Source organism: Pantoea sp. USMM079 (genome assembly GCF_037153115.1).
GTDB lineage: Bacteria > Pseudomonadota > Gammaproteobacteria > Enterobacterales > Enterobacteriaceae > Pantoea > Pantoea communis.
Map to the genome: position 1 here is coordinate 1 of NZ_JBBCKX010000003.1, position 57,671 is coordinate 57,671.

Annotated in this window: 50 protein-coding genes and 1 rRNA gene; 17 read left to right on the forward strand and 34 right to left on the reverse strand. The window is 53.8% G+C overall.

Annotated elements, in window-relative coordinates; genetic code table 11:
* Positions 1-581 (reverse strand): 16S ribosomal RNA (locus tag WFP70_RS06635); the annotation flags it as partial.
* Positions 582-989: 408 nt separating this feature from the next.
* Entirely contained in the window at positions 990-1,550 is a 561-nt protein-coding gene (gene gmhB / locus WFP70_RS06640) for a D-glycero-beta-D-manno-heptose 1,7-bisphosphate 7-phosphatase (protein WP_337023045.1), read from the reverse strand.
* A gap of 188 nt (positions 1,551-1,738) precedes the next feature.
* Between gmhB and metN the strand changes: the two genes are divergently transcribed.
* The 6 genes from metN to proS all read left to right on the forward strand — a co-directional run bounded on the left by metN (position 1,739) and on the right by proS (position 7,296).
* Positions 1,739-2,770 carry a methionine ABC transporter ATP-binding protein MetN gene (gene metN, locus WFP70_RS06645; RefSeq protein WP_166934138.1) on the forward strand — a complete coding sequence of 344 codons (1,032 nt, stop codon included), beginning with the start codon at positions 1,739-1,741 and terminating at the stop codon, positions 2,768-2,770.
* Positions 2,763-3,416 (forward strand): methionine ABC transporter permease MetI, encoded by a 654-nt coding sequence (locus WFP70_RS06650; protein WP_034829428.1) that lies wholly within the window; start codon positions 2,763-2,765, stop codon positions 3,414-3,416. The genes metN and WFP70_RS06650 overlap by 8 nt, the downstream gene beginning before the upstream one ends.
* A gap of 37 nt (positions 3,417-3,453) precedes the next feature.
* Positions 3,454-4,269: a MetQ/NlpA family lipoprotein gene (locus tag WFP70_RS06655; RefSeq protein WP_034829430.1), complete on the forward strand. Its 816-nt coding sequence runs from the start codon at positions 3,454-3,456 to the stop codon at positions 4,267-4,269.
* Between the two features lie 115 nt (positions 4,270-4,384).
* Positions 4,385-4,786: an Rcs stress response system protein RcsF gene (gene rcsF, locus WFP70_RS06660; RefSeq protein ID WP_337023046.1), complete on the forward strand. Its 402-nt coding sequence runs from the start codon at positions 4,385-4,387 to the stop codon at positions 4,784-4,786.
* A complete protein-coding gene (gene tsaA, locus WFP70_RS06665; protein ID WP_337023047.1) occupies positions 4,783-5,487 on the forward strand; it encodes a tRNA (N6-threonylcarbamoyladenosine(37)-N6)-methyltransferase TrmO in 705 nt (234 codons plus the stop codon). Before rcsF ends, tsaA begins: the two co-directional genes overlap by 4 nt.
* A gap of 90 nt (positions 5,488-5,577) precedes the next feature.
* Positions 5,578-7,296: a proline--tRNA ligase gene (proS, locus tag WFP70_RS06670; RefSeq protein ID WP_337023048.1), complete on the forward strand. Its 1,719-nt coding sequence runs from the start codon at positions 5,578-5,580 to the stop codon at positions 7,294-7,296.
* A 30-nt stretch (positions 7,297-7,326) separates the two neighbouring features.
* Here proS and arfB read toward each other — a convergent pair whose 3' ends face one another.
* The gene (gene arfB / locus WFP70_RS06675; protein WP_337023049.1) at positions 7,327-7,737 is read right to left on the reverse strand and encodes an alternative ribosome rescue aminoacyl-tRNA hydrolase ArfB; all 411 of its coding nucleotides are present in this window, start codon (positions 7,735-7,737) and stop codon (positions 7,327-7,329) included.
* A 216-nt stretch (positions 7,738-7,953) separates the two neighbouring features.
* Here arfB and WFP70_RS06680 point away from each other — a divergent pair, with 216 nt between their 5' ends.
* Positions 7,954-8,154 (forward strand): YaeP family protein, encoded by a 201-nt coding sequence (locus WFP70_RS06680; RefSeq protein ID WP_013507964.1) that lies wholly within the window; start codon positions 7,954-7,956, stop codon positions 8,152-8,154.
* Positions 8,141-8,404, forward strand: coding sequence for a Rho-binding antiterminator (rof, locus tag WFP70_RS06685; protein ID WP_038648888.1), 264 nt, complete (start codon positions 8,141-8,143; stop codon positions 8,402-8,404). Before WFP70_RS06680 ends, rof begins: the two co-directional genes overlap by 14 nt.
* 40 nt (positions 8,405-8,444) lie before the next feature.
* Here rof and WFP70_RS06690 read toward each other — a convergent pair whose 3' ends face one another.
* The 21 genes from WFP70_RS06690 to rpsB all read right to left on the reverse strand — a co-directional run bounded on the left by WFP70_RS06690 (position 8,445) and on the right by rpsB (position 32,796).
* Positions 8,445-8,753, reverse strand: a complete 309-nt coding sequence (locus WFP70_RS06690) for a c-type cytochrome (RefSeq protein WP_034829444.1) — start codon at positions 8,751-8,753, stop codon at positions 8,445-8,447.
* Positions 8,754-8,767: 14 nt separating this feature from the next.
* Positions 8,768-10,069 (reverse strand): tRNA lysidine(34) synthetase TilS, encoded by a 1,302-nt coding sequence (gene tilS / locus WFP70_RS06695; protein WP_337023050.1) that lies wholly within the window; start codon positions 10,067-10,069, stop codon positions 8,768-8,770.
* Positions 10,070-10,122: 53 nt separating this feature from the next.
* Complete coding sequence (locus WFP70_RS06700; RefSeq protein WP_058962058.1) at positions 10,123-10,512, reverse strand: VOC family protein; 390 nt, start codon at positions 10,510-10,512, stop codon at positions 10,123-10,125.
* 72 nt (positions 10,513-10,584) lie between these two features.
* On the reverse strand, positions 10,585-12,735 hold the full coding sequence (locus WFP70_RS06705) for a lysine decarboxylase LdcC (protein ID WP_337023051.1): 2,151 nt from the start codon (positions 12,733-12,735) through the stop codon (positions 10,585-10,587).
* 343 nt (positions 12,736-13,078) lie between these two features.
* Positions 13,079-14,038, reverse strand: a complete 960-nt coding sequence (accA, locus tag WFP70_RS06710; protein WP_034829454.1) for an acetyl-CoA carboxylase carboxyl transferase subunit alpha — start codon at positions 14,036-14,038, stop codon at positions 13,079-13,081.
* 12 nt (positions 14,039-14,050) lie between these two features.
* Entirely contained in the window at positions 14,051-17,533 is a 3,483-nt protein-coding gene (dnaE, locus tag WFP70_RS06715) for a DNA polymerase III subunit alpha (RefSeq protein WP_058962060.1), read from the reverse strand.
* Between the two features lie 31 nt (positions 17,534-17,564).
* Entirely contained in the window at positions 17,565-18,191 is a 627-nt protein-coding gene (rnhB, locus tag WFP70_RS06720; protein ID WP_034829460.1) for a ribonuclease HII, read from the reverse strand.
* Positions 18,184-19,332 carry a lipid-A-disaccharide synthase gene (lpxB, locus tag WFP70_RS06725; RefSeq protein ID WP_058962062.1) on the reverse strand — a complete coding sequence of 383 codons (1,149 nt, stop codon included), beginning with the start codon at positions 19,330-19,332 and terminating at the stop codon, positions 18,184-18,186. The genes rnhB and lpxB overlap by 8 nt, the downstream gene beginning before the upstream one ends.
* Positions 19,333-19,335: 3 nt before the next feature.
* Positions 19,336-20,124, reverse strand: a complete 789-nt coding sequence (gene lpxA, locus WFP70_RS06730) for an acyl-ACP--UDP-N-acetylglucosamine O-acyltransferase (RefSeq protein WP_034829465.1) — start codon at positions 20,122-20,124, stop codon at positions 19,336-19,338.
* Positions 20,125-20,127: 3 nt separating this feature from the next.
* Complete coding sequence (gene fabZ / locus WFP70_RS06735) at positions 20,128-20,583, reverse strand: 3-hydroxyacyl-ACP dehydratase FabZ (RefSeq protein WP_013507953.1); 456 nt, start codon at positions 20,581-20,583, stop codon at positions 20,128-20,130.
* A 194-nt stretch (positions 20,584-20,777) separates the two neighbouring features.
* Positions 20,778-21,803 carry a UDP-3-O-(3-hydroxymyristoyl)glucosamine N-acyltransferase gene (lpxD, locus tag WFP70_RS06740; protein ID WP_045813806.1) on the reverse strand — a complete coding sequence of 342 codons (1,026 nt, stop codon included), beginning with the start codon at positions 21,801-21,803 and terminating at the stop codon, positions 20,778-20,780.
* 3 nt (positions 21,804-21,806) lie between these two features.
* Positions 21,807-22,307: an OmpH family outer membrane protein gene (locus tag WFP70_RS06745; RefSeq protein WP_034829472.1), complete on the reverse strand. Its 501-nt coding sequence runs from the start codon at positions 22,305-22,307 to the stop codon at positions 21,807-21,809.
* A gap of 95 nt (positions 22,308-22,402) precedes the next feature.
* Positions 22,403-24,814, reverse strand: coding sequence for an outer membrane protein assembly factor BamA (bamA, locus tag WFP70_RS06750; protein ID WP_337023052.1), 2,412 nt, complete (start codon positions 24,812-24,814; stop codon positions 22,403-22,405).
* 51 nt (positions 24,815-24,865) lie between these two features.
* Complete coding sequence (rseP, locus tag WFP70_RS06755) at positions 24,866-26,215, reverse strand: sigma E protease regulator RseP (RefSeq protein ID WP_038648921.1); 1,350 nt, start codon at positions 26,213-26,215, stop codon at positions 24,866-24,868.
* 12 nt (positions 26,216-26,227) lie between these two features.
* The gene (gene cdsA, locus WFP70_RS06760; protein ID WP_034829478.1) at positions 26,228-27,085 is read right to left on the reverse strand and encodes a phosphatidate cytidylyltransferase; all 858 of its coding nucleotides are present in this window, start codon (positions 27,083-27,085) and stop codon (positions 26,228-26,230) included.
* Between the two features lie 18 nt (positions 27,086-27,103).
* A complete protein-coding gene (gene ispU, locus WFP70_RS06765) occupies positions 27,104-27,856 on the reverse strand; it encodes a (2E,6E)-farnesyl-diphosphate-specific ditrans,polycis-undecaprenyl-diphosphate synthase (protein ID WP_034829480.1) in 753 nt (250 codons plus the stop codon).
* A 166-nt stretch (positions 27,857-28,022) separates the two neighbouring features.
* Positions 28,023-29,225, reverse strand: a complete 1,203-nt coding sequence (ispC, locus tag WFP70_RS06770) for a 1-deoxy-D-xylulose-5-phosphate reductoisomerase (protein ID WP_176505770.1) — start codon at positions 29,223-29,225, stop codon at positions 28,023-28,025.
* Positions 29,226-29,462: 237 nt separating this feature from the next.
* On the reverse strand, positions 29,463-30,020 hold the full coding sequence (frr, locus tag WFP70_RS06775; protein WP_034829486.1) for a ribosome recycling factor: 558 nt from the start codon (positions 30,018-30,020) through the stop codon (positions 29,463-29,465).
* A 143-nt stretch (positions 30,021-30,163) separates the two neighbouring features.
* Positions 30,164-30,889, reverse strand: a complete 726-nt coding sequence (gene pyrH, locus WFP70_RS06780; RefSeq protein WP_034829488.1) for a UMP kinase — start codon at positions 30,887-30,889, stop codon at positions 30,164-30,166.
* Positions 30,890-31,043: 154 nt separating this feature from the next.
* Entirely contained in the window at positions 31,044-31,895 is an 852-nt protein-coding gene (gene tsf / locus WFP70_RS06785) for a translation elongation factor Ts (RefSeq protein ID WP_034829489.1), read from the reverse strand.
* Between the two features lie 181 nt (positions 31,896-32,076).
* Positions 32,077-32,796, reverse strand: a complete 720-nt coding sequence (gene rpsB / locus WFP70_RS06790) for a 30S ribosomal protein S2 (protein WP_034829491.1) — start codon at positions 32,794-32,796, stop codon at positions 32,077-32,079.
* Between the two features lie 320 nt (positions 32,797-33,116).
* On the opposite strand from rpsB, the gene map reads away from it, so the two are divergent.
* The 5 genes from map to WFP70_RS06815 all read left to right on the forward strand — a co-directional run bounded on the left by map (position 33,117) and on the right by WFP70_RS06815 (position 39,070).
* Positions 33,117-33,911 carry a type I methionyl aminopeptidase gene (map, locus tag WFP70_RS06795; protein ID WP_034829494.1) on the forward strand — a complete coding sequence of 265 codons (795 nt, stop codon included), beginning with the start codon at positions 33,117-33,119 and terminating at the stop codon, positions 33,909-33,911.
* 67 nt (positions 33,912-33,978) lie between these two features.
* Positions 33,979-36,633: a bifunctional uridylyltransferase/uridylyl-removing protein GlnD gene (gene glnD / locus WFP70_RS06800; RefSeq protein WP_337023053.1), complete on the forward strand. Its 2,655-nt coding sequence runs from the start codon at positions 33,979-33,981 to the stop codon at positions 36,631-36,633.
* 76 nt (positions 36,634-36,709) lie between these two features.
* The gene (dapD, locus tag WFP70_RS06805) at positions 36,710-37,534 is read left to right on the forward strand and encodes a 2,3,4,5-tetrahydropyridine-2,6-dicarboxylate N-succinyltransferase (protein WP_038648942.1); all 825 of its coding nucleotides are present in this window, start codon (positions 36,710-36,712) and stop codon (positions 37,532-37,534) included.
* 294 nt (positions 37,535-37,828) lie between these two features.
* On the forward strand, positions 37,829-38,221 hold the full coding sequence (locus WFP70_RS06810; protein WP_034829501.1) for a DUF3461 family protein: 393 nt from the start codon (positions 37,829-37,831) through the stop codon (positions 38,219-38,221).
* 144 nt (positions 38,222-38,365) lie between these two features.
* Positions 38,366-39,070: a FadR/GntR family transcriptional regulator gene (locus tag WFP70_RS06815; RefSeq protein ID WP_034829503.1), complete on the forward strand. Its 705-nt coding sequence runs from the start codon at positions 38,366-38,368 to the stop codon at positions 39,068-39,070.
* Between the two features lie 8 nt (positions 39,071-39,078).
* On the opposite strand, the gene WFP70_RS06820 is transcribed toward WFP70_RS06815, so the two are convergent.
* The 4 genes from WFP70_RS06820 to dgt form a co-directional block, all read right to left on the reverse strand.
* Positions 39,079-40,347: an alginate lyase family protein gene (locus WFP70_RS06820; protein ID WP_337023054.1), complete on the reverse strand. Its 1,269-nt coding sequence runs from the start codon at positions 40,345-40,347 to the stop codon at positions 39,079-39,081.
* Positions 40,348-40,372: 25 nt separating this feature from the next.
* Positions 40,373-41,530: a CdaR family transcriptional regulator gene (locus WFP70_RS06825; RefSeq protein WP_034829508.1), complete on the reverse strand. Its 1,158-nt coding sequence runs from the start codon at positions 41,528-41,530 to the stop codon at positions 40,373-40,375.
* Positions 41,531-41,771: 241 nt separating this feature from the next.
* Positions 41,772-43,217, reverse strand: coding sequence for a serine endoprotease DegP (gene degP, locus WFP70_RS06830; RefSeq protein WP_034829511.1), 1,446 nt, complete (start codon positions 43,215-43,217; stop codon positions 41,772-41,774).
* Positions 43,218-43,353: 136 nt separating this feature from the next.
* Positions 43,354-44,847, reverse strand: coding sequence for a dGTPase (dgt, locus tag WFP70_RS06835; protein ID WP_337023055.1), 1,494 nt, complete (start codon positions 44,845-44,847; stop codon positions 43,354-43,356).
* A gap of 98 nt (positions 44,848-44,945) precedes the next feature.
* Between dgt and mtnN the strand changes: the two genes are divergently transcribed.
* From mtnN to WFP70_RS06850, 3 genes are all read left to right on the forward strand, one after another.
* Complete coding sequence (mtnN, locus tag WFP70_RS06840; protein WP_166934113.1) at positions 44,946-45,644, forward strand: 5'-methylthioadenosine/S-adenosylhomocysteine nucleosidase; 699 nt, start codon at positions 44,946-44,948, stop codon at positions 45,642-45,644.
* The gene (gene btuF / locus WFP70_RS06845; RefSeq protein ID WP_337023056.1) at positions 45,637-46,446 is read left to right on the forward strand and encodes a vitamin B12 ABC transporter substrate-binding protein BtuF; all 810 of its coding nucleotides are present in this window, start codon (positions 45,637-45,639) and stop codon (positions 46,444-46,446) included. Before mtnN ends, btuF begins: the two co-directional genes overlap by 8 nt.
* Before the next feature lie 107 nt (positions 46,447-46,553).
* Entirely contained in the window at positions 46,554-46,805 is a 252-nt protein-coding gene (locus tag WFP70_RS06850; RefSeq protein WP_034829521.1) for a hypothetical protein, read from the forward strand.
* Positions 46,806-46,841: 36 nt separating this feature from the next.
* Here WFP70_RS06850 and erpA read toward each other — a convergent pair whose 3' ends face one another.
* Positions 46,842-47,189: an iron-sulfur cluster insertion protein ErpA gene (erpA, locus tag WFP70_RS06855; RefSeq protein ID WP_034829523.1), complete on the reverse strand. Its 348-nt coding sequence runs from the start codon at positions 47,187-47,189 to the stop codon at positions 46,842-46,844.
* 222 nt (positions 47,190-47,411) lie between these two features.
* Here erpA and hemL point away from each other — a divergent pair, with 222 nt between their 5' ends.
* Positions 47,412-48,692 (forward strand): glutamate-1-semialdehyde 2,1-aminomutase, encoded by a 1,281-nt coding sequence (hemL, locus tag WFP70_RS06860; RefSeq protein ID WP_097118383.1) that lies wholly within the window; start codon positions 47,412-47,414, stop codon positions 48,690-48,692.
* Positions 48,693-48,886: 194 nt separating this feature from the next.
* On the opposite strand, the gene fhuB is transcribed toward hemL, so the two are convergent.
* The 5 genes from fhuB to mrcB all read right to left on the reverse strand — a co-directional run bounded on the left by fhuB (position 48,887) and on the right by mrcB (position 57,604).
* Positions 48,887-50,863, reverse strand: a complete 1,977-nt coding sequence (gene fhuB / locus WFP70_RS06865) for a Fe(3+)-hydroxamate ABC transporter permease FhuB (RefSeq protein WP_337023057.1) — start codon at positions 50,861-50,863, stop codon at positions 48,887-48,889.
* Positions 50,863-51,741 carry a Fe(3+)-hydroxamate ABC transporter substrate-binding protein FhuD gene (gene fhuD / locus WFP70_RS06870; protein WP_337023058.1) on the reverse strand — a complete coding sequence of 293 codons (879 nt, stop codon included), beginning with the start codon at positions 51,739-51,741 and terminating at the stop codon, positions 50,863-50,865. Before fhuD ends, fhuB begins: the two co-directional genes overlap by 1 nt.
* 9 nt (positions 51,742-51,750) lie before the next feature.
* The gene (gene fhuC, locus WFP70_RS06875; RefSeq protein WP_034829533.1) at positions 51,751-52,545 is read right to left on the reverse strand and encodes a Fe3+-hydroxamate ABC transporter ATP-binding protein FhuC; all 795 of its coding nucleotides are present in this window, start codon (positions 52,543-52,545) and stop codon (positions 51,751-51,753) included.
* 95 nt (positions 52,546-52,640) lie between these two features.
* Positions 52,641-54,848: a ferrichrome porin FhuA gene (fhuA, locus tag WFP70_RS06880; RefSeq protein ID WP_337023059.1), complete on the reverse strand. Its 2,208-nt coding sequence runs from the start codon at positions 54,846-54,848 to the stop codon at positions 52,641-52,643.
* Positions 54,849-55,060: 212 nt separating this feature from the next.
* Entirely contained in the window at positions 55,061-57,604 is a 2,544-nt protein-coding gene (gene mrcB / locus WFP70_RS06885) for a bifunctional glycosyl transferase/transpeptidase (protein WP_337023060.1), read from the reverse strand.
* Positions 57,605-57,671 lie beyond the last annotated feature (67 nt).

Consider the following 57,671-nt stretch of genomic DNA (forward strand, 5'->3'; position numbering starts at 1 on the left):
TGCGTGCGCTTTACGCCCAGTAATTCCGATTAACGCTTGCACCCTCCGTATTACCGCGGCTGCTGGCACGGAGTTAGCCGGTGCTTCTTCTGCGGGTAACGTCAATCGATGAAGCTATTAACTCCACCGCCTTCCTCCCCGCTGAAAGTACTTTACAACCCGAAGGCCTTCTTCATACACGCGGCATGGCTGCATCAGGCTTGCGCCCATTGTGCAATATTCCCCACTGCTGCCTCCCGTAGGAGTCTGGACCGTGTCTCAGTTCCAGTGTGGCTGGTCATCCTCTCAGACCAGCTAGGGATCGTCGCCTAGGTGAGCCATTACCCCACCTACTAGCTAATCCCATCTGGGCACATCCGATGGTGTGAGGCCCGAAGGTCCCCCACTTTGGTCCGAAGACGTTATGCGGTATTAGCTACCGTTTCCAGTAGTTATCCCCCTCCATCGGGCAGTTTCCCAGACATTACTCACCCGTCCGCCACTCGTCACCCGAGAGCAAGCTCTCTGTGCTACCGTTCGACTTGCATGTGTTAGGCCTGCCGCCAGCGTTCAATCTGAGCCATGATCAAACTCTTCAATTTAAAGTTTGATTTGCTGCAACAAGTGCAGCGATGCTCATCTGTAAAACGTCATAATGAATTTCATTATGTGTTCACTCGTGAGACTTGATATTTTTTACGTCCGGAGACGCTGATATCAATCCTGCGAGTGCCCACACAGATTGTCTGATAAATTGTTAAAGAGCGGTGCAATCAGCGCCTTAAGCTGCTGTTGCGAGGTGGCGTATATTACGCTTTCCTCCTTCAGAGTCAAACACTTTTTTCAGCGTTTTTCTCCGGCGGGATGAATTTCTTCACTCCCTGCTGAGCCGCCTGCGTTGCCGCTTTGCCGTCTCAGTGGTGGCGCATTATAGGCAGGTTCTGAGGAAGCGCAAGGGCAATTTTCAAGTTTTTATTCGTTCGCTTGAAAATTGCACAAAACCGCCTAAATCAGCCCTTTTTAATGCGTCCAGGCAGCTCTGACAGGCTGTTAAGCACCCAATCTGCTACATTTTCCCCTTCAGCGGTGACCGGCTTACCAGTACGCACCAACACTTTCGTGCCCACACCTGCTGCTGCTGCTGCCTGCATATCTTCTATTTTGTCACCTACCATATAAGAAGCAGTCATATCGATGTTCAGATGCTTCTGCGCAGAGAGCAGCATACCCGGCTGCGGCTTACGGCAATCACATACCTGGCGATACTCTTCTACTGTTGCATCTGGCAGATGAGGACAGAAATAGATGCCATCCAGATCGACATCACGATCCGCCAGCGACCAATCCATCCATTCGGTGAGCTGCATAAACTGGTCTTCGGTAAACATGCCGCGCGCAATACCGGACTGGTTGGTCACCAGTATCAGCGCGAAGCCCATCTTCTTTAGCACCTGTAACGCTTCAATGGTGCCATCGATGAATTCAAAATTATCGATTTCGTGAACATAACCATGATCGACATTCAGGGTGCCATCACGATCCAGGAAAATAGCGGGGACTTTGTTCGACACGTAGAAACTCCTGCTGCAAATAATGCCGCACAGTATCGCATGATTGCATATATAGAGAGAACGGCAGATTGAATGACTTCGATTGATTTAGCCGTCTGGATGCCTTAACATCCATCCAAATTTCACGCAGCGCAATCGCGTGAAACCCGATACACCACGGACAACGCAACACGATAACTATTAAACTAATGATTAAACTCGAAAACATTACCAAAGTGTTCCAGCAAGGTTCACGCACCATTCAGGCGCTTTCCAACGTCAGCCTGCACGTGCCTGCTGGACAGATTTATGGCGTCATCGGTTCTTCCGGTGCCGGTAAAAGTACGCTGATCCGCTGCGTTAACTTGCTTGAGCGTCCAACATCAGGACGCGTTCTGGTTGATGGTCAGGATTTGACTGCCCTCTCCTCCTCAAAACTGACGCTGGCACGCCGTCAGATTGGCATGATTTTCCAGCACTTCAATCTAATGAACTCACGTACCGTAGCCGGTAACGTTGCGCTGCCGCTTGAATTGGGCAACCTGTCACGTGAGCAGATCAAAAACCGCGTAACTGAACTGCTGGAGTTAGTTGGACTGGCGGACAAGCACGACAGCTGGCCTGCGAATCTTTCGGGTGGACAAAAACAGCGTGTGGCGATTGCGCGTGCGCTGGCCACGAATCCAAAAGTTTTGCTGTGCGACGAAGCCACCAGCGCCCTCGACCCAGCAACCACGCGTTCCATCTTAGAGTTACTGAAAGACATCAACCGCCGTCTGGGGATCACTATTCTGCTGATCACTCATGAGATGGATGTGGTGAAACGCATCTGCGATCAGGTTGCTGTTATCAGTAATGGCGAACTGATTGAGAAAGACAGCGTCAGTGAAGTGTTCTCACATCCTAAAACGCCACTGGCTCAGCAATTCATTCAATCGACGCTGCATCTGGATATCCCAGACGATTACCAGCAACGTATGACACCGCAAGCCACAGCTGAAAGCGTCCCGCTGTTGCGTCTGGAGTTCACCGGCAAATCAGTAGATGCGCCGCTGCTGTCAGAAGCTGCTCGTCGCTTCAATGTGAATAACAACATCATCAGTGCCCAGATGGATTATGCCGGCGGCGTGAAGTTCGGCATCATGCTGGCCGAGATGGATGGCAGTGAAACAGACACACAGGCAGCGATTGCCTGGCTGAAAGAAAATCATGTGAAAGTAGAGGTACTGGGTTATGTCTGAAGCGATGCTGTGGTTACTGACGCGTGGCGTCTGGGAAACGCTGATGATGACCTTCGTCTCTGGTTTCTTTGGTTTTGTACTCGGCCTGCCCGTCGGCGTGCTGCTGTATGTCACTCGCCCAGGGCAAATTCTGGCCAATGGCACACTTTATCGCGTGCTCTCAGCGGTGGTGAATATCTTCCGTTCAATCCCCTTCATTATATTGCTGGTGTGGATGATTCCTTTCACGCGCATGATTGTCGGCACCTCCATTGGTTTGCAGGCTGCAATCGTGCCACTGACAGTCGGCGCCGCACCTTTCATTGCGCGTATGGTCGAGAATGCGCTGTTAGAGTTGCCAACCGGTTTAATCGAAGCCTCACGCGCGATGGGCGCGACTCCCCTGCAGATCGTACGTAAAGTGCTGCTGCCAGAAGCCCTGCCTGGTCTGGTGAATGCCGCTACAATTACTCTGATTACGCTGGTCGGCTATTCCGCCATGGGTGGCGCGGTCGGCGCAGGTGGCTTGGGTCAGATTGGCTATCAGTATGGTTACATTGGTTATAACGCCACTGTGATGAATACCGTGCTGATTTTGCTGGTTGTTCTGGTGTATCTCATTCAATTCTGTGGCGACCGCATTGTCCGTGCTGTGTCACATAAATAAGTAAACAACATCAATAGTCCTCTATTAAGGAAGGGATATGTCTTTCACATTTAAAAAGATTGCCGCTGTGGGTGCTCTGATTGGCGCAATTGCGCTGGCAGGATGCGATCAGAAAGCTAAAGACCCAAACCACATCAAAGTGGGTGTGATTGTCGGTGCTGAGCAGCAGGTTGCTGAAACCGCAGTGAAGGTCGCTAAAGAGAAATACGGTCTGGATGTTGAGCTGGTGACCTTTAACGATTACGTGCTGCCGAACGAAGCATTAAGCAAAGGCGATATCGATGTTAACGCCTTCCAGCATAAGCCTTATCTGGATCAGCAGATCAAAGACCGTGGCTATAAGCTTGTGCCAGTGGGTAACACCTTCGTTTATCCGATTGCTGGCTATTCAAAGAAAATCAAATCACTGGATGAACTGCAAAACGGTGCACAGGTTGCGATTCCTAACGATCCAACCAACCTCGGTCGTTCACTGCTGCTGCTGCAGAAAGTCGGCCTGATCAAACTGAAAGATGGCGTGGGCCTGCTGCCAACCTCTCTGGATATTGTTGAGAACCCTAAAAACCTGAAGATTGTTGAGCTGGAAGCACCACAGCTTCCACGTTCACTGGACGATCAGCAGATTGCGCTGGCGGTGATCAACACCACTTACGCCAGCCAGATTGGCCTGACACCTGCGAAAGATGGCATCTTTGTCGAAGATAAAGATTCTCCTTACGTGAACCTGATCGTTAGCCGTGAAGATAATAAAGATGCGGAAAACGTGAAGAAATTTGTTCAGGCATATCAGTCTGATGAAGTTTCTGAAGCCGCGAACAAAATCTTCAACGGTGGTGCAGTTAAAGGCTGGTAATTTTCGCCTTTGATGCCATCCAGGGCGGCTTCGGCCGCCCTTTCTTTTTGCTGACTTGTTATTTAATCCCGTCCTTGTTTCAATAACGCCACTTTTTACTACTGAGGATGTTGCCATGCGTTTTTTACCGCTCTGCTTGTTAGCATTGATGCTAACCGGGTGTGTCCGTGAATATCACCCAATAAGCAGTGCTCCCGCCCGCCCGCAACAGTCATCCAGCGAACCAGAACGCAAGCCTGCTCCACGTCCTGCACCGGTAAAAATTTATACCGATGCCACCGATCTGGTCAGTAATCCGTTCCGCGATCTGGGCGAAGTCTCTGCCGATGATTGCCAAAGCAGCAGCCAGGATTCGCCACCGAATATCAATACCGCGCGTAAGCGTCTGCAGATTAAAGCAGCCGGGATGAAAGCGAACGCGATATTGCTGCATAAATGCGAAATCGTCACCAGCACGCCGGGCTGTTATCGTCAGGCGATTTGCCAGGGCTCAGCACTGAAAGTTTCCAATCAATGAGTGATTTTGCCTTTGCGCAAATCGGCGTCATTCGTTCGCCGTGGAAAGAAAAATTTGCCGTACCGCGCCAGCCTGGGCTAGTTCAGGATGGCGGCGGCGAGTTGCATCTCCTGCCGCCTTATAATCAGCCAGAAGCGGTGCGCGGGCTTGAAGCCTTCAGCCATCTTTGGGTGCTGTTTGTTTTCCATCAGACCATGGAAGGCGGTTGGCGCCCAACCGTGCGCCCTCCTCGCTTAGGCGGCAACGCACGCATGGGAGTCTTCGCCACCCGATCCACCTTTCGCCCTAACCCCATCGGCATGTCGCTGGTCGAATTGAAAGGCATTCGATGTGAAAAGCAGCAGGTGATTCTGCAACTCGGTAGTCTGGATTTAGTCGATGGCACACCGGTAGTCGATATCAAACCCTACCTGCCGTTTGCTGAAGCCCTGCCCGATGCCCGCGCCGGCTTCGCGCAGAGCGCACCGGATGCCACCATGCCCGTGCGTTTCTCTGCTCTGGCGAAGAACCAAATCCAGCAGCAGAAAAACTATCCCCATCTGGCACGTTTTATCGCCGACGTTTTAGCGCAGGATCCCCGCCCCGCTTACCGTAAAGGTGAAGCGGAAGATCGTGAGTATGCTGCCTGGCTACTCGACTTTAACGTGCGCTGGCGTATCGATGAGATCGGCACAGAAGTGATCGCTCTCGATCCACGCTAAAACAAGCTTTTGAGTGAATGATCTCGCTGGTACACTAGCCGCCAGAAAATTTTTTGTCCGTGTCCTTCCGTACAACTGGAATCGTAATCAATGCGTACTACTCAATATCTGCTCTCTACTCTGAAAGAGACGCCATCCGATGCGGAAGTGATCAGCCACCAGCTGATGCTGCGCGCCGGTATGATCCGTAAACTGGCTTCTGGTCTTTATACCTGGCTGCCGACCGGTGTTCGCGTGCTGCGAAAAGTTGAAAACATCGTACGCGAAGAGATGAACAACGCGGGTGCGATTGAGATCTCCATGCCGGTGGTTCAGCCTGCCGATTTATGGGAAGAGAGCGGCCGTTGGGAGCAGTACGGCCCAGAACTGCTGCGCATTAAAGATCGCCACGAGCGTCCGTTCGTGTTGGGTCCAACTCACGAAGAAGTGGTCACCGATTTGATCCGCAACGAGCTGAGCTCGTACAAGCAACTGCCGCTGAATCTGTATCAAATCCAAACCAAATTCCGTGACGAAGTGCGCCCTCGTTTTGGTGTGATGCGCTCACGTGAGTTCATCATGAAAGATGCATACTCCTTCCACACCTCACAGGAATCCTTACAGGAAACCTATGATGCGATGTATCGCGCTTACAGCCAGAGCTTCAGCCGTATGGGGCTGGATTTCCGTGCGGTGCAAGCGGATACCGGTTCGATTGGCGGTAGCGGCTCTCACGAATTCCAGGTACTGGCGCAGAGCGGTGAAGATGATGTGATCTTCTCCAGCGAATCCGATTACGCCGCTAACATCGAAAAAGCCGAAGCACTGGCGCCAGCGGGCGAACGTCCGGCTGCGACTCAGGCGATGACGCAGTTCGCGACGCCAAATGCCAAAACGATTGCCGAATTGGTTGAGCAACATCAGATCCCGGTAGAAAAAACCGTGAAAACGCTGATTGTGAAAGGTGCGGAAGAGAGCGGCCATGCGCTGGTTGCCTTGTTGGTTCGCGGCGATCATGAACTCAACGAAATCAAAGCCGAGCATCTGGATATCGTTGCCTCTCCGCTGGAGATGGGCAGTGAAGAAGCGATTCGCGCCGCCGTTGGCGCAGGTTTTGGTTCTATCGGCCCGGTTGGTCTAAGCATGCCTGTGATTGCTGACCGCACCGTTGCCAAGATGAGCGATTTCTCTGCAGGCGCCAACATTGATGGTCAGCACTTTGCCGGCATCAACTGGCTGCGCGATCTGCCAGAAGCGCGCGTAGAAGATATCCGTAACGTGGTTGAAGGCGATCCGAGCCCGGATGGCAAAGGCACGCTGCAAATCAAACGTGGTATCGAAGTCGGTCACATCTTCCAGCTGGGTACCAAGTACTCTGACGCAATGAAAGCGGCAGTACAGGGTGAAGAGGGCCGCAACCAGAACATGACCATGGGTTGCTACGGCATTGGTATCACCCGTGTTGTCGCCGCGGCCATTGAGCAGAACCATGACGAACGCGGCATCATCTGGCCAGCCGCGCTGGCACCGTTCGAAGTGGCGATTTTGCCAATGAACATGCAGAAATCGTTCCGTGTGAAAGAGTTGGCTGAAGAGCTTTACAGCCAGCTGCGTGCCAAAGGCATTGATGTGATTCTGGATGACCGCAAAGAGCGCCCAGGCGTGATGTTCGCTGATATGGAACTGATTGGCGTGCCACATACTATCGTCATCGGTGACCGTAACCTCGATAACGAAGAGATCGAGTACAAGTCGCGTTCATCCAGCGAGAAGCAAATGATCAAACAGCACGATATTGTCGAGTTCCTGGCAAAAGCGCTGAACAAGTAAGACTAAAACGCCTCCAGCTGGAGGCGTTTTTCATTGCACTTTTCCCCGCATCGCTTTCACATTACTGCGCCGTGATTTCCCTTCGAGCCGCCGCTCTTTAGATGCACGCGTGGGTCGTGTCGCCCGCCGGGTTTTTTCCACCGTGGTTAACTCACGAATCAGATTGATCAGCCGCTGCAGGGCCGCCTCGCGATTCATTTCCTGGCTGCGATACTCCTGAGATTTGATGATCACCACGCCTTCTGCCGTAATCAAATGGTGGCTCGCAGCCAATAGGCGTTCCTTGTAGAACGGTGGCAGCGAAGAGGCATGGATATCAAAACGCAGATGGATAGCAGTAGACGTTTTATTCACATGCTGCCCGCCCGCACCTTGTGCACGAATGGCACTGAGGTCGACCTCGTTGTCTGCAAGTGAAACTGAACGCGACAGCACGATCATCTGTCACCTGCCTTTAAGAACGATGTTGTGTCGCGGAATAACCTGTTCATCAACTTAACCTTTTGTGCGCCGCCTTCCTGCTTAAGGCCAGCGCTGTGTGTCACTTTTACATTTTTCTTTGCACAGATCGCGGCTTCCCCTGGCTGATTTCCATGAAAATCCTGTGATATAGTCGCTTATCAACCAGAGTATTTAAGCTCTGCTGAGGAGGTGTATGTGCAAAAGTATTGTGAGTTAGTTCGCCAGAAGTATGCCGAAATCGGCAGTGGCGACCTGGGGTATGTGCCAGACGCGATAGGTTGCGCGCTAAACGCACTCAACGATATTGCCGCTAATTCTGCGCTAAACTCTTCTGTCAGGGAACAAGCAGCTTATGCTGCTGCTAACTTATTGGTGAGCGACTATGTTGACGAATGAAGCCTACAAACCCATCAACTGCGATGACTACGATAGCCTCGAGCTCGCCTGCACCAAACACTGGACGCTGTCTTTGGAGTTAAAAAACGGCGATCAGCTTAAGGCGAAAGCCGTTGACATGGTCTCACGTAAAAACGTGGAGTACCTGACGGTCGATCTCTCCGGTGAAACCCGCGAACTGCGTCTTGACCATATCGCCAGCTTCAGTCATCCCGAGCTGGGCACCGTCATCGTTAGCGAAGACGAATAACTACCACATTCGGGCGGGAATGCTATCCCGCCCCCCTCGCTTACGGCTTCAGCGAACTGTAATACGCCGATAAATCTTCCATATCCTGATCGCTCAATCCTGCCACAAACGCTTTCATCACTTCTGCCTGACCACCGCTACGCTCCCCTTTTTTATATGCCTGCAAGGAGTGCAGCAGGTAAGGCGCATGTTGCCCGGCAAGATTGGGATAAAGCGGCACAGCACTTTTCCCTTCCGCACCATGACACGCCAGGCAGGTTGCTGCTTTTTGCGCGCCTGCATTCACATCGCCGTCGGCAAAAGCCGGCAACGCTGCGGCCAGCAATGCTGCCGCCATCCAGTGTTTCATCATTGCTCTCCATCTTATTGTTGTTGTAACCAGATCGCTTGCCAGCCTTGCTCATGACTGGCCGCACCTTCGTGGGTGACAAAGATTCCCGGTGCACAGATCAGCGTCTGGTTGTAGTAAATCAAGGGGATACGCTCCCGCTGCCAGGGTGGCACACCTAATTCCTGCCACAATTTTTTTATCTCGCGGCCTCCGGCGCGGCCCAGCAGATGATAATAGCCGCTGGCCTGAAAACGAACGTTGATCGATTCGTCCTCGGTGGGATGACGCAAGGTGGTGATCGCCGGGTTTGCCTGTAATACGCCTAAATTCTCGGGCAGCCGCAGCAGTTGTTCACGATCATGCCAGGTTAGCGAGTGCTGACTCAGCGATGCATGCGCGTTAAGCCAATACAGCCGCTGTCGATACCGGCGGAGTGTAAAGGCAGCAAAACTCAGGCTGGGATTGGCATCTTCACGGCTACACATCACTTCATCGGTGATACGTTTTAAGGCATCACGTGAAGGCATCGCACCGCCCTGCTGTGCAATCCAGCGACGCAAAAGCGCATGGCGTCGCGCTTCGCTCATCGTCAGCAATGGCGGAAAATGCAGTGCGCCCTGTTCATCAGTGAGCTGGGCCAACTGTTCTGCCAGCAGTTCATCCAGCAATTGCTCCTGCTCACCACACAACGCGGCACTGCGGGCGCTGGCGGCGCTAAAATGTGGCCAGCGCGTCTGCAGCAACGGCAGAATGTCCTGACGAAGAAAATTACGGTCATAGCGGCTGTCGGCGTTACTTTCATCCTCGATCCAGCGTAAGCGGTGCTCCGTCGCATAGGTTTCGAGTTGCTGACGACTGATATCCAGCAACGGGCGCAGGTGCGAATGTTTTCCCACCTGACGCTGGATGGGCATCGCCGCCAATCCTGCTGGACCACTGCCCCTTTTTAACGCCAACAACAGCGTTTCACACTGATCGTCAAGGTGCTGAGCCGTAAGTAAGTGCTCACCGGGTTGCAGCTGTTGAAACAGCGCCTGATAGCGTGCCTCACGCGCGGCAGCCTCAATACCTTTAGCATGGCCATCCACCTGAACGCGCAACACTTCGCAGGGAATCTGCCACTGCTGACAGATTTGCAGGCAATGTGACGCCCAGCGCTCCGCATTTGGGCTTAATCCATGATGGACGTGCAACGCGCGCACCTGCAGCTGTGGCATCAGGCGTTGCCAACTCACCAGCTGATGCAGCAGTACGGTGGAATCCAACCCGCCACTGAACGCCAGCACACAGCGGGCGTCGGGTTTCAGTAACGAAGCAAGATGGGAAAAGGACATAGCGTAATCCGTCAACGCGAACCGCCTGATTGCGGCCCGCAGCGGTGGCTAGTTTACGCTTGATAGAGCTCCAGCGGCAAACCGTCTGGATCCGGAAAGAAAGTGCACGCTTTGCCGGTCAGGGCATCAATGCGGATGGGTTCGCACACCACGCCTTTCGCAGCCAACGCGGCAATCGACTGTTCAACATCATCAACACAAAACGCCAGATGACGCAGACCGCAGGCTTCCGGCCCACTGACGCGTGGCGGCGGCGAGGGGAACGAGAACAGTTCGATGGTATAAACTCCGTTCAGTCCCAGATCCCCTTTCCACGAATCACGCTCGGCGCGGTAATACTCACCCAGCAAATCAAAACCTAACACGTCACAGTAAAACGCCTTACTGCGCTGATAATCGGTGGCAATAATGGCAATGTGGTGGATCTGTTTTATCTGCAGCATAGCGGCTCCTAAAGAATCAGCCGCTAAGCCTACGTGCTCGGTAGCGCGCTGAAAAGAGGCAATTGTCCGAAGTTAAAGGCTGTTTTCCTCACGGAGCACGCGCACCAGATAGCGCCCATCATCGGTGAGCGTTGCACCATGGATATCGGTTTCAAATCCAGGATAGTGCCGTCCAATCGTGCAGAGCATCAGCAGAAAATCGAGCACCGCGCGACTCTCCTCCGTGATCATTTCGCCTGGCATCACCAACGGCACGCCCGGCGGATAAGGCAGAATCATGTTAGCAGAGACCCGGCCCACTAACTCACGGATATCGACGGTTTCGACTTGCCCCTGCACCTGGCGCTGGAAGGCCTGATGCGGCGTCATTTTTGATTCAGGTAAAACGTCGAAAGCCTTAAGCATCAGGCGTGGCAGATCGTGTTGTCTAATCAGATTATGAATGCCCTGCGCCAATGTCTGGATACGCATATTGCGATAGAAGTCGGGGTCTTCCGCGTAGAGATCCGGCAGCATGTTTTTCACCCGCAGATTAAGATCGTAGGCGCGTTTGAATTCAGTCAGACCACGCAGCACGCTCATGGCTTTGGTTTTATCGATGCCGATACTGAACAGGAACAGCAAATTGTACGGCCCGGTCTTCTCTACCACCACGCCGCGCTGATCGAGGAACTTCGCCACCAGCGCCGCAGGAATGCCTTCATCCGCCATTTTCCCCAATTCACTCATTCCGGGCGTCAGGATGGTGACTTTGATCGGATCGAGGTACATGTGATCACGATCGGCATGGGTGAATCCATGCCAGTCCTCTTCGCCTGGCTGGATCGGCCAGCACTCAGCTTCATCGATCTGCTCAGGCTGCCAGATGTCGAAGAACCAGCCATCGCACTCTTCACGCAGTCGCTGAATCTCACGACGGAAGTGCAAAGCGCGCTCAACTGAGCGATTGATCAATCGCTTTCCCGGATTACCGCGCAGCATCGCCGCCGCCGTTTCAATCGATGAGACAATCGCGTAACTCGGCGATGTGGTGGTGTGCATCATGTAGGCTTCATTAAAGGTGTCGTGGTCGTAATCACCTTTGATGTGAATCAGCGAGGCCTGCGAAAACGCCGCCAGCAGTTTGTGCGTCGACTGCGTTTCATAAATCACTTTGCCGGGAATACGCTCCCCGCTCATACCACTTTTGCCGCTGTAGATGGGATGAAAGTTGGTATACGGCACCCAAGCCGAATCGAAATGAATCGACGGCACATCCAGCGTCTCTTTGATGTACTGGGTGTTATACAACAGGCCATCGTAAGTGGAGTTGGTGATGACGGCATGCACCGGCCAACTGGCGCGTGGTGTCTGATTAACTTTCTGCTGAATGCTGTCGCGTGTGAATTCCCGCTGCGGGATCCCCCCTAAAATGCCCAGCGCATTACGCGTCGGCTTGAGCCAAATCGGGATGATGTCGCTCATCATCAGCAGATGGGTGAGTGATTTGTGGCAGTTACGATCGATCAATACCGTGCTACCTGCCGGCGCGGCATACATCCCAACAATTTTGTTCGAGGTTGAGGTGCCATTGGTCACCATATAACTTTGTTCAGCGCCAAAAGTACGTGCCACATACTCTTCTGCTTCGAGGTGCGGGCCGGTGTGATCGAGCAGAGACCCCAGTTCGGTGACGGAGATGGAGACATCCGCCTTGAGCGTGTTTGCACCGAAGAAGTCATAGAACAGGCTGCCCACCGGGCTTTTCTGGAAGGCGGTGCCGCCCATGTGGCCTGGCGTACAGAAGGTGTATTTGCCCTCTTTCACATAGGTGAACAGCGCCTTGGTGAGCGGCGGCATGATTTTATCGATGTACTCATCGGTGTACTGCCGAATGTGCAATGCGATGTCGTCAGCGGCATTGAGCGCGTACTCAAAGAATTGCAGCGCCATGCGCATTTCGTTAATGCTGACATCCATCTGCGAATGGGTGTTAATAAAGGCATACAGCGGCAGATATTCGTTGAGCTGGTTGATGTCGCTGCACAGCGCCAGACTGTAATCGTCCCAGTCAAAAACCACGCCGCAGATACGCGGGTTGTGTTCTATCAGTTTCAGCAGGTCGCTGGCATTGTTGGGATAGACGGTCTGGAACCCTTGCAGCTTGAGGGCTGCGTCCAGTTCACGAATCGGTTCATCTTTGTAGAACGCGCCGTGCGGTCCCATGATCGCGATAATATTCAATGCTCACCTCCTGTGGTGTTATGGCACTGAATAAGGATAGCGAAAAGTGAGAGGTGAATGTTCTGGAATGCGTTGTTAATGGGAGTCTTGTTGTTTAGGGGGGATTGCTGTCAATTGGGTGCCAGGGCCAGAAAAGGCCAGCCCGATCGCAAAGGAATAACGCATCCATGCAGATCGGCCGGGCCATCCGTGGCCCGGACGCTTTGCTCTTCGGGCTAGCCTTCTCTGGCCGGTTAGAGCTTCATGGCTGCCCAATTCATAGCCGTCTGAACGATCTCGCTCGGTAATCAGCGGGCATAAAAAAAGCGGACCGGAGTCCGCTTTTCTTGATGAGCAAGCCAGCTTACGCGTAGCCGTAGCTCATCAGGCGCTGATAACGACGGTTAAGCAGCTCTTCAGTGCTCAGTACGTCGAGATCGGCCAGATCCGCCAGCAGTTGCTTTTTCAAGCTTGCCGCCATATCCACTGGTTGACGATGCGCGCCGCCCAATGGTTCAGGGATGATCGAGTCGATCAGCTTCAGCTCTTTCAGGCGATCGGCGGTGATGCCCATCGCTTCCGCAGCCAATGGCGCTTTATCAGCGCTTTTCCACAGAATAGAAGCACAGCCTTCCGGTGAAATCACCGAGTAGGTGCTGTACTGCAGCATGTTCACTTTGTCGCCCACGCCAATTGCCAGCGCACCACCGGAACCGCCTTCGCCAATCACGGTACAGATGACCGGAATTTTCAGACCTGACATTTCACGCAGGTTGCGTGCGATGGCTTCAGATTGTCCACGCTCTTCGGCGCCCACACCAGGGTATGCACCCGGGGTGTCGATGAAGGTGATCAGTGGCATTTTGAAGCGTTCAGCCATTTCCATCAGTCGCAGCGCTTTACGATAGCCTTCTGGTGCTGGCATACCGAAGTTACGACGGATTTTCTCTTTGGTTTCACGGCCTTTCTGATGGCCAATGACCATCACCGGACGACCATCAAGACGGGCAATACCGCCGACAATCGCTTTGTCATCGGCATAAGCGCGGTCGCCAGCCAACTCATCGAAATCATCAAACGCGTTGCGGACATAGTCCAGCGTGTAAGGGCGCAGCGGGTGACGCGCGAGCTGCGCAACCTGCCATGCCCCTAAATCGGAGAAGATTTTACGGGTCAGCTCAACGCTTTTTTCGCGCAGACGCTGCACTTCTTCATCCAGATTAATATCGTGTTTCTCATCCGAACGGCCAATTGACTTCAGCGAGTCGATTTTCGCTTCCAGTTCTGCGATTGGCTGTTCAAAATCCAGGTAATTAAGACTCATAATGTTCCTGTTTTAGTCAAACTCCAGTTCCACCTGCTCCGATCCTACTAACGACCGCAAATCGTTGAGTAAACGATCGCTGGGCGAAATACGCCACGCTGCACCAAAGCGCAGCTTCGCCCGCGCATCTGCTCTCTGATAATAGAGATGCACCGGAATGGTCCCGGAGCGATGAGGCTCCAGAGACTGGCGGAGACGGTTTAAAAGCTGGTCATCAATTTGCCTGTCCGTCAGCGAGATAGCAAGTCCGCGCGCGTATTTTTCCCGCGCTTCGTCGATGTCCATCACTTCTCGAGCGGTCATTTTAAGGCCACCGCTAAAGTCATCAAAGCTGACCTGTCCACTGACGATCAGGATACGGTCTTTCTCCAGCAACTGCTGGTATTTATCTAACGCATCGGTAAATAACATCACTTCCAGACGACCAGAGCGATCGTCGAGAGTACAAATACCAATTCGGTTGCCGCGTTTCGTGACCATCACGCGAGCGGCAATCACCAGCCCCGCCGCGATGGTTACTTTACCACGATCCGTCGGATGCATGTCCTTCAGGCGCATGCCGCCAACGTAGCGATCAATTTCTTTAAGATACTGATTAATTGGGTGGCCGGTGAGATACAAACCCAGCGTCTCACGCTCACCGTCCAGTTGAATCTGTTCCGGCCATGGCGTGATGTTGGTGTATGACTTCTCCACCTGTTCAGGCTCTTCGGCCAGCACGCCAAACATATCTGCTTGTCCGGTCGCTTCCGCTTTTGCGTGCTGATCCGCAGCTTTCAATGCATCGCTGAGCGCGCTCATCAAGGCTGCACGATGCGGACCGAGGCGATCAAAAGCTCCCGACATGATCAGCTTTTCCATCACACGACGGTTAATCTTTTTCGTATCGGTGCGAGCGCAGAGATCAAACAACTCTTTGAAGTAGCCGCCTTCATTACGTGCTTCGATGATGGCTTCAATCGGCCCCTCACCCACGCCTTTAATGGCGCCGATACCATAGACGATTTCGCCTTCATCATTCACATGGAACGGATACAAGCCAGAGTTGATATCGGGCGGCAGCACTTTCAGGCCCATGCGCCAGCACTCATCCACCAGGCCAACGACCTTCTCGGTGTTGTCCATATCGGCGGTCATTACCGCTGCCATAAATTCTGCCGGGTAGTGCGCTTTCAGCCACAGCGTCTGATAAGACACTAAAGCATAGGCTGCCGAGTGCGACTTGTTAAAGCCATAACCCGCAAACTTCTCTACCAGATCGAAGATCTTCATCGAGAGTTCACCGTCAACACCCATGCTTTCTGCACCGTCCTGGAACACCGAACGTTGTTTGGCCATCTCTTCGGGTTTCTTTTTACCCATTGCACGGCGCAGCATATCCGCGCCACCCAGGGTATAACCCGACAGCACCTGAGCGATCTGCATCACCTGTTCCTGATACAGGATGATGCCGTAGGTGGGTTCCAGTACCGGCTTCAGGGTTTCGTGCTGCCACTGAATATCCGGGTACGAAATTTCTTCACGGCCGTGCTTACGGTCAATGAAGTTATCAACCATGCCCGATTGCAGCGGTCCCGGGCGGAACAGTGCCACCAGTGCGATCATATCTTCAAAGCAGTCCGGCTTCAGACGCTTGATCAGATCTTTCATGCCGCGTGATTCAAGCTGGAAAACCGCTGTGGTTTCCGAGCGTTGCAGCATATCGAAGCTTTTCTTGTCATCCAGCGGGATGGCGGCGATATCAATCGGCTCCAACCCTTCTTTGGCGCGGCGCGGGTTAATCATCTTCAGCGCCCAGTCAATGATGGTCAGCGTGCGCAAGCCGAGGAAGTCAAACTTCACCAGGCCGGCGTATTCCACATCATTTTTATCAAACTGGGTTACCGGGAATTGGCCATTCTCATCACAGTAAAGCGGCGCAAAATCAGTGATTTTGGTCGGTGCGATAACCACCCCACCGGCGTGTTTACCGGCGTTACGTGTGACACCTTCCAGCTTGCGCGCCATATCGATTAGCGCTTTGACCTCTTCATCTGCCTCGTAGATTTCCGGCAGCTGCGGTTCCGCTTCAAAGGCTTTTTCCAGCGTCATGCCGGGATCCGGCGGGATCAATTTGGAGATGCGATCCACAAAGCCATACGGATGCCCCAGCACACGTCCTACGTCGCGGATAACCGCTTTCGCCGCCATGGTACCGAAGGTGATGATTTGAGAAACCGCTTCGCGCCCATACATCTCGGCGACATGATCGATCACCTGATCGCGCTTCTCCATGCAGAAATCGACGTCGAAGTCGGGCATGGAGACACGTTCCGGGTTAAGGAAACGTTCGAACAGCAGATCAAATTCCAACGGGTCGAGGTCAGTGATTTTCAGCGCATACGCGACCAGAGAGCCTGCACCCGAACCACGGCCCGGCCCAACCGGGATACCGTTATCCTTCGACCACTGGATAAACTCCATGACGATCAGGAAGTAGCCAGGGAAGCCCATCTGATTGATAACGTTGAGTTCAATCTCAAGACGTTCATCATATTCTGGCCGCTTCTCTGCACGCACCTTGTCATCCGGGAACAGGAATTCCAGACGCTCTTCCAGCCCTTCACGAGACTTCATGACGAGGAAATCTTCAGTCGTCATTTCCCCGGTGGGGAATTGCGGCAGGAAGTATTCACCCAGGCGTACCGTGACGTTACAACGCTTAGCAATCTCTACGCTGTTTTCCAGCGCTTCCGGGATGTCCGAGAACAGCTCGCACATCTCCTCTTCGCTGCGCATATATTGCTGAGGACTGTAATGACGTGGGCGTTTTGGATCGTCCAGCGTGAAGCCATCATGAATCGCCACGCGAATTTCATGGGCGTCAAAATCTTCTTCGTTGAGGAAACAGACTTCGTTGGTGGCCACCACCGGCACACCTTCGGCAATCGCTAACTCAACGGCGGCATGCAGATAAGCCTCTTCATCGGCGCGTCCGGTACGCGTCAGTTCGAGGTAATAACGATTGGGGAAATGTTCCTGATAGAAACTGAGGCACTGCGACACCAGCGCACTGTTGCCGCGCAGTAGACTGCGGCCAACATCGCCCTTGCGTCCACCGGAGAGCAGAATGATGCCTTCACCCAGTTCAACCAGCCAGTCACGGTCAATAATCGGTCCGGCAATGCCATATCCACGCTGATAGGCACGCGAAATTAACAACGTAAGGTTCTGATAACCAGTGTTGTTGGCGGCAAGAACCGTGAGTTGTGTCAGCTCATCGCCCATCAACTCGCTGGCGACGTGGAAATCCGCACCAATAATCGGTTTGATGCCTGCATCGTGCGCACTGCCGTAAAAACGCACCAACCCACAAAGGTTGATGTAATCGGTAATCGCAATCGCCGGCATACCCAGCGCAGCCGCCTTCTTGACCAATGGCTTAGTTTTCGCCAGGCCATCGACCATCGAATAGTCGCTGTGTACGCGCAGATGTATAAAACGAGGTTCAGCCATATCAGTTTCCGATTAAAACAGCGTCAGGCTATTAAAGCGCAGTCGGCTGACGCGCGGCCAGCACATCAGCATCAATCAGGGCATTACGCACCGGTGCAAAGCTGCGGCGATGATGTGGCGTGGCACCAAACTGAGTCAATTTTTCCATATGCAACGCAGTTGGGTAGCCTTTGTGCTGGGCAAATCCATATTCCGGGAACAACAGATCCAGCTCGGCCATTTCACGATCGCGCGTGACTTTCGCGATGATCGAGGCTGCACTGATCTCTTGTACCAGGCTATCGCCCTTTACCACCGCCTGCGATGGCATGGGCAATGCCGGACAGCGGTTGCCATCGATCAACACAAAATCAGGCGTAACAGGCAGACCCGCTACCGCACGCTGCATCGCCAGCATAGTGGCGTGCAGAATGTTGAGTTGGTCGATCTCTTCAGGCTCCGCACGGCCGAGGCTCCAGGCTAGCGCTTTCTCTTTGATCTCATCATACAGCGCCAGCCGACGCTTTTCGGAAAGCTTCTTTGAGTCGGCCAGCCCTTTAATCGGATTCGCGGGGTCAAGGATGACTGCTGCGGTGACAACGGCGCCGACCAGCGGACCTCGCCCCACTTCATCCACGCCAGCAATGCGCTGTGCGTTTGGGTAGATAAACTCAGTCATTGGCAATCTCCAGTACGGCGTCCGCGGCTTGCTCATCAGCATTCCAGCGAATCTGTTGATGCAACTCGTTGAAGGTGTTCAGCAGGTCATCGCGCTCTGGTCCGGCATGCAACAGAGGTTCCAGCGCAGCCGCCAGTGCCTCTGGCTGGCACTCTTCCTGCAACAGCTCTTTGACCAACTCCCGACCCGCCAGCAGATTGGGCAGTGAAACGTACGGCGTTTTCACCAAACGCTTCGCCAGCCAGAAGGTAAAGGGTTTCATGCGGTAACCGACCACCATCGGACACTTCGCCAGCATGCACTCCAGCGCAGCAGTGCCGGATGCGAGAATCGCCGCATCGCTGGCGATCATCGCCTGACGGCCTTTGCCATCCAGCAAATGCATCGGTAGCTCGGGTGCCACTTCAGCTTTAATCTGTTCAAACTGTTCGCGGCGTTTGGCATTGACCAGTGGCACCACGATTTCCAGCGCGGGATAACGCTGACGCAATAACTGCGCCGCACGCAAGAAATCCGCACTCAGCATTTCCACTTCTGCACCACGGCTACCCGGCAGCAAGCCCAGACAGATCGCATCCTCCGCGATGCCTAACTCACGTCTCGCCGCAGATTTGTCTGGCTGCAGCGGCATGGCATCTGCCATGGTGTGGCCGATAAAGCGGCAAGGTACGTTGAATCGATCGTAAAACGCTTTTTCAAACGGCAGAAACGCCAGTACCAGGTTGGTATTGCGGCCAATTTTGAACACGCGTTTTTGTCGCCATGCCCACACGGAAGGACTGACGTAATGAATGGTGCGAATTCCTGCGCGCTTCAGGCTGCCTTCCAATGTGATATTGAAATCTGGCGCATCAATGCCAACAAACACATCCGGCTTGAGTTCGGTGAAGCGCTGCGTTAAATCCTTGCGAATTTTCAGCAAGCGGCGCAAGCGGCCGAGCACTTCAACAATGCCCATCACCGCCAGCTCTTCCATCTCATACCAGACTTCACAGCCTTCAGCCTGCATCAGCGGACCGGCAACGCCGACAAAGCGGGCATCGGGATGACGCGCTTTGAGCGCACGGATAAGACCTGCACCAAGAATATCGCCGGAGGTTTCTCCGGCGACCAGGGCAATCGTTAAGGGACGCACTGACATGGATTAACGAATCAATCCACGCGTCGAACGGGCAAAGAAGTCATAGAAAGGCTGCACTTCGCTGTGTTGTTTTGCCAGCTCTTCAATCTCTGGTTTCACTTCATCCAGCGTTTTACCACTGCGATACAGCAGTTTGTACGCATTGCGAATCGCGTGCAGTGCTTCTTTGCTAAAGCCACGGCGTTTGAGGCCTTCGATGTTGATACCGAACGGTGTCGCGTGGTTGCCCTGCGCAATAACGTACGGTGGGACATCCTGCGCGACGCCTGAACAACCGCCAACCATAACGTGTGCACCAATGGTGCACCACTGGTGGACTGCCGTCATCCCGCCGATAATCGCGAAATCATCCACGGTGACATGGCCACCCAGCGTGGCGTTGTTGGCAAAGATGCAACGGTTACCAATGACGCAATCATGCGCGATATGCGCATTGACCATCAGCAGGTTATCACTGCCGACTTTAGTGAGGTTGCCACCCTGCGTGGTGCCACGGTGAATAGTCACACTCTCGCGGATGCGGTTGCGATCGCCGATTTCAACACGGGTCGGCTCACCAGCATATTTCAGATCCTGGTTCACTTCACCAATCGAAGCAAACTGATAGATCTGATTGTCTTTGCCGATACGCGTGTGGCCGTTCACCACCACGTGCGATTTGAGCACCGTACCTTCACCAATTTCCACGTTAGCGCCGACAAAGCAGAACGGGCCGATGTGAACATTGGCGCCGATGACGGCACCTTCTTCAATAACGGAACTGGGATGAATATTGGCGGTTGAATCAATCACTAATTATGCCTCCCGGCTACGGGCACACATCATGGTCGCTTCACAGACAATCTTGCCGTCTACAGTTGCCACGCCTTTGAAGCGCGTCAGACCACGACGAGTTTTCTCGAAGGTCACTTCCATGATCATCTGATCGCCCGGTACCACTGGACGTTTGAAGCGGGCTTCGTCGATACCGGCGAAGTAGTACAGCTCGCCGGGTTCCAGTTTTCCAACGCTTTTGAACGCCAGAATACCGGTTGCCTGCGCCATTGCTTCCAGAATCAGAACGCCTGGGAAAATCGGCTTACCAGGGAAGTGTCCCTGGAAAAACGGTTCATTAACAGAAACGTTCTTCACCGCACGCAGATATTTATGCTCTTCAAATTCCAGCACGCGGTCAACCAGCAAGAACGGATAGCGGTGCGGCAGCAGTTCTAAAATCTCTTCGATTTTCAGAGTATGCGTTTCAGTTGTCAAAATACTCTTCCTGTCCTAAAAAATCTGATGGCAATAATAACACGGCCTGCACAGATCAAAATGATCCTCCGCAGGCCGCAAATCAGTTCGGTGGCGTAACGCTTTCCTGAGAGACCTTCTAACGCTTTCGGGTTAAGCCGAAGTTGTAAAAAGGCACGCTGCTTTATTATGAAAGCGGGTCGCGAGCGATGCGTTTAGTCGTCTTTGCCGACCTTACGTTCGATGGCTTTTAAGCGTTTGCTTATTTCATCGATATTCATCACCAGCGCTGCCGTTTTACGCCAGGTTTTGTTGGGTTGCAGTGGGATACCCGATGAGTATACCCCAGGCTCTGTGATCGGGCGCATTACCATGCCCATGCCCGTTACGGTCACTTTGTCACAGATTTCCATATGGCCGTTAATGACGCTGGCGCCGCCAATCATACAATAACGTCCAATCTTCAGACTACCCGCCATGATCACACCGCCCGCAACGGCCGTGTTATCTCCAATCACAACGTTGTGCGCAATCTGACACTGGTTGTCTATGATAACACCATTGCCGATCAGAGTGTTATCCAGTGCACCGCGATCGATGGTGGTACAAGCACCAATTTCAACGCGATCACCAATTACCACGGTTCCCAGCTGTGGAATTTTCACCCAATTGCCACGGTCGTTAGCATACCCGAAACCATCGGCACCGATCACGGTACCCGACTGAATCAGACAATCCTGACCAATCTCGATCTCATGGTAAATCGTCACGTTAGCCCACAAACGTGAGCCGCGACCGATACGCGTCTGTTTACCGACAAAACATCCTGCGCCAATCACGACGTCGTCGCCCAGCTCAACGCCAGACTCGATCACCGCATTCGCGCCCACCGAAACGTTCTTACCCAGCGTCGCTGTCGGATCGATCACCGCACTGGGCGCGATATTCTGCGCGGGCTGCGGCGTTGTGTCCAGCAGTTGTGCCATGCGAGCGTACGTTAAGTAAGGATTTTTCACCACCAGGGCAGCGGTTTTACACCACTCCAGATCCGCTTCCGTCAGCACCACGGCTGAAGCCTGGATATGAGCGAGCTGCTCGCGGTAGCGGCTGTTTGCAAGAAAAGTGATTTGACCAGTGGTGGCGGATTGCATAGAAGCAATGCCGGAGATGGCGATATCGCCATCTCCGTGCAATTCTGCATCCAACTGCTGGGCTAAATCAGCCAGTCGAATTGATGACATCAATTATTTAACCTGTTTTACAACGTCAGCAGTAATGTCTTTAGCATCAGCAGAGGAGTACAGAACGGCCTGAGAATCCAGCACCAGATCGTAACCATCGCTTTTCGCTACAGACTGAACAGCGGTCTGGATTTTAGCCAGCAGCTTGTTACGCTCCTGCATCTGACGAGTCTGGTTGTCTTTGTCGAAAGCCTGCGCTTTCTGTTCAAAAGCAGCACGCTCAGAAGCAATCTGCTTCTCTTTCTTGGTGCGGTCGCTGGCCTTCATGGTTGACGCATTACGCTGCAGATCCTGGATTTCGCCCTGGATTTTCTGCTGCTGCGCCTGGAGGTCAGAAGCACGGCTTGAGAACTCACCCTCAAGCTGTTTAGCAACAGCGGCACGCTGCGGAGATTGCTGGAAAACCTGGCTCAGGTTCACGACGGCGATTTTATCGGCCGCCTGGGCACCCGCAGAAGCAGCTAATGCAACACCCAGAGCAGCAGCACAGAACAACTTTTTCACTATAAACTCCTTACCTCAACGTGTGTGTTTGCAGCGTGTCACGCTCATGCGCGACACGGATGCAAGACGGTATTTTCACTTCCTTGTTCAGAGCCTTACCAGGTTTTACCAATGTTAAACTGGAACTGCTCTGACTTGTCTCCCTCGACTTTCTTCATCGGCTGAGCATATGAGAATACCAGCGGACCTAATGGCGACATCCATTGCAGGGCAACACCCGCAGAGACACGAATGTTATTCGGATCGCTGTAGTCCGGAATGCCCGCCGCACGCGTTTCTGCGGTGTTCTGCCATTTGGTATCCCAGACGGTACCGGCGTCCATAAACACCGAAGTACGAACTGAGTTAGCGTATTTCTCGCTCAGGAACGGCGTTGGTGTGATCAGCTCAAGGCTGGCAATGGCCATCGCGTTACCACCCACCGCATCATCTGACTTACAGATACCGTTTGGATCTGTCAGCGTACAGGTTGATGAGCCGTCATTCAGATAAGCCGCTTTCGGACCAATGGTATTGGACTGGAAGCCACGAACCGTACTTGAACCACCGCCGTAGAAGTTCTCATAGAACGGCATCTCTTTTCCACCGAGCCCGTCACCATATCCGACACGGCCACGTCCCAGCACCACCCAGGTGCCATCACGATTCAGCGGCACGTACTGCTGGCTATCCAACGTCGCTTTGTAGAAGGCGTTGTCAGAACCCGGAATGGTCACTTTGCCGTTCAGGTTGGTACGGTTACCCTTGGTTGGGAAGAATCCACGGTCCAGGGTGTTATACGTCCAACCGTAGTTGAAGGTGAAATCATCTGCTGAGAAATCACCATCATCATTCAGACCCTGATGGCGTCCAACCGAGTCCAGATAACGCCACATCGCAACCTGCGGCTGCATGTTGGACAGGTCGTTATGCACATAACCCAGGCCCACACGCAATGTGTTGTTTTCGTTAACCGGGAAGCCCAACGTGCCGTCCACACCATAACTTCTGTTGGTGTAGTCTGACAGGTCAGCATCGTCCGCTTTAAAGTCGTTATAGAATACGCGGCCACCCAGGCTTACACCGTCAACCGTGAAGTACGGATCGGTCAGTGAGAATTCAGCGTAGGTCTGGTAATCGTTTTTAGTACCGCTGATGCCAACGGTATTACCGGTACCGAGCCAGTTTTCCTGGGTCACACCCACCTGGAAGCTGACGCCACTTTCAGTACCGTAACCTACACCAAAGTTGAAGGTACCGGTGTTACGCTCTTTCACCTTGTAGACGACATCGACCTGGTCCGGAGAACCTGGCACGCGCTGGGTGTCCACATCAACGGTTTCAAAGTAACCGGTACGGTTCAGACGCTCTTTACCCTGATCAACCAGGTCGCTGCCCAACCATGCGCCTTCCATCTGACGCATCTCACGGCGCAGCACGGAATCTTTCGACGTATCGTTACCTTCGAAGCGCACTTTACGCACGTAATAACGGTTACCGGCATCCACATTGATATGCAGTTTAACGGTTTTGTCTGCATCGTTAATTTCCGGTTGTGTCACCACACGCGGATAGGCATAGCCATAACGACCCAGCAGTTTTTTGATGTCGTCTTCCATCTGGGTGACTTTGGTGCCGTTGTACAGCTCACCCGATGGAATACGCGTCATCTTTTCGATTTCCGCAGAGTGGCCCGCCATGCTGCCGTTCACGATCACGCCGGCAATCTTATACTGATCGCCTTCGTTGATGTTCACAGTGATGTAGATGCCTTTTTTATCTGGCGTCAGGCTCACCTGAGTGGAATCGATGTTGAAGCGCGCATAACCGCGATCCAGATAGAAGCTACGCAGGGTCTCAAGATCCCCGGCCAGCTTTTGTTTCTGGTATTTACGATCGCCAACCACGTTCCACCATGGCACTTCATCACGCAGTGAGAAGCGCGAGATCAATTCGTCAGAGCTAAAGGCTTTGTTGCCAACGATGTTGATCTGCTGAATCTGAGCAGACACGCCTTCCTGGAAGACGAATTTCAGATCCACGCGGTTACGGGGCAGCGGTGTCGCAATCGCTTTCACGCTGGCGGTGTATTTACCGACGCTGTAGTAGAAGTCTTCCAGGCCCTTCTCAATCGAAGAAAGCGTGGTGCGGTCGAGTGCTTCACCGACGCGCACACCAGAAGCTTCAAGGTTCTGCTTCAGCTGATCTTCTTTCACCGCTTTGTTGCCGGAGAAAGTGATGCTGGCAATGGTCGGACGCTCTTTCACCTGAACAATCAGGGTTGTTCCATCACGCAGAACCTGAACATCTTCAAAGTTACCGGTGGCGAACAGAGAGCGAATGGTGTTTCTGACGTCATCGTCAGAAATGGTATCACCGACACGTACGGGCATGCTGAGCAGAGCCGCGCCGACGGCGACTCGCTGGAGACCTTCGAAATGAATGTCCTTCACTACGAAATCGTCTGCACCGTAAACGGTGGCGCTGCTAAACAGCAGCGACGCTATGAGCAACTTTTTCATCGCCATCGTTGTTATGCGTTTTCCTAACACATCCCGCGCCTGTCCGCAGTCCAGCTATTACAGACGTGAGAAATCATTGAAAAGTGCAAGCCCCATTAATAACACCAGCAGAATTGAGCCAATGCGATAACTGAAGTCCTGAACTCGCTCGGACACCGGTCCACCTTTGATCTTTTCGATCGCCAGAAAGAGCAGATGTCCACCATCTAATACCGGCAGAGGGAACAGGTTGATGATCCCCAGATTGACGCTGATCAGCGCCAGGAACATCAGATAATAAATCACCCCGTATTCCGCTGATAACCCTGCACCTTGCGCAATCGAAATTGGCCCGCTCAGATTATTCAGCTTCACATCCCCGGTAATCAACTTGCCCAGCATTGAGACCGTTAACTTCATCAGTTGCCAGGTTTTGACACTGGCTTCACCGATAGCGGCAAAGGGCCCATACTGCCTAACCGTTTTATACTCATCCGGCAGCGGAATGACGCGCGGAATCACTCCCGCAAAGCCTTCCGCTTCATTGCCCGGTTTCGCTTCTGGCGTTAACGTCAACGCCACGAGTTCGCCGTTACGTTCCACATCCAGCGCCATGTTTTTGCGCGGATTATCGCGTACCTGCGCCGCAAAAGCCTGCCATTGTGTTAACGGCTGACCATCGACTTTAACGATCCTGTCGCCTGCTTGCAAACCGGCAGCGCTGGCCGGCGAATTTGCCTGCACTTCAGCTAAGGTCGTTTCGATTTGTGGCCCACGAGGACGAATCCCTAATGCCACAACCGGGTCCTGTTTATCCGGTTCGAACTGCCATTCGCGCAAATCGACCTGCTTCTGCTGCGTGGCATCTTCACCGAATTGCGAGACGGTAAGCGTGGTACTGCTGTCGCCGATTTTTCCGATCAGCGCCATGCGCACTGCATCCCAATCAGGCGTTTCGATACCATCTACCGCTTTAAGTTCCATACCGGAGGTAATTTGCGCTTCAGCCGCGACGGAACCGTTCAGAATTTCGCCAACAACCGGACGCACACCGGGAACGCCGTGGATAAAGACGACCCAATAAGCGAAGACGGCAAAGATGAAGTTAGCAATGGGGCCGGCCGCAATGATCGAAGCACGCTGCAGCACAGTTTTATTGTTGAAGGCCTGATGGCGGAGTTCAGCGGGAACGCTCTCTACGCGTTCGTCGAGCATTTTGACGTAGCCGCCAAGCGGGATCAGGGCAATGACGTATTCCGTGCCCTGACGATCGCTACGACGCCACAACGCTTTGCCAAAGCCAATCGAGAAACGTTCGACTTTGACACCGCAGCGGCGGGCGACCCAAAAGTGGCCGAATTCGTGCACGGTGATCAGTACGCCAAGTGCCACGATAAAGGCGACAAAACTCCAGAGTATGCTCAACATTGTCGCTAATCCTCAGAGGGTGCGGAACACCAGCAGCAGCAGGCAGGCAAAAACCGGCACCGCAGCGGTCAGGCTGTCGATACGATCGAGGATACCACCGTGACCCGGAATCAAGTTACCGCTGTCTTTGATGCCCGCTTCACGTTTGAACATGCTCTCGGTCAGATCCCCCAGAACCGAAGCCAGCGTAGCAATAACGGCACAGATAATCAGCGTACCCGGCGCCACAGAAAGCGGAGCCAGCAGCGCAAACAGCCAGGCGATAATCGCGGATGACAGCAGGCCGCCAAAGAAGCCTTCCCAGGTTTTACCCGGTGACACTTTTGGCGCCAGCTTATGTTTACCAAACAAACGGCCAAACATGTAAGCGCCAGAATCTGCGCCCCAGACCAGCAGCATCACAAACAGCAACCACCATGCTCCCGCAAAGTGATCGGTGTCGTAATGATACTGGCGCAGCGCCATCATGCCCCAGAAGAAGGGAATCACGGTCAGGATGCCGAATAACACGCGGAGTGGGCGCGAAGTGCGCCACAACGCTGCAGAGGCAGGATAAAACAGCACGAGAAACAGGGCGACAATCCACCATCCCAGCGCGGCCCAAAGTGAGCCCTCCATCTGGAACTGGTGCAGATTGCGTTGATAGGGTTGCAGGGTGAACAGCATCACTGAGAGCAATAAACCGCATAACACGGCGAGCCAGATACGCTGCTGACGTGTCTTCATACCCGCCAGCTGCCCCCATTCCCAGGCGGCAAGCATACAGATGATGATAGTGGTAATCGCAAATCCGGACAGCGGTAACCAAAACAGAGCAGCGATCACCAGCGGAATCAGAATAAACGCGGTGATCAGACGAGACTTCAGCAAAGGTTACCCCCAGATTGCTCAGGCGCCGCCTGGTGCCGCGCCGCCAAAGCGTCGCTCCCGCGAAGAGAATGCATTCAGTGCACCTTCAAAAACGTGTTCATCAAAATCAGGCCAAAGAACATCGGTAAACCAAAACTCAGCATAGGCGATCTGCCACAGCAGGAAGTTGCTAATCCGATGCTCTCCCCCGGTCCTTATCACTAAATCCACCGGCGCCAGCTCCTGCATACACAGATAGGGAGCCAGACTTTCTTCGGTTATCTGGTCAGGACGTAATAAACCTTCCTGAACCTGTTCAGCCAGTTTTCTGGCACCCTGGATAATATCCCAACGGCCACCATAGTTGGCAGCAATGTTGAGGGTGAGTCCATTATTTTGCTGAGTCAGTTCCTCGGCGCGACGAATGCGTTCCTGAATACGATTATTGAAACGACTGATATCGCCAATCACGCGCAGACGCACGTTATGCTTGTGCAGGCTTTTGACTTCGCTGTCGAGCGCCCAGACAAACAATTCCATTAAGGCCGTCACTTCCTGTACCGGTCGGCTCCAGTTTTCACTGCTGAACGCATAGAGCGTGAGCGCTTCCAGTTTATGGCTGACCGCAAAGCTGACGGCCCGGCGTACTGATTTTACCCCGGCTTTGTGGCCTGAAATACGCAGTTTGCCCTGATTTTTTGCCCAGCGACCATTACCATCCATAATGATGGCCACGTGACGTGGCGTGCAGTACGACTCGTCATCGATTGTGTTGTGATTGTTGGACGACATAACGCGTAATAATTCCTTTCATCAGAAATGCTGTGGTTTCTGAATACATTGCGCCTGCGGCAAACCCCGGCATCGCTACCAGATGACATCGAAACAATGTCGGGCCGAAAAACGCGAGCGAGCGACTATACCATTTTCACCCTGAGCGAACAAATAGCGGGAAGTATCAACCTGCTAAACGAAAGCGTGGTAGCAATTCTGTGGCACAGATACGCGCTAACCGATCGATCTCCATCACATCCTCAATGCTGCCCGGCTCCTGGCATATCAGGGACGCCAGCACTTCGCTGTTGATGGCGGCGATGTCGGTAAAGCGAATCTGATGCTGCAGAAATGCCGCAACGGCCACTTCGTTTGCCGCATTCAGCGTGGTGGTGGCGGCCTGCCCTGTTGAGCAAGCATCGATTGCCAGCTTCAGGCAGGGATAGCGCTCATAGTCCGGCTCAGCAAACGTCAGTGACTTCATTCGCGTGAAATCGAGTGGCGTTACGCCGGCCGAAATACGTGCTGGCCATGCCATGCTGTGCGCGATAGGGGTTCGCATATCAGGCGATCCCAGCTGCGCCAGCACACTGCCATCGCAGTAACGCACCATGGAGTGAATCACCGACTGCGGATGCAGGATGACTTCCATCTGTGCGTCAGTGGCATTAAATAGCCAGCGGGCTTCAATGTATTCAAGACCTTTATTCATCATGGTGGCCGAATCGACGGAGATTTTACGCCCCATTGACCAGTTCGGATGTGCACACGCTTGATCCGGCGACATAGCGGCCAAATCCGCTAATGGCGTGTCACGAAAAGGACCACCCGATCCCGTAAGGAGAATAGAATCAATGCCATTCTCTCGCAGATCAGCGTACCCCAACTGATGCTGTATGGAAGCGGGTAAACTCTGAAAAATGGCGTTGTGCTCGCTGTCGACCGGCAACAGCTGTGCCTTGTGATGACGCACGGCCTCCATAAACAGGCGGCCGCACGTGACAAGTGACTCTTTATTCGCGAGTAAAACGGTTTTGCCAGCACGAATTGCGGCAAGTGTGGGCTGCAGCCCGGAGGCGCCAACAATAGCCGCCATCACCTGATCCACTTCATCGAGTGCCGCCAGCTCGCAAGCCGCCTGAACGCCGGAGAGCACTTCGGTAGGAAGATTCAATGCTCTCAGTCGCTCACGCAGCGCTTGTGCGGAGGCTTCATCAGACATCGCCGCATAGCGTGGGGTAAATTGCTGACACTGTTCAGCCATCAGCGCTACGTTTTGACCCGCCACCAACGCGGTGACCTGGTACAAGTCTGGATTGGCTGCGATGACTGCCAGTGTGCTGGTACCAATCGAGCCGGTGGAACCCAGCAGAGTTAATCGCTTCATCATGCTATCCCTGTGACGTCGTGGATCGTGCCTGCAACAGCGCCAGGCACAATGTAAAACGCCGCCAGAGTCGCACAACGTCTCTGAACGGCGTTTTATACCCGTCATACTTTAAGTTGCAAGTGTGTTGGCTAAGCTCATCACCCCAGTCACTTACCTGAGTAAGCTCCTGGAGATTCATTCCCTTGCCGCCTTCCTGCACCCTGAATTATTTTGGGTATAGGTAATCTGATGGAATTAGAAATCCATCAGTTCCTTTTCTTTTTCGGCCAATGCGACATCAACATTTTTGATGTAGCCATCGGTCATTTTTTGGATCTCATCCTGCGAGCGACGTTCGTCGTCTTCGCTGATCTCTTTGTCTTTCAGCAGCGCTTTGATCTTGTCGTTAGCATCGCGGCGCACGTTACGAACAGAAACACGCCCCTGCTCCGCTTCACCACGCACGACCTTGATCAGATCTTTACGACGCTCTTCGGTCAGCGCTGGCAGTGGCACACGAATATCGGTACCGGCTGAGCTTGGGTTCAGACCCAGGTCAGATGCCATAATCGCTTTTTCAACGGCCGGGCTCAGTGAGCGGTCAAACACGTTGATTTTCAGCGTACGAGAATCTTCTACCGTGACGCTAGCCAGCTGACGCAATGGCGTAGGTGTACCGTAGTAAGGCACCATAATGCCGTCGAGCAGTGAAGGCGAAGCACGACCGGTGCGCACTTTGCTGATTTGGTTTTTGAATGCTTCCACGCATTTTTCCATGCGCGTGTCGGCATCTTTTTTAATGTCGTTAATCACGTTAAAACCCTTGGATTCGGTTTGACCTGGCCATTTCCGGGCAGCCCGGAAGTGGTATCGATAAACATCGATCATCCTGAAAGCTGCGCGATGCCACTGCATCGCGCCAACAGAATATACCTTATTTTATCTTGCGTCGGGTATTAATGCGTAATCAGAGTGCCTTCTTTTTCACCCATCACTACGCGACGCAGTGCGCCAGGCTTGTTCATGTTGAAGACGCGGATCGGCAGTTGATGGTCGCGAGCCAATGTAAAGGCCGCCAGATCCATCACTTTCAGCTCTTTATCCAGTACTTCGCCATAGGTCAGCTGTTCATACAGCGTCGCGTCCGGGTTTTTCACCGGATCATCTGAATAAACACCGTCAACTTTGGTCGCTTTCAATACCACATCGGCTTCGATTTCGATGCCACGCAGACAAGCGGCGGAGTCAGTGGTAAAGAACGGGTTGCCAGTACCGGCGGCGAAAATCACCACGCGGTTATTGCGCAGCAGGCTGATCGCTTCTGCCCAGCTGTAGTTATCACACACGCCATTCAGCGGAATCGCGGACATCAGACGCGCGTTAACATACGCACGGTGCAATGCGTCTCGCATTGCCAGACCGTTCATCACGGTTGCCAGCATACCCATGTGATCGCCGACCACACGATTCATGCCTGCCTGTGCCAGGCCAGCGCCACGGAACAGGTTACCGCCACCAATAACCACACCCACCTGGATGCCCAGCTCAACCAGCTCTTTCACCTCTTGCGCCATACGGTCAAGCACGCTCGCGTCAATACCAAAACCTTCGGCACCTTGCAGTGCTTCGCCACTCAGTTTTAGCAGGATACGTTGATATACAGGTTTTGCGTTGGTCGCCATGGTCAATTCTTCCTGGAAGATATGATGAATGAGAAGTTAAATCTGATCGATCATCCGCTTAGCGAACGAAAAAAGCTATTGGGATGAGACTGAAAAGTGGTCCACGCAAAACGCAGACAAAAAAGAACCGCCTTCCGGCGGTTCTTTCGGAGCATTAAGACTGTTTGGACATTGCAGCAACTTCTGCTGCGAAGTCAGCTTCAACTTTCTCGATGCCTTCGCCCACTTCGAAGCGGATGAAGTTAATCACGTCTGCGCCTTTCTCTTTCAGAGCCTGGCCAACAGTTTTGCTTGGATCGATAACGAAAGCCTGACCGGTCAGAGAAACTTCGCCGGTGAATTTCTTCATGCGGCCTTCAACCATTTTCTCTGCGATTTCTTTAGGCTTGCCAGACTGCATGGCGATGTCCAGCTGAACCTGGTACTCTTTCTCAACCACATCAGCAGACACGTCTTCTGGCTTAACGAATTCTGGCTTGCTTGCCGCAACGTGCATCGCAACTTGCTTGCTCAGCTCTTCATCAGCGCCGGTGGTAGAAACCACTACGCCGATACGTGCGCCGTGCTGGTAGCTGTTCAGCTGAGCACCTTCCAGGATAGCAACACGACGGATGTTGATGTTCTCACCGATTTTAGCAACCAGCGCTACGCGTTCTTCTTCGAACTGCGCTTTCAGAGCTTCAACATCAGTCACTTTACCAGCAACAGCTGCATCCAGCACTTTGTCAGCGAAAGCCTGGAAACCAGCATCTTTAGCAACGAAGTCAGTCTGGCAGTTAACTTCCAGAATCACTGCGAAACCATCAGCGATTTTGGTTTTGATCACGCCGTCAGCAGCAACGTTGCCTGCTTTCTTAGCGGCTTTGATCGCGCCAGATTTACGCATGTTCTCAATCGCCAGCTCGATGTCGCCGTTCGCTTCGGTCAGCGCTTTTTTGCAATCCATCATGCCTGCGCCAGTACGCTCACGCAGTTCTTTTACCAATGCAGCGGTAATTTCAGCCATTCCAGAATCCTCGATTCGTCTCTGTGTGCGTTAACACTGTCAGAAACTTGTTGCGGAAAATTTACTCTGCCCCGCTTACCCGAAAGAAGCGTGACAAACTTAGATAAATAAAAGGGGCCTGTGCGGCCCCCTTAACAGATAACATCTGATGTCTAAGGGCTCTTAGAAAGAGCGAACCTTATTAAGCTTCAGCAGCTTCTTCAGCCTGCTCAGCCAGATCCTGTGAACGGCCTTCGCGCACGGTGGTCGCAACAGCAGTCAGGTACAGGCTTACAGCACGGATCGCATCGTCGTTACCTGGGATAACGAAATCAACGCCATCTGGATCAGAGTTGGTATCAACGATAGCAAATACTGGGATACCCAGGTTGTTTGCTTCTTTGATTGCGATGTGTTCGTGGTCAGCGTCAACAACGAACAGTGCATCCGGCAGACCGCCCATATCTTTGATACCGCCCAGGCTGTTTTCCAGCTTGGCCAGTTCACGAGCACGCATCAGTGCTTCTTTTTTGGTCAGTTTGTCGAAAGTACCGTCCTGAGACTGAGTTTCCAGATCTTTCAGACGCTTGATTGACTGACGAACAGTTTTCCAGTTGGTCAGCATACCACCCAACCAGCGGTGGTTAACGAAGAACTGGTCGCAGCTCAGAGCTGACTCTTTTACCGCTTCGGCAGCAGCGCGCTTAGTACCAACGAAAAGGATTTTGCCTTTACGTGAAGAGATCTTCTGCAACTCAGCCAGAGCTTCGTTGAACATTGGTACAGTTTTCTCAAGGTTGATGATGTGAACCTTGTTACGAGCACCGAAGATGAATGGCTTCATTTTCGGGTTCCAGTAACGGGTCTGGTGACCAAAGTGAACACCAGCCTTGAGCATGTCGCGCATTGAAACAGTTGCCATGATTACCTCTAAAGTATGATTGGGGTTGGGCCTCCATGTATCCCATACAACCGACCTCTTTCAAGGCACCCCGGCGTATGTGTCGATACATGTGTGTTTTAGTACACATAATGAGTTTTATGCGTTTCCTGCCAGCCAACGAAACGAAGGTGACAGAGAATCGTCGGCGCGCTTTATACCATAACGCGCAGGAATACGCCAACAGTTGTTAGCAGCGTGAGCGAGGAGTCATCCCGATTTGGCAGCCTAATGACTGACTGCTAACATGACTGCCACAGAACTCATTATTGTCGAAAATGTCGGCAATTGCGGATTATTTAATGGCCATTTCAATCAAAACCCCTGAAGAAATCGAAAAAATGCGCGTGGCGGGCCGTCTGGCTGCTGAAGTGCTGGAAATGATCGCCCCGCACGTGGTGCCGGGTGTGACCACAGGTGAACTCGACCGCCTCTGCCACGATCACATCACGAATAAGCAGCAGGCTATCTCAGCCTGTCTTGGCTATCACGGCTTCCCGAAATCGGTGTGTATTTCGGTTAACGAAGTGGTGTGCCACGGCATCCCGAGCGATGACCGCGTTTTAAAAGATGGCGATGTGGTCAACGTTGACGTCACGGTGATCAAAGACGAGTATCACGGCGATACCTCAAAGATGTTCATCGTCGGCAAACCGACTATTCAAGGCGAGCGCTTGTGCCGTGTCACCCAGGAAAGCCTCTACATTGCGCTGCGTCTGGTTAAACCGGGCATCCGCCTGCGTGAGCTGGGCCGTGCGATTCAGCAATATGTTGAAGCACAGGATTTCTCTGTGGTACGTGAATACTGCGGCCACGGCATCGGCAAAGGTTTCCACGAAGAACCACAAGTGTTGCACTATGATGCCGATGACGGCGGCGTGGTGTTGCAGGCGGGGATGACCTTTACCGTTGAGCCGATGGTCAATGCCGGTGATTATCGTATCCGCACCATGAAGGATGGCTGGACCGTAAAAACCAAAGATCGCAGCTTGTCCGCGCAGTATGAGCATACTATTGTGGTGACAGAAAACGGCTGTGAGATTCTTACGCTGCGTGAAGATGACACCATTGCTGCGGTGCTCGAAAACAACGCGTAACGTTCTTCAAGACAGTACCAGGCCGGCATAATGCCGGCCTTTTTTATGGCGCTTACGAGGCATGTCGATGAGTGGTAGCGTGACCGAAGCAGTACACAAAGGCCTGACTGATTCCCCCGCCAGCTGGCCCGATGAAGCCCTGACGCGTGACAAATTAAAACTCTATCTGGAGCAATTCCAGCAGCATCTCGGTATGGCCTTTGATGCCGGTACTGACGTTGAATCACTGATTGATGCCCGCACGCTATTTATCGATCGTCTGTTGCGCCGACTGTGGCGTTTCTACGGCTTCGATAAAATGAAAGAGATTGCGTTGGTTGCGGTGGGCGGCTATGGCCGTGGTGAACTGCATCCGCTCTCCGATATCGATGTCTTGATACTCAGCCGCCAGCCACTGGATGATGCGGCCGCGCAACGCACCAGCGAACTCCTGACGCTGATGTGGGATTTAAAACTCGAAGTTGGCCACAGTGTGCGCACGCTGGAAGAGTGTTTACTGGAGGGGTTGTCCGATCTTACTGTCGCGACCAACCTGATCGAATCCCGCATGCTGACAGGCGATGTCGCCCTGTTCCTTGAGTTGCAGAAGAACATTTTCAGCGATGGCTTCTGGCCGTCCTCTCGCTTTTTCGCGGCCAAGATTGAAGAGCAGCAGGAACGTCATCAGCGCTATCACGGTACCAGCTACAATCTCGAACCCGATATTAAAAGCAGCCCGGGCGGCCTGCGCGACATCCACACCTTACAGTGGGTGGCGCGCCGCCATTTCGGTGCCACCACCATGGATGAGATGGTGGGGTTTGGCTTTATCACGGAGGCCGAGCGTAATGAAATTAATGAATGCCAGGAGTTCCTCTGGCGGATTCGCTTCGCGCTGCACTTAACGCTCACACGCTACGACAACCGCTTGTTGTTTGATCGCCAGCTCACCGTGGCACAGCGGCTCAACTATCTCGGCGAAGGCAATGAGCCGGTTGAGCGCATGATGAAAGATTTTTACCGGGTGACGCGCCGCATTGGTGAGCTCAATCAGATGCTGTTGCAGCTGTTTGATGAAGCGATCCTCGCGCTCTCCACCACCGAGAAACCGCGCAGCATTGATGATGATTTCCAGCTGCGCGGCAATTTGATTGATCTGCGTGACCCCACGTTGTTCGAACGTGAACCGCAGGCCATTCTGCGCATGTTTTATGTGATGGTACGTAATGAGAGCATCACCGGCATTTACTCCACCACGCTACGTCATTTACGCCATGCGCGTCGTCATCTGAAGCAGCCGCTGTGCCAGATTGCCGAAGCGCGAGACACCTTTATGGCGATTCTGCGCCATCCGGGCGCGGTGAAGCGGGCGCTGGTGCCGATGCATCGCCACAGTGTCCTTTGGGCGTATACGCCGCTGTGGGGCAATATTGTCGGCCAGATGCAGTTTGACCTGTTCCATGCTTACACGGTGGATGAGCACACCATTCGCGTCCTGCAAAAGCTGGAAAGTTTCGCCAACGAAGCCACGCGTCCGATGCACCCATTGTGTGTAGAACTCTGGCCGCGTTTGCCACAGATCGAACTGCTGCTGATGGCTGCCTTGTTGCACGATATTGCCAAAGGGCGCGGCGGTGACCACTCGATTCTGGGGGCGCAGGACGCGCTTGATTTTGCCGAATTGCACGGGCTCAACTCGCGGGAAACGCAGTTGGTGGCCTGGCTGGTGCGCCATCATCTGTTGATGTCGGTCACCGCCCAGCGCCGTGATATTCAGGACCCGACGGTGATTCAGCAATTCGCTGAAGTCATGCAGAATGAAAACCGCCTGCGTTATCTGGTGTGTCTCACCGTGGCCGACATCTGCGCCACTAACGAAAGTCTGTGGAACAGCTGGAAGCAGAGCCTGCTGCGTGAATTGTTCTTCGCGACCGAAAAACAGCTGCGTCGCGGTATGGAAAACAGCCCGGACTTGCGCGAACGCGTGCGTCATCATCGCTTACAGGCTCTCGCGCTGTTACGGATGGAAAACCTTAACGAAGAGCGCCTGCACCATATCTGGAGCCGCTGCCGTGCTGACTATTTCCTGCGTCACACGCCGAATCAACTGGCATGGCACGCGCGTCATCTGATCGACCATGACCTTACAAAGCCGCTGGTGCTGGTCAGCCCGCAGGCCACTCGCGGCGGGACTGAAATCTTTATCTGGAGCCCGGACCGCCCTCACCTGTTCGCCGCAGTAGCCGGTGAACTCGACCGCAGAAACCTGAGCGTGCACGATGCTCAGATCTTTACCAGCCGCGACGGCATGGCGATGGATACCTTTATTGTGCTGGAACCGGATGGCAGTCCGCTGGCCGCCGATCGTCATCCGATGATTATGCAGGCACTGGAGCAAGCGATTACTCAAACCGAGTGGGTGCCGCCGCGCACGCGTCGCCAGTCTGCACGACTTAAGCACTTCAGTGTCGATACCGAAGTGAATTTCCTGCCGACGCACACCGATCGTCGTAGCTATCTGGAACTGGTCGCGCTGGATCAACCAGGCTTGCTGGCGCGTGTAGGGGAAGTGTTTGCCGACCTCGGTGTGTCACTGCACGGCGCGCGCATCAGTACGATTGGCGAACGAGTTGAGGATCTTTTCATCCTGGCGGACAGCGAACGGCGCGCACTTGATGTCGAAATGCGCAATGTGCTGCAACAACGGTTGACAGAGGCCCTCAATCCAAACGATAAAGTGTGACCGCAATCGATTTATCGACTTAATTCTCTGTGTCAGCGCGACGCTGGCACCCGTATGACAGACTCAGGAAATTATTATGCAACAGTTACAGAGCGTTATTGAATCTGCCTTTGAGCGCCGCGCCGATATCACGCCAGCCAGCGTGGACAGCGTGACCCGTGAAGCCATCGAACAGGTTATTGGCCTGCTGGATAGCGGCGAACTGCGCGTGTCTGAAAAGATCAACGGAGAGTGGGTAACGCATCAGTGGCTGAAGAAAGCAGTGCTGCTGTCGTTCCGCATCAATGACAACCAGGTGATGGAAGGCGCAGAAACCCGTTTCTACGACAAAGTCCCAATGAAGTTCGCGAACTGGGATGAAGCACGCTTCAAAAATGCGGGCTTCCGCGTTGTCCCACCTGCTGCCGTGCGTCAGGGCGCTTTCATTGCACGTAACACCGTGCTGATGCCTTCTTACGTCAACATCGGCGCTTACGTTGATGAAGGCACCATGGTTGACACCTGGGCCACCGTGGGTTCTTGCGCGCAGATCGGCAAAAACGTTCACCTGTCTGGCGGCGTCGGCATCGGCGGTGTTCTGGAGCCACTGCAGGCTAACCCAACCATCATCGAAGACAACTGCTTCATCGGCGCACGTTCTGAAATCGTTGAAGGCGTGATCGTGGAAGAAGGTTCAGTCATCTCCATGGGCGTTTACATCGGTCAGAGCACCAAAATCTACGATCGTGAAACTGGCGAAGTGCATTACGGCCGCGTGCCAGCGGGTTCAGTGGTGGTATCGGGCAACCTGCCGTCTAAAGATGGTAGCTACAGCCTGTACTGCGCCGTAATTGTGAAGAAAGTGGACGCTAAAACGCTGGCGAAAACCGGCATCAACGAACTGCTGCGTACCATCGACTAAGTCGGAAATTAGTCCGGTTACCCTGCCAACGGGCCTGTATTCGGGCCCGTAATTTTTTCTTTACACTCTCACCCAAACAACCTGCTTCGCGCCGCGAATTAACTGGTGCGTTTATTTTTCAAACAGTTCATAATCCGCGCCAGTTAACTCCGGTCGCGCACTGTTCATCCCGGTTTTTGTGTCTACAGTTGATTAAGTATGCCGTAAGCGTTCCGGTTGCTGCGTATCTGCCGCATCCCGAATGATGATGATAGTCCTGCGCGCTCACCCACTCTTAGATGGAATATAAACGCTATGTACGACAACCTGAAAAGCTTAGGTATCAGCTCTCCTGAAGACATCGACCGTTACAGCCTGCGTCAGGAAGCCAGCAACGACATTCTGAAAATCTACTTCCGCAAAGACAAAGGTGAATTCTTCGCCAAAAGCGTGAAATTCAAATACCCGCGTCAGCGCAAAACTGTCGTCGCCGATCACACCAGCCAGGGCTATAAAGAAGTACAGGAAATCAGCCCGAACCTGCGTTACGTGATCGACGAACTGGACCAGATTTGCCAGCGCGATCAGGTGGAAGTCGATCTGAAACGCAAAATCCTTGCGGATCTGCGTCATCTGGAAAACGTGGTATCCAATAAGATCGCTGAAATTGAATCCGATCTGGATCAACTGACCCGCAACGGTCGTTAATTTCCTCCCCCGCGTTCCCAGGGCCAGCTTATGCTGGCCTTTTTTTTGCCTTAATTCAGTTTTATCTGGTCCTTTTTCACCTATCTGAATTCATAATCCCTGGCTAGTATCGGGTTATGTCTGACTTCAGGTATCACAAAAACCATGCAATTTGCAGCCATCACCTCAGGACAGCGCGGTCTGGATGTTCATATCGCCGGTGACCTCGCGCAAAAAATTCTCTCTGGAACGCTAAAGGCTGGTGATGTTCTGCCCAGCGAAGTCGAGTTGTGCAGCCACTTTGGCGTCAGCCGAACTGCCGTGCGTGAGGCGCTCAAACTCCTCTCTTCGAAGGGATTAATAGAATCGCGTCCCAAACTCGGCACGCATGTACGCGATCGCACATACTGGAATCTGCTTGATGTGCAACTGCTGGAATGGATGCAGGGCATCGAATCTACGGCAGAAATGTATCAACAGTTTCTGGACTTCCGTGAGGCTATCGAACCGCAGGCTGCCAGACTGGCTGCGCTACACGCTACGCAGGCACAACGCACCGAACTTTCTCTGTTATTTCGCGAAATGATCGCTGTTTGCGCTGCGAGTAAATTCGATCTTGCTCGCTGGCTGGAGGCAGACAGTGCCTTTCATCGCCTGATCTTTCACTCTACCGACAACTGTTTTTACATCCCGTTCGGTAATTTGCTGGAAACCATCTTTAAATGCTTTTTTACCTGGCCTTCCAGCGCGCAGGATATTTTTTTGGACGAACACCGCAAGATTTATGAAGCGATCATGATCGGCGATGCCGATGCGGCGCACAGGGCGTCGATGAATCTAATGCTTAACAGCACACAGCCTCGGCTATAACTTTCCCCTCACCGATACGTGGGTGGGCGCGATAACAACCACAGATCACGCAGCGCTTCTCTTTCCGCACCGCGCGCTGCTGGGCTGATAGGGGCCGTCGATTGCGTTTCGATCGCGCGATGAATCCAGGGCTGAAAACGGTCGCTGTTCAGGCTGCGATCCGTGAGCGAGAGCAGTGGAATCAAGCGCAGACTGACACGATCGCGATTTTTCCATGGCCAGGTTTTGCTGTCATCACTAAACGGTGCCATATAATTCAGCGCACTCAACAATGAACCGCTCTGCTGTTGATAGTGCCAAAGATCGCCCGCGCCGCTTCGCTGTGCCAGTTGCGCGAGGCTGGTCAGAGCCTGCAAATTAAAATAGCTATAGTGGAACGAGCGTGTGCGTACCAGTTCCATTGGCTGCGTTCCGTCCGCACGAATTTGCCCGGCGATTTTATCCTGAGCTAAAACCACCATCTGCTTAATCACCTGAGGTTGATGCAAATACCACGCGATGCCCGCCACCTGTGCGGCATACCAACTGCCATGGTTATTAGGTGCATCACGCTCGCCTTGTGCCAACTGACTGTGCAATAGCCAGCCGAGATAATCGCTAAACCATGCATGTATCGCAGCCTGATCCTGCGGGTGCCAGCCGGGCGAATCGTGCAGTAGCTGCAGTGCATCCACTATGCGCGTGGCAAAGTAACGCCCATCCAGCACACCGGTGTGCCGGCCCTCAGCCTTACCGGGCACACCCTGAGCATAATTAAGATTGGGATTCATGCGGGTGGTGGGATCGATGAACCAGCTGCGAATCATCGATTGGGCTTTGGCTGCATAACGGGTTTCGCCGGAGAAATACCAGGCAAGCGCCAATGCCTGCACGTCTGCGGTGAAACGAGCCAGACGCACACCATCGCTTTGGTCGTTTTTACTCGCCGGATTGACCGCACCATCACGGCGTTCCCATGGCAAGCCATTGGGCTTGTCGGGATTCGGCCACCAGTAGGCACTCAGGCTGAGATAATCATGGCGGGAACCGCTGGGAGGTAACATCCCTTTCTGCGTCACGCTGGGATTGGGCTGATCAAGCGCGCGATCGGCAGCCTGCTTGAGTTGCTGCCACGCCTGCTCAGTCTGTGGCGCAGCCTGATGATTTTGCAGCGCAGTTCGCGTCTGTTGCATCTCTTCGCCAGATAAAAAGGCCAGCGAAACAGCTTTGGCATGACAGGTCGCGGTCATCAGCAAGCCGGCCAACAGCCAGATCAGGCGCACATTCAAACGGGGCATCTTCCTCTCCCGGCCCTGCTAAGGGTTAGCTCTGTTCATCCAGTTGCAGCGCCACATACAGCAACAATCGATCGTCAAAATTGCCGAGGTTTAATCCGGTCAGCTCGGAGATGCGGTTCAGGCGATACTCGAGCGTATTACGATGGATAAATAGTGCGCGTGCCGTGGCGCTGGGCTGCACGTTATGACTGAACCACGCCACCAGCGTACGTCGCAATAATCCATTATTATCATTGGCTTTGAGTTTCGCCAACGGGCGCGCCAGTTCATTCGCTTGCCAGCCACCGCGCAGGCTATCCAGCAGTACGGGCAGCACCAAATCCTGATAGAAGAAACTGCGCTGTTCCGGCATGCGCTGTTTACCCACCATCATGGTGGTGCGCGCCGTACGGTAGGAACGCGCAATACTGCCGGGACCGGTAAAGAAATTACCCAGCGCGATGCGCATTCGCACCTGCCCACTCTCTTTCATACGCTGTAATAACTGATCCACGCGACGGCGGTGATCGTCTTGATCGTAACGGCCGTGGGCATTGAGCGCCGGCTTCAACACCACCATTTCAGTGAGTGAAACGATAGCAATCAGGTTGTCACGATCCGGCGTTGTCAGCAGAGTTTGTAAATGCTGCAATTCCGACATCGCACTGTCAACGCCAAGCTGGCCGCTGTCGACTTCCACCACCGCCACCACGCGCGGTTGATTGAGATCGATGCCCAGGCGCTGCGCCCACTCGCTCAACGCCGGTGAAAGCGTATCGCTACGAATCAGGTTCAGCACCAGCTCTTCGCGCAAACGGCTATCCTGCGCCAGCATGTGCAACAGTCGCGCTTGTTCCAGCATCATTTCGGCGGTCATACACACCAGTTCACCGTAGTGACGCAGCGCTGCCGGCTGGCCGGTCAGGCCAATTACACCGACAATCTCACCATCAATACGCAATGGCAGGTTGATGCCAGGACGCACGCCGTGCAGATGTTTCGCCACGGCCTCATCAATGTCCACTACCCTTCCCTGCGATAACACCAGCAACGCACCTTCGTGCAATTCGCCAATACGCTCACGATCGCCGCTGCCAATAATGCGGCCGCGTGCATCCATCACGTTGACATTACTGTCAATAATTTGCATGGTGCGGGCAACAATATCCTGAGCCAGTCGCGCATCGAGATGATAGGTGGCCATCAATCACTCCAGAGAAAGGGAAGAATTGACAGAATACGCATCCCACGCACGGCTGGCATTGTGCAACTGCACATAGCCGGATAGAGAATACGGGAATTGCGGTAGGCGTCACATTGCGAAACGGACATCTGCACAATGTGGACCACACTAAAAAGGTGTTGATGCTAGCCAGGAGCGCAGCTGCGCCAGACAAAAACAAAAAAGGCGAGCCGAAGCTCGCCTGTACTCAATTATCTAAGACTTACTGCATCAGCAGATAGAGGCTGCTGTCGCCACGCTGCACGTTCAGGGCCAGCACGGACGGTTTGGTGTCGAGGATTTTGCGCAGTTCACCAAGGTTGGCAATCGCCTGCTGGTTAACGCCCCTAATCACGTCACCTTTCTTCAGACCAATACGCGCTGCAGCACTACCTGCCTTCACATTATCCACGCGCACGCCTTTCTGGCCGTTGCTGTCGATGTTGCTCAGGTCGGCACCTTCAATGCCGGTGTAGATCGTGGCGGACTGCACTTTTTCCTGCGAGCTCTGCTGCAGTTCAACCGTAATCGTCACCGGTTTACCGTCACGTAACAGACCCAGCTGCAGTTTAGTGCCCACTGGCAGTGAACCCACTTCTGCACGCAGTGCGGCAAAACTGGTCAGCGGTTTGCCATTCATCGACACCACAACATCGCCGGCTTTCACACCCGCTTTTGCCGCTGCCGAGTTAGGCAGGACCTGGCTCACAAAGGCACCGCGCTGGGCATCGACTTTCATCGCTTTCGCCAGCTCAGAGTTAAGCTCGGTACCCATAATGCCCAGCTCGCCACGCTTCACCTGACCATACTCGATCATCTGCGCCGTCAGGTTTTTCACCATCGCGCTTGGGATAGCAAAGCCGATACCGATATTGCCACCGTCTGGCGCCAGAATCGCGGTGTTAATCCCAATCAGTTCACCGTTCAGGTTCACCAGCGCACCACCAGAGTTACCACGGTTGATGGCGGCATCGGTCTGGATGAAGTTCTCGTAGTTCTCGACGTTCAAGCCGCTGCGGCCCAACGCTGAAACGATACCGGAGGTCACCGTTTCGCCGAGTCCATACGGGTTACCGATTGCGACAGTGTAATCACCGACACGTAAGTCATCGGAGTCAGCGATCTTAATCGCCGTCAGGTTCTTGGCGTCCTGCAGTTGAATTAGAGCAATATCAGACTGCGGATCTTTACCAATCACTTTGGCGTCATAGCGACGGCCATCGCTCAGCTGCACCTGAATTTTGGTGGCGTTATCTACCACATGGTTGTTGGTGACGACATAGCCTTTATCGGCATTAATCACGACACCCGAACCGAGTGCACGGAATTTTTGCTGCTGGGTGTTGGCGCCGCCGTTGTCACCGCCCTGGCTACCATCACCGCCGCCCTGGCACATTGGCGAGCTTTGGAATGGCGAACCGTCCTGGCAGAATGGCGAGTTATCACCAAAGAATTGCTGGAATTGCTGCGGCATGCGCGGGGTTTTCACCGTGGTGCTGCCTTCAACGCTAATACTCACCACGGAAGGCATCACTTTTTCCAGCATCGGCGCCAGGCTTGGCAACTGTTGGTTCGAGGAGGAAGCACTTTCCGCCGCGAAACTGACAGGGCTCAATGCCATGCCCAGACTAAGCGCCAGCGCACTTAACATTAATGTGCTTTTTTTCATTTGTCTGTGTCTCTCTAAGATTTACGGCCAGACCATTGCTGTGGTCGTGATGGTGAGATTAAGTTTTTAGCGCGAAGTTCCTAATAAAGTTTTGGGCAAAGGTAAAAATTTATTCTTCATCTTTACAAAACTCAGCTTATTCCACGGCCATCAAACGACGATACTCATCCCACGCATAATTGTCTGTCATTCCGCTGATATAGTCCTGAATCAAGCGCGAACGGTAATAACGCTCCCACAACAAACGTTGATATTTATGCTCGACAATCAGTGTACGCATCTGCTGCTGATAAGCTTTGCGATGTTTTCCTGAAAGCTTATGAAACAGTCGCGTTTCTATCGGATATTTCGGCAGAAAATCGTCGTTCATCAGCGTAGTAAATTGTTCATAATCCAGCAACATTAATGACTGATAGATTTCCAGCAACCCTTTTATTACCCGATAACCTTGTAATTCGAGTTGCTCAACTTCCGGATGATTAAATACCTGCTGGCGCGCCACGGTTTTAAATAATTTCAACAGACGGCCTTCATCACCGTCATCTTCCAGCAGCGCATGATTGAAATTTCCTTCAAAAATAGCCGGGAGATTATCGACAAAACGGCGCACGGCATGGCTAACCAACACATTTTGCACGTTAACCCGTAATGACATGAAAAATTGATCGCTCAGGCTACGGCGTTTTTTCTGGTTGGCTTCTTTCCATGCCTCGCTCACTGTGCGACTGAACGCATCACCACTATTTACCGTCCCCCAGGCTTTGAGCAGAGACTTATACAAGGTCTCAACATCAAAAATGTCTTTTTCGACCGCATCATCTAAATCGGCAATACAGTATGAGATATCGTCCGCGGCTTCCATAATCCAGGTGAGTGGATAGCGATGATGCTCCTTAATATGGGTCGCAGCGCGTAAGTCAGCCACATATTCACGCTCGGACAAATAAAAACCAGGCTTCTTCATCAGCACGCTAAATTCTGCCGGCTTATCGCCCTGCCACCATGCGGGGGCGGTGTATTTTAAAATACAGGCCACCTGCGCATAGCTAAGATTGAGCTGCAGCAGCGTATGCACCAGGCGAATCGCCTGCGCATTGCCTTCGAAGTGGCACAAATCCTGACGAATCATTGCATTTAGCTGGTCAAAATCAGTGCGCTGATGCTCATCTGCCACGCCCGCCACCAGCGGGTCCACGAGTTCTAGAGGCAGATTGTCGTCAAACCAGTCATTGATCGCGGCTTCACCAAAGTGACCAAACGGCGGATTACCCACATCATGCAGCAGGCAGGCCATCTCAATCAGACTCTCAAACGCGCCTTCAAACTCATCCAGCCCGTAATTTGCCAGTCCACCGCCCTGCGTTTTCAGGTATTGCAGGATCTCTTTGGTGATATAGCGCCCGGTTTGCTGCACTTCCAGCGAGTGGGTCAAACGTGAACGCACCGCTGCATTACGCTCCAGAGGAAATACCTGAGTCTTTTGTTGCAGGCGGCGGATCGCGGCAGAATTGATGATGCGGCCACGGTCACTCTCAAAGTGCCGTGTAATAAAGTATTCGCCCTCTGGATCTTTGCGGCTGGTATAAGGGCGGGTGAAACTGATCTTATTTTTGAAATTGATCGGCGCCATCATTACCCCTTATTTTTTGGTGAATTCATCCTCTGCCAGCCATGGTAGACTATGCCTCACTTTTAAGCTTTACATCCATAACTACAGCGAGATTCTTTATGAAAGCAGGCATTATTGGCGCGATGGAGCAGGAAGTCACCCTGCTGCGTGACAAAATCGAAAACCGTCAGACGCTGACGCTGGCTGGTTGTGAAATTTATACCGGCACGCTGAACGGTGTTGAGGTTGCTCTGCTGAAATCAGGCATTGGTAAAACCGCGGCGGCGCTCGGCACGACCCTGTTGCTGGAGCTGTGCAAACCCGACCTGGTGATCAATACCGGCTCTGCGGGTGGTCTGGCCGCTTCACTGAAAGTGGGCGATATCGTGGTTTCCGATGAAGTGCGTTATCACGATGCCGACGTGACCGCATTTGGTTACGAACCGGGTCAGATGGCCGGTTGCCCGGCAGCCTTTGTGGCGGATGAAAAACTGATCGCCGCTGCAGAGCAGGTGATTAAGCAGCTGGATCTCAACGCGGTGCGCGGCTTAGTGGTCAGCGGTGATGCCTTCATCAACGGTGCTGAGCCACTGGCACGCATTCGCACCACCTTCCCACTGGCGATCGCCGTGGAGATGGAGGCCACCGCCATCGGTCACGTTTGCCACCAGTTCAAGGTGCCGTTTGTGGTGGTGCGCGCGATTTCCGATGTCGCGGACAAAGAATCCCACCTGAGCTTTGATGAGTTCCTGGTTGTTGCCGCTAAACAATCGTCGCTGATGGTTGAAAACCTGCTGGCACAACTGGCGCGTGGCTAAATATTGGCTACTGGGGCTATTGCTGATCGGCAATAGCCTGTTTGCCGCTGCCCCACGCGTTATCACGCTATCGCCCCATCTCACTGAACTGGCTTTCGCAGCGGGCATTACGCCGGTGGCGGTGAGTGCTTATTCGGATTTCCCGGCGCAGGCCAATCAGCTGGAGCAGGTGGCAAACTGGCAGGGCATCAACGTTGAACGCATCCTGCAACTGAAACCGGATGTGGTGCTAGCCTGGCGCGGCGGCAATCCGCAGCGGCAGATCGAACAACTGCAACGTCTGGGCATTAAAGTCGAATGGATTGATCCGCAGACCATTGATCAGATGATTGATGCGTTAGCAGCGCTCAAACCGTGGAGTCCACAACCTCAGCAGGCAGAAGCTGCCGCAAAGGCACTACGTCAGCAAGAGGATGATCTGCGTAAACAGTATCAACAGCGCACGCCAATTCCACTGTTTCTGCAGTTCGGCCAGCAGCCGCTGTTTACAGCCTCACGCAACACGCTGCAAAACGAAGTGATCACGCTATGTGGCGGTAAAAATATCTTTGCGGACAGTCGCGTAAGCTGGCCACAGGTGAGCCGCGAGCAAGTGCTGGCGCGCCATCCCGAGGCGATTGTGATTGGCGGTGACCGTGCGCAAGCCGCGAATATTGTGAAATTCTGGCAGCCACAACTGACGGTGCCGGTGATTGCCATTAACGATGACTGGCTGAGTCGACCGGGTCCACGTATCCTGCTGGCAGCCAAACAGCTGTGTGCAGATTTACATCCGGCGAAAAATAGCACCAAAAAAGATTAAAGATTCGGCAAAAATTGTCGAAAATCAAAATACAAGGCACTGCGGCCACGTATGCTCAGTGCCCTTTTTGCGCAACGCGCAACTTTTGACTTCACCAGGAATTATCAATGACCAGAGCACTGCTCCTGGCCATAGGGCTTGCGATGGCTGCGCCAATTGGCGCGGCGACCTCCACCGGCTCTATTGCCGTCACGTTGACCATATTTTCCCGCTGCGATATCTCACGGCAAAGCGAACAAACATTGCCATCGATTGATTGTGGACGTCACTTCAGTGCACAGCCGCGCGTGACCGAAAGCGTGTTAAAGCGCGATGCGAAGCGTCGTGAGTCGTCACGATTAGTGACCGTAGAGTGGTAACGTTCTGACCGCCAGAACGGCGGTCAGAAAAGGGGATCAGATGCTGAAGGAAGAACCACAACCGCAAGTCGTTTTCGCGTTAGGGTTTGTCACGATAAAACGTGAACCCTCAAGACCTTCGGTATAATCAACCGAACCGCCCACCAGATACTGCAGGCTCATTGGATCAACCACCAGCGCCACGCCCTGCTTTTCAATGGTCATGTCGCCGTCATTCATTTGATCGTCAAAAGTAAAACCGTACTGGAAACCACTGCAACCGCCACCGGTGATGTACACGCGCAGTTTCAGCTCAGGATTCTCTTCATCCGCGATCAAATTTTTCACTTTTTTCGCTGCTGCTTCAGTGAATTGCAAAGGCAGCGCTGCTACGTCGTCACTCATGTTTTACTCCGGGTAAACGTCCAGGTCAGAAAACGACCTTAATTTCACTATTATCTGCCAGCCGCCCAGTGCAATCAAGTACTGCGCTTGACACTGTGTGCCGCCTGCGCTGCGCTAAAGTATAGCTTTAAAAGGCTTTCGCACCCGCTTGCCTTTCTAATCGGGCGACTCTTCCCTTAGAATGGCGCCAGAATTTTTTTCCAGAACAGCAGGAGCCGAGCAATGAGTAAGTCTGAAAACCTGTATGCCGAAGCGCAACGCCTGATCCCTGGCGGTGTGAACTCCCCGGTACGTGCTTTTACCGGTGTGGGCGGCGTGCCGCTGTTCATCGAACGCGCCGACGGCGCTTATCTGTATGACGCCGATGGCAAAGCCTACATCGACTATGTCGGTTCATGGGGCCCAATGGTGCTGGGGCATAACAACGCCAATATCCGCAATGCGGTGATTGAAGCGGCATCTCGTGGTTTAAGTTTCGGTGCCCCAACCGAAATGGAAGTGAAAATGGCCGAGCTGGTGTGTGAGCTGGTGCCAAGTATGGATATGGTGCGCATGGTGAACTCCGGCACCGAAGCCACCATGAGCGCGATTCGTCTGGCTCGTGGCTTTACCCATCGTGACAAGATCGTCAAATTTGAAGGCTGCTACCACGGCCACGCCGACTGTCTGCTGGTGAAAGCAGGTTCCGGCGCATTGACCCTGGGCCAACCGAACTCACCGGGTGTTCCGGCTGATTTCGCTAAACACACCCTGACCTGCACTTACAACGATCTGGCTTCAGTACGCGAAGCCTTCGAGCAATATCCAGAAGATATCGCCTGTATCATCGTTGAACCCGTTGCGGGCAATATGAACTGCATCCCACCGCAACCGGACTTCCTGCCGGGCCTGCGTGCACTCTGTGATGAGTTTGGTGCGCTGCTGATCATCGATGAAGTGATGACCGGCTTCCGTGTGGCGCTGGGCGGTGCTCAGGCTTATTACGATGTCACGCCGGATCTGACCTGTCTCGGCAAAATCATCGGTGGCGGCATGCCGGTGGGCGCATTTGGTGGTCGTCGTGATGTGATGGCTGCACTGGCACCAACGGGTCCGGTTTACCAGGCGGGAACGCTTTCCGGTAACCCGATTGCCATGGCGGCCGGTTTTGCTTGCCTGACGCAGATTGCTCAACCGGGCACGCACAGCACTCTGACCGACCTCACCACCCAACTGTCTGAAGGCTTGCTGGCAGCGGCAAAAGCAGAAAACATTCCGCTGGTGATCAACCACGTTGGCGGCATGTTCGGTATCTTCTTTACCGATGCCGAAAGCGTAACCTGCTATGCCGACGTGACAAAATGCGACGTTGAGCGCTTTAAGCGCTTCTTCCACCTGATGCTGGAAGAAGGTGTTTACCTCGCACCTTCTGCTTTTGAAGCGGGCTTTATGTCGCTGGCACACAGCCAGGAAGATATTCAGCGCACCATTGATGCGGCACGCCGCAGCTTTGCGAAGCTGTAAGCCATTAGCGGGCGCCAGGAATGGCGCCCCTTCATTAATGTGCCCGGCTGTCCCTTGAGGCACAACCTCCCCTAAAGACACCCTTGCCGTTCGTTCGCATCGTTATGCTCAGCTACACGCATACACCCATTTCCGTTAGGTTGCACAATTATGCGCAGCTGCCCTGTAAGCGCCGATTGACGTAGGTTGCGCGTTTATGCGCGACGCAACAGCCAGATAAAATACGGCGCGCCAAAGAAGGTCGCCATTAAACCTGCAGGGATCTGATCCGGGAACGCCAGCATCCTGCCGCACCAGTCTGCAAACACCATCAATCCGCCGCCTAATAATCCCGCCATCAACACCTGCGGTAATGCGCGCCTGAAGCCCAGCATGCGCACGATATGCGGCGCCATCAAACCGACAAAACTCAACGGGCCGATGGTCAAGGTGGCCGTGGCCGTTAACGCCGCCGCCAGCAGCAGCAGGGCCAGACGCGAACCTGTTAATGCCATCCCCGCTGAACGTGCCGTCGCACTACCCAGCGGCAGCAGTGTGAGCCAGCGGCTCGCCAGTGGCGCGAGCGCAATAAATACGATACCCACCACGGCGCTTTGCACTGCCTGCGGCATATTGATGTTGTAAGTCGATCCTGAAATCCAGCTCAGCAGGCCGCCCATACGCGGATCGCCGCTCGCCATTAACACCATCAGCAAGGTGACAAAAGCACTGTTAAGCGCCATGCCCGCCAGCAGCATGCGCTCGGGTGAGAAGCCTCCGCGACTGGCGACCAGCATAATGACCAGCAGCGTCAGCGCCGCGCCTAATGCGCCAGCGGGCAGCAACCACGCCACGGCGTCACCCGGCACAAAGAACATCATCACAACCACACCACAGGCCGCGCCGGAACTGATGCCTAACACTTCCGGACTGGCCATCGGGTTGCCAGTGAGGCGCTGAATCAACGCACCTGCAACACCCAGCATCATCCCCACGACTAATGCCGCCAGCACGCGAGGTGCACGCCACGGCAGCAGTTGATGCAGCATCTCACCACTCACCCACGTCCAGCTGTGTGCATCACGACCAAAGGAGATGCCGATAACGCTCAGCAGCGCCAGCACCCCAAGGCCAATGCCACACCACAGCACCACCTTCTGGCGCTCTGCCGGCACCTTGTCGCCCATATTCATTGCCGGTGGAACCGAGCCGGTACGTAAACGCGGCAACAGCCACAGCAGAATCGGTACGCCAATCAACGCGGTCGCTGTGCCGGTGGAAACCTCGCGCCAGTGGCTGGTCAGCCACAATACGCACTGATCGGCCAGCCACAGCAGTAAGGCACCAATCAGCGGAGCCAGCAGCATACGGCTGAGTAAGCGACGCCCCCCGAGCATTTTCGCCAGCAGTGGTGCAAACAGCCCGATAAAACCGATAATCCCGGCGACGTTCACCAATTGCGCACTTAACAGAATCGCCAGAGCGAGTGCGCCGACACGCGCAGCAGACAGTGCCAGACCGAGATTTTTTGCTACGCCGTCATCAAGCCCCATGAGCGTCAAGGGGCGCAGCAATGCCAGCGCCACGACAAAAGCCAACAGCAGACGCGGCCACAGCATGGCGACGTTGTGCCCATCCATCTGATTCAGTGTGCCGGTGCTCCACAAGAACATATTCAGCAGCTGATCATGATTGAAGATGGCAAAGATTTGATTCACCGAACCGGCATACAGGCTCAGGACCAGCCCGGCGAGGATCAGTGTCACGGGTGACAGCCGTTTGCCCCAGGCCACGCCAAATACCAGGATGCCCACCAGCACTGCGCCCGCCATCGCAGCAAATTGCTGTGTCAGCTCACCACCCGGCAAATGCCAGAGCGTGGCGACCGTAATACCGAGCTGTGCACCGGATGACACACCCAACGTGGTCGGTTCCGCCAGCGGATTGCGCAGCACCTGCTGAAACAGTAAACCGGCCAATCCGAGACCCGCCCCCACCAACAGCGCCAGCGCCAGACGCGATAACAGGCTGTGATGGAACACCACCTGTTGGATAATGTTGATGTCCGGCGCAAAGAAGGCTTGTGACCACTGCGCCGTTGGCAGCGCGTCACGCAGATTGATAAAGGTCAGCGCCAGCGCCAGTAAAAACATGCTGCTTAGCAGCATCACAGGAAAGAGACGATGGCGCATCAGTGCGACTCCAGCGCGTGTTCCAGCACGCGGACAAATTTCAGCGCTGAATAGGTCGCGCCGTAATACCAGACGGCAGGCACACGCTGGAAGCGGCCCGCGCGGATAAACGGCAGCGCCTGCCACAGCGCAGTTTTCATCACCTGCTGCATGTCACGATCGTTATCGTGATCAAAACAGATCACCTGCACATCGCCGACATCGGCTAACCGCTCAAGCCCAACCACGGCACTGCCCCAGAAATTGGTTTCACCCTGCCAGGCGTTACTCAGGCCAAGGATTTCCATCACTTCGAGGAACAGACTGTTGGTGCCAAACGTGATGGCGTGACGGCTGTCCATCAATGACATCAACAGCACCGGACGATCTGCCCAGGGTTTGAGACGTTCGCGCGCTGCCGCTAGCTGCTCATCCAGGAATTGCAGATGCTGTACCGCCTGCGCTTCCCGGCCCAGCCGGGCACCGAGCGCATGCAGTGATTTACGGGCAGTACTTAACGGTTTACCGTCCCCGCTATTCAGATCAAAGCCCATGGTCGGCGCGATGCGATCGAGTTTATCTAATCCCGGACCGTAGCCGTTGGAGTGCAGGATTAAGGAAGGTTCGAGCTGCGTCATCAGTTCCAGATTGGGTTCGGTGCGCAGGCCGAGATCGATGGTGCTGGCGGATAGCATCGGCTCGCCAACCCAGATGTTGTAGTTGCGCAAATCAGCCACACCGAGCGGCGATACACCGAGCGCCATCAGTAGCTCAACGGGTAGCCATTCCAGCGCCAGGATGCGCTGCAGATCGGGTGTTGCCGCACGCAATGGGGCAACGTTCATCAGTGGCGTCAGTGCCAGCGCCGTCAGCAAGCGACGGCGTGAAATGTTGAACATGGCGAGGCCTCAGTAAACAAAACTGACGGGAGCACCGCCTTGTGGATGGGGCAAGATGCCCATCGGAATACCGTAAATATTACCCAGCACATCGGCCTGCATGATCACCTCAGGTCCCCCTTCCGCGATCATTTCGCCGCCGCGCAGCGCCACCAGGCGATCGCAATAGCGCGCAGCCATGTTAATGTCGTGCAGTACAGCAATCACCGTCAAGCCACGCTCGCGGCTGAGACGTTGAATCAGAGCCAGCACATCCACCTGATGCGCAATATCCAGTGCGGAAGTGGGTTCATCCAGCAACAGGCAGCGGCTATTTTGCGCCACCAGCATTGCCAACCACGCACGCTGGCGTTCGCCGCCTGACAGACTGTCCACCAGACGCCCGGCAAACGGTTTTAGTCCCACCAGCGTAATCGCTTCTTCCACGCGATCGCGATCTTCCTGGCCGTAGCGCCCAAGCGCACCGTGCCACGGATAACGACCAATCGCCACCAACTCACGCACCGTCATCCCTTCTGCCGCCGGTAACTGCTGCGGCAAATACGCCACCTGCCGCGCAAAATCTTTGCTGCCCCAGTTCTCCACCGCATCGCTATTTAACAGCACCCGGCCTTCACTCGCCGCATGGTGCCGACCCAGCATTTTCAGCAAGGTGGATTTGCCAGAGCCGTTATGACCGATCAGCGCCGTGACTTTACCCGGCGCGAAGGTGAGTGAAAGTGGCTGCAGCAACGTGCGTCCAGGTACGCGAAAGCTGACATTATCCAGCGTGAAGGTGGTTTCTTCGTGATGCGGATGCTGCATGGTGATCCCTGATTAATAAGCACAAAACAGATCTGATTTTGAAGAAAGCGGCCCTGAGGCCGCCCCTAATCACAACATTGTTCGCCCTGACAGAATCAGAAGCGGAAGGTCGCCGTACCGACGATTTGACGTTCAGCACCCCAGTAGCAGGCGTAATCACGATAGCAGCTGGCAACGTATTCACGATCGAACAGGTTGTTGATGTTCACACCGACAGAAGAGCCCGGTAAACCGAAACGACCGAGGTCATATTTCAGCGCCGCGTCGACGGTGGTGTAGCTGGCTACCGCAAAGTTCTGGTTAGCATTGGTGCCACTCGCGTACAAGCCTTGGCTCTCACCCACGTAACGCACACCTGCGCCTAAAGTCACGCCTGATAGTGCTGTTTCATGGAAGGTATAGTCACCCCACAGTGAGGCCATATGCTTCGGCACCTGCACCGGTGTTTTGCCCTTCAGCACAGTGTCTTCGGTATATTCCGCATCGGTATAGGTGTAAGACGCCGTCATGTTGATGTTGGCGTTCAGCGCCGCCTTGGCTTCCAACTCAACACCGCGTGAACGGATTTCACCGCTCTGAATGCTAGCAAACTGATGCGTTGGATCAGGATCGGCCGTAAGGTTCTTGGTTTTTGTCAGCTCATATACTGCTGCCGTCAAGACGACTGGGCGATCTTTAGGTACATACTTCACACCAGCTTCATACTGTTTAGCGCGTGAAGGATCGAATGCCTGGCCTTCCCAGGTTGAACCCGAGTTTGGAATGAACGCTTCGCTATAACTAAAGTAAGGTGCGATACCGTTATCGAATACATAGTTCAAGCCGCCGCGCCATGTAAAGGCTTGATCATTCTGACGATCAACAGAACCGGCAACACGATCATATACGGAGGTCATAGCGTAATCGTAACGACCACCTAAGGTCAGCACCCAGCGGTTCCATTCCATTTGATCTTGAGCATAAAGGCCTGTTTGGCGCTGCTTATTGAGATGCTGATAAGGGTCGGTATAGGGGAACGTGGTGTCATCACCATATTGCGGGTTAAAAGGGTTCAGACTGTTGGCTGTACCGAATTGAGCATCAATATCATTACGCATGCGTTGGAAATCCACCCCAAGTAGCAAGGTGTGTCCAACCGCACCGGTATCAAATTTTGCCTGCGCTTGAGTATCCACAGAGAACTCATTCAGCTTCTCGTCTGATAATGCTGAATAACGTGTAATGTTCCCAGCAGCCTCATTGTAGCCAAAGCCATAAATACTTCGGTAATTGGTTCTCAAATCCGCGTAACGCAGATTCTGGCGCACCGTCCAGGTATCGTTAAAGCTGTGTTCGAAGTTGTAGCCCACCATCTTGGTGTTACGCGAGATCTTGTTGCTGTCTTCGCCTTCATCAAAATTGGTTGGCAACTTATAACTGCTGCCATCCGGGCGGGTAATGCCTACCACGGTGCCCTGACGCGGCAACCAGCCGTAATAACCGGTTTCTGGCTCGTTCTGGAAATAGGTCAGCAGGTCAAAGCGGGTATTGGCATCAGGACGCCAGCTGAACGAAGGCGCGATGGTGTAGCGCTTCTCTTTGTTCATCTCCTGCTGCGCATCAGCGCTGCGGGCCTGGCCCGTCAGGCGATAGCTGTACACGCCGTCATCATCCAGAGAACCGCCAAAATCGAAGCCCGTTGAGTACAGGTTATCGGTGCCCATCTGGAACTGGACTTCACGCAGTGTTTCCTGCGTTGGGCGCTTGCTCACCAGCGACACCACGCCGCCTGGGTTACTCTTGCCGTACAGCACCGACACCGGGCCACGCAGCAGTTCCGCACGCTCAAGGAAGTAAGGATCAATGGCGAACTCGGAGTAGTTATCCCCCTGCAGCTTCAGGCCATCAAGATATTGGTTAGTGTTGGTTTCGCTAAAGCCACGAATCGACAGCGCATCGATCACGCTTGAGCTGCCGCGGTTACCCGTCAGCACGCCAGCCGTGTAGTTAAACGCACCTTTTACGCTGGTGACAGCGTGCATCGCCATCTCTTCCTGCGTCACCACCGAAACCGACTGTGGGTTTTTCTCAATCGGCGTATCGGTTTTGGTGCCGGTAGCACTGTGTTTCGCGGCAATGGTAGGAGCCGGACCCCATGCGCTTTCCTGCGCGACGGTGTTGCCGCCATTGGCGGTGACCACCACGGTATCTTCTGCCAGCGCCTGTGCGCTCAGCGTACCCAGAGTTAAAGAAATTAATAAAGCGAGCGGACGGCGGGAAGTCGCAGCACGGGCAGAACAAGGATTTGAAATTCGCGTATTCATAAAAGGATCTCTCGGAAAGAAAACGACGCAGGTGAATACAAACGAGAATGATTATTAGACGCACGGATTTTAGGCGAAGTTTGGCGAGATCCGCAAGATGTAATGCCTGTTGGCGGTGCGTTTGCGACCAGATCGTGCATATCCATGATCGCGATTAACAAATCACAGGCACGAAAAAGGGCGCCGAAGCGCCCTCTGTTTTCTGCAGCTAACTATTTGCTGCCAAACATATCCTTAATCCAGCCCGCCACGCCGTCAGCATCTTTCTGCTCACCCTGCTGCTGAGGTGACTGCTGCTGAGGTTGCGACTCTTGCTGCTGTTGGATCTGCTGCTGTTGCTGGATCTGTTGCTGCTGTTGCTGGCACAGCGCGTTGGGATCCAACGTCCATACCGGCAGTGAACGCCAGGTGCTGCTGCCAGAACCACACACGAAGTTACCGGCAGAGTCGACGTTCATCTGCGTAATATCTTCTGGCGGTGTCAGCACCAGCGGCATTGGCGCCTGGTTGTCGAGATAACGGCGATAAATCTGCATCGCACCGCTCGCACCGTACAGCTTCGACGTCTGGTTGTTGTCGCGGCCAACCCAGGTGATCGCCACCTCTTTGCCATCAATACCCGCAAACCAGCTATCGATCAAATCATTGGTGGTACCGGTTTTACCCGCCAGATGAGCATTCGGGTAACGCGCGCCCAGCGCACGGGCGGTGCCGTGATCGGCAACTTGCTGCATGGTGTACAAGGTCATATAAGCAGCCTGCGCCGGCTCAACGCGTTGCGCCTGCGGGAAGCTCTGGTACAACACCGTGCCATCTTCAGCAATCACCGAACGTACCGCCGACAGGTCGGCGCGGTTACCGCCGCTGGCGATCGACTGGAACGCCTGCGCCGCTTCGATCGGTGTCAGGTTAAGTGCTCCCAGTAACATCGCTGGCACCGGATTCAGCTGATCTTTTGGCACGCCCAGCTTCGTCCAGGTATCCACCACCGATGGCAGACCCAATGTCATCCCCAGATTTACGGTAGGCACGTTCATGGAGTTGGTTAAGGCATCCACCAGCATCACTTTGCCGCTGAAACGCTTGTCGTCGTTCATCGGTTTCCAGATGGAACCGTTCGGCTGTTTCAGCGCTATCGGCTCATCCGCCAGCCAGGTGTTCAGACGATAGGTATTCGGCTGGCTCAATGCGGTGAGATAGGTCGCCGGTTTAGCCAGTGAACCAATAGAACGACGCGCCTGCAGCGCACGGTTGTAACCGGCAAACTGCGGGTCCGCGCCGCCCACCATGGCACGCACTTCACCACTGAAGCGATCCACCACCACCATCGCGGTTTCCAGATCCTTCAAGCCACGCTGTTTTTTCAGCACCGGGATGCCATCTTCAACCGCTTTTTCCGCAGCATCCTGAGAGATAGGATCGAGCGTGGTGAAAATCTTCACGCCAGACAGATCTTTAATCTTGTCGCCCAGTTTGGCCTGCAACTCGTTACGTACCATCTGCATAAAGGCAGGCTGCGGCGTGATCACGCCCCCTTTCGGCTGCACACCCAGCGGACGCGCCGAGAGCATGTCATACAGCTCCTGATCGATCACGTTCTGCTGCTGCAGTAAACGCAGCACCAGGTTACGACGCTCCAGCGCCAGTTTCGGGTTGCGCCACGGGTTATACAGTGACGCCCCTTTCACCATACCAACCAGCATCGCCTGCTGATCGAGGCTCAGCTCATCGACGGGACGACCGAAGTAATACAAACTCGCCAGCGGGAAGCCACGGATCTGATCGTTGCCAGCCTGGCCGAGGTACACCTCATTGAGATACAGCTCAAGGATACGATCTTTGCTATAGCGCGCATCCATGATCACCGCCATGTAAGCTTCACGCGCTTTGCGCCACAGTGAACGCTCGTTGGTCAGGAACAGGTTTTTCACCAGCTGCTGGGTCAGGGTACTGCCGCCCTGTACCGCTTTACCTGCCGTGATATTGGCAAGGAATGCACGGCCAATCGAATACGGGCTAATACCATCATGCTCATAGAAGTGACGGTCTTCGGTCGCGATCAGCGTACTGACCAGCAGATCCGGGAAGCCCGCACGCGGCACGAACAGACGCTGCTCACCGTTCGGCGATTGCAGCATGGTGATCAAACGTGGATCAAGGCGGAAGAAGCCAAAATCACGTCCGGTATCGAGGTTTTTAATCTCGCTCAGTTCGTTGTTGCTGAACGTCAGACGGGCGTTGATCTGCCCCTCTTTGCTGTCCGGGAAGTCAAACGGACGACGCAGCAGATCGATGGTGTTGCCTTTGACGCTAAATTCGCCCGGACGGGTAATGCGCGACACTTCGCGATACTGCGTGCCTTCCAGCAGCGCAATCATCTCTTTTTTGTCGTACGACATCCCCGGTTCAAGGCTCACCATGCGGCCGTAGACAGCAGCAGGCAACTGCCACACTTTACCGTCGATGCGGCTGCGGATTTCAGAGTCGAGATAGATGCCCCAGGCCACCATCACGGCCACAAAGACCAGGAAAAGCTTAATTAACCAGCCTAACCAACGACGTTTGCCGCGTGGCGGACGTTTTCCTTTCCCTTTACCTTTTGGTGGCACCGGTGTGCTCTCCTCATCGTCTTCGTCAAAATCGTCCTGATCGATATCATCATCAAGCTCCCTGCGGCGACCCCGGCGCGCAGTGCTGCGCGGCGGCTTTGGCGCTTTTCCTTTACGCCCAATAGGTTCGCGATCGTTCCCAGACATGCTTTTATTCTCCAGGCATAGCTACGGCTACGGCCGTTACTCTAACTGCTTTCTCGTGCTGCGCATG

What these genes read in the sequence shown, in the direction of transcription:
- metN (WP_166934138.1), top strand. Translation starts at nt 1,739, where the DNA reads ATGATTAAACTCGAAAACATTACCAAAGTGTTCCAGCAAGGTTCACGC.
- WFP70_RS06650 (WP_034829428.1), top strand. Translation starts at nt 2,763, where the DNA reads ATGTCTGAAGCGATGCTGTGGTTACTGACGCGTGGCGTCTGGGAAACG.
- WFP70_RS06655 (WP_034829430.1), top strand. Translation starts at nt 3,454, where the DNA reads ATGTCTTTCACATTTAAAAAGATTGCCGCTGTGGGTGCTCTGATTGGC.
- rcsF (WP_337023046.1), top strand. Translation starts at nt 4,385, where the DNA reads ATGCGTTTTTTACCGCTCTGCTTGTTAGCATTGATGCTAACCGGGTGT.
- tsaA (WP_337023047.1), top strand. Translation starts at nt 4,783, where the DNA reads ATGAGTGATTTTGCCTTTGCGCAAATCGGCGTCATTCGTTCGCCGTGG.
- proS (WP_337023048.1), top strand. Translation starts at nt 5,578, where the DNA reads ATGCGTACTACTCAATATCTGCTCTCTACTCTGAAAGAGACGCCATCC.
- arfB (WP_337023049.1), bottom strand. Translation starts at nt 7,737, where the DNA reads ATGATCGTGCTGTCGCGTTCAGTTTCACTTGCAGACAACGAGGTCGAC.
- rof (WP_038648888.1), top strand. Translation starts at nt 8,141, where the DNA reads ATGTTGACGAATGAAGCCTACAAACCCATCAACTGCGATGACTACGAT.
- WFP70_RS06690 (WP_034829444.1), bottom strand. Translation starts at nt 8,753, where the DNA reads ATGAAACACTGGATGGCGGCAGCATTGCTGGCCGCAGCGTTGCCGGCT.
- tilS (WP_337023050.1), bottom strand. Translation starts at nt 10,069, where the DNA reads ATGTCCTTTTCCCATCTTGCTTCGTTACTGAAACCCGACGCCCGCTGT.
- WFP70_RS06700 (WP_058962058.1), bottom strand. Translation starts at nt 10,512, where the DNA reads ATGCTGCAGATAAAACAGATCCACCACATTGCCATTATTGCCACCGAT.
- accA (WP_034829454.1), bottom strand. Translation starts at nt 14,038, where the DNA reads ATGAGTCTTAATTACCTGGATTTTGAACAGCCAATCGCAGAACTGGAA.
- dnaE (WP_058962060.1), bottom strand. Translation starts at nt 17,533, where the DNA reads ATGGCTGAACCTCGTTTTATACATCTGCGCGTACACAGCGACTATTCG.
- rnhB (WP_034829460.1), bottom strand. Translation starts at nt 18,191, where the DNA reads ATGACTGAGTTTATCTACCCAAACGCACAGCGCATTGCTGGCGTGGAT.
- lpxB (WP_058962062.1), bottom strand. Translation starts at nt 19,332, where the DNA reads ATGTCAGTGCGTCCCTTAACGATTGCCCTGGTCGCCGGAGAAACCTCC.
- lpxD (WP_045813806.1), bottom strand. Translation starts at nt 21,803, where the DNA reads ATGTCATCAATTCGACTGGCTGATTTAGCCCAGCAGTTGGATGCAGAA.
- bamA (WP_337023052.1), bottom strand. Translation starts at nt 24,814, where the DNA reads ATGGCGATGAAAAAGTTGCTCATAGCGTCGCTGCTGTTTAGCAGCGCC.
- rseP (WP_038648921.1), bottom strand. Translation starts at nt 26,215, where the DNA reads ATGTTGAGCATACTCTGGAGTTTTGTCGCCTTTATCGTGGCACTTGGC.
- ispU (WP_034829480.1), bottom strand. Translation starts at nt 27,856, where the DNA reads ATGTCGTCCAACAATCACAACACAATCGATGACGAGTCGTACTGCACG.
- ispC (WP_176505770.1), bottom strand. Translation starts at nt 29,225, where the DNA reads ATGAAGCGATTAACTCTGCTGGGTTCCACCGGCTCGATTGGTACCAGC.
- pyrH (WP_034829488.1), bottom strand. Translation starts at nt 30,889, where the DNA reads ATGGCGACCAACGCAAAACCTGTATATCAACGTATCCTGCTAAAACTG.
- tsf (WP_034829489.1), bottom strand. Translation starts at nt 31,895, where the DNA reads ATGGCTGAAATTACCGCTGCATTGGTAAAAGAACTGCGTGAGCGTACT.
- rpsB (WP_034829491.1), bottom strand. Translation starts at nt 32,796, where the DNA reads ATGGCAACTGTTTCAATGCGCGACATGCTCAAGGCTGGTGTTCACTTT.
- map (WP_034829494.1), top strand. Translation starts at nt 33,117, where the DNA reads ATGGCCATTTCAATCAAAACCCCTGAAGAAATCGAAAAAATGCGCGTG.
- glnD (WP_337023053.1), top strand. Translation starts at nt 33,979, where the DNA reads ATGAGTGGTAGCGTGACCGAAGCAGTACACAAAGGCCTGACTGATTCC.
- dapD (WP_038648942.1), top strand. Translation starts at nt 36,710, where the DNA reads ATGCAACAGTTACAGAGCGTTATTGAATCTGCCTTTGAGCGCCGCGCC.
- WFP70_RS06810 (WP_034829501.1), top strand. Translation starts at nt 37,829, where the DNA reads ATGTACGACAACCTGAAAAGCTTAGGTATCAGCTCTCCTGAAGACATC.
- WFP70_RS06815 (WP_034829503.1), top strand. Translation starts at nt 38,366, where the DNA reads ATGCAATTTGCAGCCATCACCTCAGGACAGCGCGGTCTGGATGTTCAT.
- WFP70_RS06820 (WP_337023054.1), bottom strand. Translation starts at nt 40,347, where the DNA reads ATGCCCCGTTTGAATGTGCGCCTGATCTGGCTGTTGGCCGGCTTGCTG.
- WFP70_RS06825 (WP_034829508.1), bottom strand. Translation starts at nt 41,530, where the DNA reads ATGGCCACCTATCATCTCGATGCGCGACTGGCTCAGGATATTGTTGCC.
- degP (WP_034829511.1), bottom strand. Translation starts at nt 43,217, where the DNA reads ATGAAAAAAAGCACATTAATGTTAAGTGCGCTGGCGCTTAGTCTGGGC.
- dgt (WP_337023055.1), bottom strand. Translation starts at nt 44,847, where the DNA reads ATGGCGCCGATCAATTTCAAAAATAAGATCAGTTTCACCCGCCCTTAT.
- mtnN (WP_166934113.1), top strand. Translation starts at nt 44,946, where the DNA reads ATGAAAGCAGGCATTATTGGCGCGATGGAGCAGGAAGTCACCCTGCTG.
- WFP70_RS06850 (WP_034829521.1), top strand. Translation starts at nt 46,554, where the DNA reads ATGACCAGAGCACTGCTCCTGGCCATAGGGCTTGCGATGGCTGCGCCA.
- erpA (WP_034829523.1), bottom strand. Translation starts at nt 47,189, where the DNA reads ATGAGTGACGACGTAGCAGCGCTGCCTTTGCAATTCACTGAAGCAGCA.
- hemL (WP_097118383.1), top strand. Translation starts at nt 47,412, where the DNA reads ATGAGTAAGTCTGAAAACCTGTATGCCGAAGCGCAACGCCTGATCCCT.
- fhuB (WP_337023057.1), bottom strand. Translation starts at nt 50,863, where the DNA reads ATGCGCCATCGTCTCTTTCCTGTGATGCTGCTAAGCAGCATGTTTTTA.
- fhuD (WP_337023058.1), bottom strand. Translation starts at nt 51,741, where the DNA reads ATGTTCAACATTTCACGCCGTCGCTTGCTGACGGCGCTGGCACTGACG.
- fhuC (WP_034829533.1), bottom strand. Translation starts at nt 52,545, where the DNA reads ATGCAGCATCCGCATCACGAAGAAACCACCTTCACGCTGGATAATGTC.
- fhuA (WP_337023059.1), bottom strand. Translation starts at nt 54,848, where the DNA reads ATGAATACGCGAATTTCAAATCCTTGTTCTGCCCGTGCTGCGACTTCC.
- mrcB (WP_337023060.1), bottom strand. Translation starts at nt 57,604, where the DNA reads ATGTCTGGGAACGATCGCGAACCTATTGGGCGTAAAGGAAAAGCGCCA.